Genomic DNA, 57,671 nt, shown 5'->3' with positions numbered 1-57,671 from the left:
GGTGTGTTCAGAACTACCGGGGCGACGTCAAGTACGACGCCGTGGAGATCTGCGAACCGTACGGCCCGGCGGACGCGACGAAGACGATCGTGATGTCGGGAGGCTCGCACGTCATCCAGTGGCTTCCCGCGCTGGCCGAGATCGCCGACCAGGAGGGCTGGCACATCATCGTCGTCGACAAGGACGGCTGCCGGCTCTCCGATCCCGATCTGGACGAGGGACTCGGTCGCTCATGCTCGGTCTGGAACCGGGCCGCACTCACGACCATCGAGTCGCTCGAGCCCGATGCCGTGTTCACCGTGGCGACGAGAACGCCTGAAGACGACACCGGCGAGACCTTCAACCCGGCGCAGGCCGATCGGTGGCTTCAACTCGTAGACCTCGGGATCCCCGTGGTCGCGATCCGCGACACCCCCCGTTTCACGGTCGACATCCCGACGTGCATCTCACGCTCGGAACACCTCGAAGCCTGCGCGCGCGCGCGAAACGAGATCTTCGCGAAACGGACACCGGTGGATCCCGCAGTGCTGGACAACGAGATGGTGGCGTTGCCGGATCTGACCGACCAGTTCTGCACTTCGTCGAGCTGTGGGCCGATCGTCGGCAACGTCTTGATCTACCGCGACCGGGACCACATGACAGCGACCTACGCGCGAACGCTGGCGCCCGCGCTGCGCGCGGCCCTTGCCGCGTCGGCGCCGTGGCTCTTCGACTGAGTTGCCTGAGAGGCTTCCCATACAACGGTGTATCCAAACTCTTATGATCTGTGTCATCCCCTCGTCAACCCACAGTGAGTGAACAGTGCGTGAAGTTCTCCGTGGTTCGCGTCTTCTTCGCGCGCTCCGCTTCCTGCCCTACCGCGTGTCCTATGCCGTCGCCTCCGCGCTGACGCCGATGCGCCGGGACCGAATTCTCTTCCTCTCCGATTCGCATGCCGATTTCGACGGCAACATGGCATTTGTGCGCGACGGCCTCATCGCGCGGTATCCCGGGGCAGACATCCGTGCGGTCTTCAAGTCGTCGCTGGGGTCCCGCCGACCCCTTGTCGACGCGCTGCGACTGCCGATCCTGCTCGCCACGAGTCGCGTGGTCGTCGTCGACGACTTCTACCCCCTGATCTACCCCATCCGTCTGCGTCGAGGGACGCGATTGGTGCAGGTGTGGCACGCGGCCGGGGCATTCAAACGTGTCGGTCACAGCCGAGCCGGCCTACCGGGCGGCCCGACGCCGGGAAGCGACATCCATCGGAACTACACCGATGCATACGTGAGCTCGGAGGGAATCCGCTCCCATTACGCCGAGGCCTTCGGGATCGACCTGGCGCGCGTGAGAGCACTCGGGGTGCCACGCACCGACTTCTTCCACGACATGGCCGCTGTCTCATCGGCACGGGCCCGCGTTCGCAGCAGACTCGGGATCGCCCCTGATCACCGGCTGGTCCTCTTCGCGCCGACATTCCGTGGCAACGGACAGCTCAGCGCGCACACCGGCGAGAGCGCCGACTGGAGCCAGGTGGCCCGCGAGCTGGGTGGTGGCTGGCAGGTCGCCATTCGGAATCACCCCTTCGCCACTCGTGCGGGCGCGACAGTGCCCGTCGGACTGATCGACGCCTCCGGGATCGAAGACATGAACGAGCTCCTCGCGGCGGCCGACGTTCTCGTGACCGACTACTCCTCGGCGATCTTCGAGTACGCGCTTCTCCGACGGCCCATCGTGTTCTTCACCCCAGACCTCGAGGATTACGCGACGACGCGCGCCTTCTACCGCCCGTTCGCCGAATACGCGATCGGACCCACGACCGAGTCCGAGGCCGAGCTCGCGCGGCTGATCACGCACGCGCGCGTCGATGAGGCTGCGTACGACAGGTTCCTCATGGAATTCTGCGGATCACTGGATGGTCGATCCACCGCGCGCGTCGTCGACGACATCGCGCACCACCTCGCGGGAGGCCGCACCGCCCGGCCGACTCTCATCCGAGTCCTGAAGCTCCACCTTGTCGCCGCCCACGCTGCGCGCGCTGCTCTCTCCATCGCGAGCGCGCTGATGCGGTTCTTACCACGACGCCGGAAGGTCACGATGCTGACCCGGGAACACAATCGCGTTCCCCTCGACTTCATCCTCCTCGAGAGGGCGATCCGTCATCGCGATCCCGACATCGAGGTCAAGGTCATCGCGCGCATGATCCCGCCTGGCATCATCCCGAAGATCGGCTACGCGCTTCATCTGCTGGTGGAGACATATCACGTGGCCACGTCACGCGCACTGATCGTCGACGGCTATTCGATCGTCGCGAGCGTAGCCCGGCACGCTGACGGTCTGACGATCGTACAGATCTGGCACGCTCTGGGCTCGCTCAAGAAATTCGGGCGAAGCATCCTCGGCCGTCAAGAGGGCCGGGACCCCCGGGTGGCGAGAGCGTTGCGCATGCACGAGAACTACGATTTCGTGCTGACGAGCGCAGAAGCGTGCCGCGGACCGTACGCGGAGGCCTTCGGCGTGGACCAGTCACAGGTACTGGTTGCACCGCTTCCCCGCGTCGACTACCTCCGTGATCCGGAGGCGCGTGCTCGCGCGCGAGCACGCTTCGCAAAGGCCCACCCCGAAGCCTCTCGCCCCATCGCGCTCTTCGCTCCCACCTTCCGCGCGCATGGCACCCCGCCCGGCATCGATCCGGTGCACCTCACGCGGGCTCTCGCTGGTATCGGCTACACCACCGTCACGAAGCTTCATCCCATCCTCGGAGAGATGGATCACCCCGAGCTCACTGTGGCCATCGGAATGTCGACCCAGGACCTGCTTCATGTCGCTGACGTCTTCATCACGGACTACTCGTCGGCGGTGTTCGAAGCGGCTGTCGCGAGTGTCCCGTCGTACCTCCTGGCGCCGGACCTCGACCAGTATTCGGTGTCGCGCGATTTCTATGTCGACTATCAGACGGCGCTCGGACTCCCCTTCGCGCGCACGATCGATGAGCTCGTGAGGTCTGTCGAGAACGGTGCAGCGACGGAGGAGCAGTTGAACGAGCTGCGCCGGCGCTTCGTCGCCGACTCTCCCACAGCCGCTGCCACAGCCGCCGCTGACGAACTTGCCGCCCTTGCCGAGGGCTGGAGCACCTCTCGGATCGGAGAGCCGACATGACCCCGACATTCACGGTGATCAGCCCGATGTACAACGTCGCGCGATACCTCGGAGAGTACTTCTCGTCGCTCGAGTCCCAGACCTACGGCATCGAGAAGCTCGAGATCGTGCTCGTCGACGACGGATCCGATGACGACACCCACGCCACGGCGAGCGAGTTCGCCGCCCGCCATCCCGACACCGTCACAGTCCTCACGCAGGAGAACGGCGGCCAGGCGTCAGCCCGCAACCTCGGTCTGAGTGTGGCTACCGGCGAATGGGTGACGTTCCCGGATCCTGACGACGTGCTCGCGCCGGACTATTTCGAGCGCGTCGCCGCCTTCATGACATCGTCCGGCGGTCGCGGCGCCGATATGTACACCACACGCATGCTTCTCTGGCACGAGGCGGACAACACCGTCACGGCCGATCATGCCCTCGACTTCCGCTTCGACGCCGGCACGCGCCGGATCCACCTGGCGCGCGATCCACGGATCGTGCAGGCTCACGTCACGACCGGCTTCATGCGACGCGACCGTATCGCCAGCCATGCGATCGCATTCGAGGAAAGGCTGCGCTACCGCTTCGAGGACGGCCTCTTCGTCACCCGCTACCTCCTGGCCGATGCAGATCCCGTGGTGGGCATCGTCGCCGAGTCGGAGTATCGATATCGCCAACGCGCGGACAGTTCGTCGACGATTCAGCAGTCCGTCTCTCAGCCTGCGAAGTACGTCGATCCCATCCGCTATGGCTTCCTCGACATCGCGGCCGGTCCAGAGCTCGCCGAGTCGGGGCTCCCGCGATGGGTGCAGAACCTGTTCCTCTATGACCAGCTCTGGATCTTCCGCAGCTCGCAGACGGCAGCAGTACGCCACGCGAGGTTCCCCGACTCGATGTACGACCAGCTCGGCGATCTCTACGCCCGCTGGCTCAGTCACATCGACGAAGCCGCCATCATCGGGTTCGATCTCATGCCGGTGGCGCAGTGGATGCGAGACGCTCTCCTGCTGCTGAAGCGGGGCAGGGGCCACTCGACGCCCTACCTCGCATCGGTGGACAAGCATCGGGATCTCGTGCAGATCAACTATCGCTATGTCGGTCGGGCCCCACATGAGTCGATCCGCGTGAGCGGCGAAACGGCGGAAGCGCATTTCACCAAGGACTACGATCTCGAGCTCGTCGGGCGACCGATCATCCATCAGCGCACCCTGTGGATCTCGGCTGCGGGGCCGATCGAAATCGACCTCGACGGCGTGCACCAGCGGATCGGCCTGAGTGAGGCGAACCAGCAGGTGTACACGATCCACCGCACCCTCATCGAGAAGCGGATCGGTGCACGCCGCGTGGAGAACCCGGTCGACAGCCTGCCCGGTTGGCTCGGCCCGCTTCACCACCCGGCGACGGTCGCCCGGCGGAAGTGGCACACCATGCGACGCGTCGGATTCGGGACCGCCGCTCGCGCATGGGCGACGCGTGCGGCCACCCGGGTCGCTCTCAAGTCCACTCGCCTGCGCCGCCGATTCGGCAACGCGTGGGTCATCATGGACCGCGACGTGGACGCGAACGACAGCGGCGAGGTGCTGTACCGCTGGATCGCCGAGCACCACCGAGAGGTCAACGCGTGGTTCGTCGTCCGTCGCAACACGAGCGACTGGAAGCGACTGCGGCGCGAGGGGTTCCGGCTGATCCCGTACGGCTCAGCCCGATTCTTCGCGCTCATGATGAACGCGACGCACGTCGCGTCGAGTCATGCCGATCGCTTCATCACGGATGCCGTGCCTGCGAAGTACGGAAAGCCCTCCTATTCGTTCACCTTCCTCCAGCACGGCGTCATCAAGGGTGACATCTCCCGATGGCTGAACGCGAAGACGTTCTCCACGTTCGTCGTCTCGACCTGCGACGAGTTCGACTATGTGAGTGGCCCCGGGCCATTCAAGTTCAGTGGCCGAGAGGTGCGGCTGTGCGGCCTGCCGCGGTTCGACGACCTCCTCGAGCGAGACGAGAACACACCCGCGTCTCAGCGCGATCTCGTGCTCATCATGCCCACGTGGCGTGACCACCTCCTGGGAGCCATGGGCTCGACGTCGGCGGAGCGGATGCCCGTGGGCGATATCCGCGACACGCTGTACGTGCAATCGATCCGGATGCTGCTGCACAGTGAAGACCTGCGTCGAACTGCGGAGCGGCACGCGTGCCGGCTCGTCTTCATGCCCCACCCCAACATGCGTGACCATCTCGACGCGTTCGACGTGCCGCCGCACGTCCAGATCCTCTCCTACGCCGACGCGAATGTCCGCGACATCATCGCGCGGGCGCGAGTGATGGTCACGGACTACTCGTCCATCGCGTTCAACATGGGCTACTTGCAGCGGCCCGTCGTGTACTACCAGTTCGACGCGCACGAGTACTACCGCAACCACACCGAGCGCCCCGGCTACTTCGACTACGCCACCCACGGCTTCGGCCCGGTCACGGAGACCGCGGACGAGGCGGCGGCGGCGGTCGGCGCAGCGCTGGACGGCGACCTCGACTCGAAGTACGCCGCCCGCGCGGCTGCAACCTTTCCGGTACGCGACGGGCAGAACAGCCGGCGCGTCTACGAGGCGATGCTCGCGAGTCGTCAGCCCGTCTCCATCGGCAGAGCCACCAAGGCCGCCGCACACGAGACCTGGTCTCGTGAAGGCTGAGCCAGTCGGCCTGTCGCTGGTGGTGCCGGTGTTCGATGTCCGCGAATACCTGCCCGCGTTCCTCGATTCGCTGGGCCGGCAGCGTACCGAAGGATGCGACCTGGAGGTCGTCTTCGTCGACGACGGCTCGACCGATGACAGCCCGGACCTCATAGAGGACTGGGTGCGCCGTCATCCACACATGGGTGCGCGACTGATCCGACAGCCCAACCAGGGAGTGAGTGCGGCCCGCAACCGCGGGCTCGATGCGGCGACGCGCGAGTGGATCTCGTTCCCCGACCCTGACGATGCCCTCGCCGACGGATATCTCCAGGCAGTCCGCCGGTTCCTTTCGACTCACGGATCCCGGATCGACGCGGCCACTGCAGCGATCCTCAGGATCGACGAAGGTCGCCAACGGGTTCGAGACATCCATCCGCTGAGAACACGCTTCTCGCGCGGGTCACGTGTCGTCGACCTCTCACAGGAGCCCGACGTCATCCTCCTCAACGTCGCGACCGCATTCTTCCCCCGATCACGGTTGATCAGTGCCGGCATCCGCTTCACGGTGGGGCTTCATGCGTCCGAGGATGCACTGTTCGTCGCCGACTGGTTCCTCTCGCTCAGCCGGGCTCCGCAGGTGGGGCTCGTGGCCGGCGCGCGTTATCTCTACCGGAGGCGAGCCGCTGGGACCTCTGCGGTGGACGGATACCGTCGCCGCCCGGCAACCTACATCGATCGGTTCCGGGACGGGTACTTGCCCCGGTTGCAGCACGCCCGCCTCGGGGCTGCTCCGGTGTGGTTGCAGCACGTCCTCCTCTACGAGTACCGGTGGCTGTTCGATGCCCAGACACGCGGCTCCACTTACGGTGCCGCACTCGACGACGGGCAGCGCGCGGAAGTGCTTCGCGTGACACGCGCGTGCCTGCAGTACGTGGACAACGCGGCAATCGACGGGTACAACGCGACTCCGCTCGGCCTTGAGACGAGGTTCCTGCTCCGCGCGCTCAAGGGCGGTGACCTCCCGCCGGCGGGACCGTTTGTGACCCGTGTCCGGCAGGACCGCGTCGAATGCCGATGGATGACCGTGGCGGGTGCTCCGCCACCGCCAATCGCCCCCGACGCCAAGCGTCGCGTTCCCGACTACTTCGGCCAGAAGCACATCGTCGAGTGGATCGCGTGGTTGCCGCGCTCCGCTGTGGATCCCCGAGCGGCCATCCTGCCGGCCGGGGCATCGCTCGCACGATGGAGTCCGCTCTCTCGTCAGCGCTCGTCCCTATCCTGGCGTGCTCGATCCATCGTCCGGCACGCACGAGCCACCTGGGCGAGCCGCATCGGTGCACTTCGGCTCGTCGCCGCGCTGAGAACTCGGGATCTGTGGGTGATCGTTCCCACCGGACTTCCGGCGCGCACGGTTGCGGAGCTGACCGCTCGCGCGCGTCTGCACGGCCGCGTACTCGTCACGCTGCCGATAGCCGCGACGGCTTCGTTGGGCGCGATCTCCCGCCGGCAGGTGCTGACGATGCTGAACGCTGCCGTTGTCATCAGTTCCGCCGCCCTCGCAGAGAAGGTGGCGGTCAGCCATCCCCAGGGGACGCACCGACGCTGGCTCGGCGTCGCGATCTTGGATCGCGCGCTCGGACGCGCCGAAACGGCCTCATTGGAATCCGCGGCGGTGGATCTGATCGCAGCGACGACCCTCGATCTGGCGGCCACCGCCATCGCCCCTGACTCGAACTTGGGCTACGCCCCCGCGGATGTCGTCACCGCTGCACCCGAGGTCGTCATCGCCTCGATCGAGGAGCGGCTGAGAACATCCACCCGAAGGAAGAGAAGCCCGATATGACCACCAAGCCTCGAACCGTCGCGGTGATCCTCGCAGGCGGCATCGGCGTGCGCGTCGGCCTGGGCATCCCCAAGCAGCTCATCAAGATCGCGGGGAAAGCGATCGTCGAGCACACGGTCGAGATCATGAACGCCAGCCCATACATCGACGAGGTCATGATCGTCATGAACGCCGGCGCGATCCATGAACTCGACTCGCTGCTGGATTCGGAACGGTTCCCCAAGCTGAGCCGCATCATCCCTGGCGGGGCCACGCGGAATGACTCGACTCAGGCGGCTCTTGCCGTGCTGGGCGACGATGCCGAGACCAAGGTGCTCTTCCACGATGCTGTCAGGCCGTTCGTGGACGACCGGATCCTGCGTGATTGCGTCGATGCACTCGACGATTACGACGCCGTCGACACCGCCATCGCTTCGGCCGACACCATCATCGAAGTCGACTCCGCCTCGCACATCACCGCGATCCCGGAGAGGTCGCAACTCCGACGAGGGCAGACCCCCCAGGCATTCCGCCTCGGCACGATCAAACGTGCGTACGAGCTCGCGGGCGAGGACAGATCATTCCACGCGACGGACGACTGCGGCGTCGTCTTCACCTACCTCCCCGATGTGCCGATCTTCGTGGTGGACGGCACGGCTCAGAACATGAAGGTGACCGAGCCGATCGATGTGCACATCGCCGACAAGCTGTTCCAGCTGCAGTCGGAGAGCCTGTCCGCTGAAACGGAGGATCTGCCCGACCTCTCCGACAAGGTTCTTGTGGTGTTCGGCGGAAGCTACGGCATCGGTCGGAGCATCGTCGAACTCGCGCGAGAGTGCGGTGCGCGCGTCCATGAGTTCAGCCGCTCGACGACGCAGACCGATGTACGCTCCCGTGGGCTCGTCAAGCGCGCGCTCAAGGATGTCTTCGAGGCCGAGGGGAGGATCGACGCGGTCGTCCTGACCGCCGGGATGCTGCAGATGGGCGCATTGACCGACACCAAGATCCGTGATGTCGAGACGACGATCGAGACCAACTTCCTGGCCCCGGTGATCGTCTCACGTGCCGCTCACAAGTATCTCACCGCAACCCAAGGGCAGGTCCTGCTCTTCACGTCCAGCTCATACACTCGCGGGCGCGCCAACTACGGCGTCTACTCGGCGAGCAAAGCCGCCGTCGTGAACCTCACTCAGGCGCTTGCCGAGGAATGGACCGCGAGCGGTGTGCGGATCAACTGCATCAACCCGCAGCGTACGCGCACGCCGATGCGGTCATCCGCGTTCGGCACGGAGCCGGTGTCGAGCCTGCTCGAGCCGGAGCATGTGGCAGAGGTCAGCCTCCGCGTACTGGCGTCGTCGATGACCGGCCAGGTCGTGACGGTGCGCGTGGAGCGGGCCGTGGCCGCGGCCGCTCGCGCAAGGCTGACCGGGGCTGACACCCCGACCAGGTAGGCTTTGCACTCGGCCGACGCATCTACGGCCCCTCTACTTCGCACTCGGAGAATCTCCCCTGTGACCTCTGTGCCCACGTCCCCTTTCGATCCCGCTACTGCGACGATCGCCGTCGTGACCTACAACCGCTCGGGACTTCTCAGGCGCCTGCTCACGAGCCTCATCGAGATGGATCCCAAGCCCGGGCACATCGTCGTGATCGACAACGCGTCGACCGACGACACGACCGATGTCGTCGAGTCGTTCCGTGAGAGCCTCGAGCCCGCAACCCTCGTGTACCGCCGCATGGAGACCAACACCGGCGGCTCCGGCGGGTTCAGCGAGGGAATGCGCGTCGCCTACGAACTCGGCTCGCAGTGGATCTGGCTGATGGACGACGACGTCGAGGTGCTCCCCGACGGGCTCGCGAAGATGGGCAAGTGGGCGCCCCGGTTCAAGAGCATCCAGGGCCGCCGGTACGACTACGACGGCAGCGCCTTCTACTGGCAGTACCGTGTCGCCGAGCCGCTGGCCATCCCCATTCCCTTCGCCCCCGCGGAGTTCGACGATTCCGGCTACAAGCCGATGAACTCGGGATGCTTCGAGGGGATGTTCATCCACCGCGACATCGTTCAGCAGATCGGTCTGCCCGACCCCCGGTTCTTCATCTACTGGGACGACCAGATGTACGGCTGGCTCGCCTCGCGCAAGACGACGTCGGTCATCGTCGACGAGTTCGTGCTGCGGCGCACGCGTGAGATCAAGCAGTGGGACATGGGCATCCGCCACATGAACGCCTCGAGCAACGCCTACCGCTACTACATCATGCGCAACCGGGCATACATCAAGAAGTACTACCGCACACTGGGCGTCTACAACCCGGTCCTGTTCGGAGTGGGCACGAGCCTGACGTTCGGCAAGGAGCTGATCCGCCTGCTGTTCGTCGAGCGCACCGTGCGGGGAACGTCGAACCTCTTCCGCGGTCTGCGGGACGGACGCAAGATCGCGAAGGACGCCTCGTGGCAGCCGATGCCGCCGCTTCAGGCGGCGACGGCGGAGGCCTGACCCTCAGGAACCAGTCGGATAGTCCGCGTTGTAGCGGTCGAGCACCTCGTTGATCGAGGCATCCATCGCCAGTCGATGCTTGTCGAGATACAGACCGCGCGTGCAGAAACGGCGCAGGTCGCGCTCACTGTGCGACACGAAGAACAGCGTGCGCCCATCGGCCAGCAGCTCGTCGATGCGCCGGTAGCACTTCTCGCGGAACGCCTTGTCGCCCACGGCCAGCACCTCGTCGACCAGCAGAATCGGTTCCTCGAGCTGCGACACGACAGCGAACGCCAGCCGCACCTTCATGCCGTTGCTGAGGTGTTTGTAGGGGGTGTCGATGAAGTCCTCGAGCTCGGCGAAGTCGATGATGCCGTCGAAGCGGCGCGAGACCTCTGCCTTCGACATCCCATGCAGTCCAGAGGTGAGGCGCACATTCTCGCGCACAGTGAGGTCGCCGACGAACCCGCCGGTGATCTCGATCAATGGCGCCACACCCCCGTTGACGGAGACGGTTCCTTCGTCGGCGAGAAGTACGCCCGCGACGAGCTTGAGGAGCGTCGATTTGCCCTGCCCGTTGCGGCCGACGACGCCGATCGACTCGCCCGGCTTCACGTCGAAGCTGACGTCGCGCAGCGCCCAGAACTCCCCGGGCTTCGAGCGTCGCGACGAGTCGGAGAACAGGTCCTTGATGCTGCGGCGCCCCCGCCGATTCCGCCGGAACCGGACGCCGAGGCCCTGCACCTCGATCGCGAGACCGGATGCCGTCATCACAGCTCCTTCAGGACGGGACGCTCGAGCCGCCGGAACGTGAAGATCCCGAGCGCGAGGAAGAGGAATGACATGATCGCGCCGATCCCGATGACCCAGGCATCCCACTCGTCGGCGAAGAACCCGACGCGGTAGAGGGCGAAGATCCCGGAGAGCGGATTGAATGCCGCAAGCGTCTCGAACGCTCCGGGCAGGTCTTCAACCCCGTAGATCACCGGCGACGCATAGAACAGTGCGCGCAGGATGAGCTTCGTCGTGCGCTCCAAGTCGCTCCAGATGACGCACAGAGGAGCGACCAGCAGCCCGAGGCCGACGAGGAGGACAGTCTGGAGCAGGATGGCGACCGGGACCCAGAGCAGTCCCGAGTTCAGCTGAGCGGGAATCTCCGTGAACTGCGAGATGACGACGAAGAGCGCCAGCACGGGAAGGGAGCAGAGGAACTCGACCCCCTTGGACAGCACGATGCGGTTGACCCAGATGGACCGCGGGATCGCGGTCGAACGCACGAGCCGGGCATCCTTGTTGAACGCACGGGTGAAGTCCGACACCGACGAGTTGAACCAGACCCACGGCAGCAGCGCGGTGATGAGGAAGACGATGTACGGCTCATGCCCGACCGTGCGCTGGAAGACCTGCGTGAACACGAACCAGTAGATCGCACTCATGACGAGCGGATCAAGCACCGACCACAGGTAGCCCAGCGCGCTCGTGGAGTAGCGCACCTTGAGATCGCGCGCGGACAGCAGCCACAGCGAGTGGAGGTAGCGCCGGGGCGATCCGGGGGCGCCGACGGCGGCTGTGGTCACGGTGACGAGTCTATGCGGGCGCGTCACGCCAGCTGGTTGTTCCACATCGACAGCGCCGAGCCGATGGCCATATGCATGTCGAGGTACTGGTATGTGCCCAGCCGGCCTCCGAACAGCACGTCCTGCTCCCCCTTCGCGAGCTCGCGGTACGCGATCAGTCCCGCCCGATCCTGTGGGGTGTTGACCGGATAGTACGGCTCATCGTCGTGCGACGCGAAGCGCGAGAACTCGCGCATGATCACGGTCTTGTCGGTCGGATAGCGGTCCGCCCGCTCAGGGTGGAAGTGCTTGAATTCATGGATGCGCGTATACGGGACTTCCGCGTCGGCGTAATTCATGACCGGAGTGCCCTGGAAGTCACCGACTTCGAGTACCTCTTGCTCGAAGTCGAGCGTCCGCCATGACAGAGCGCCTTCGGCGTAGTCGAAGTAGCGATCGACGGGGCCCGTGTACACGATGGGCACCTGCCCCACCGTGGCGTTCTTGCTGAGGGGCTGCCCCTCATCGAAGAAGTCGGTGTCGAGCTTCACATCGATGTTGGGGTGGTCGGCCATCCGTTCCAGCCAGGCGGTATAGCCGTCCGCGGGCAACCCCTCCCACGTGTCGTTGAAGTAGCGGTTGTCGTAGTTGTAGCGGACCGGGAGCCTGCTGATGACCTCGGCCGGCAGGTCCTTCGGGTCGGTCTGCCACTGCTTGCCCGTGTAGTCGCGGATGAATGCTTCGTAGAGAGGTCGCCCGATGAGGGCGATCGCCTTCTCTTCGAGGTTCGCAGCATCCTTCGTGTCGAACTCCCCGGCCAGCTCATGCACCAGCATCCGCGCTTCCGCGGGCGAATAGGCCGCCTGGAAGAACTGGTTGATCGTGCCGAGGTTGATCGGCAGCGGGAACACGACGCCCTTGTGGTTCGTGTAGACGCGGTGCACGTAGTCGGTGAATGTCGTGAACCGGTTCACGTACTCCCAGACGCCCGGGTTGGAGGTGTGGAAGAGGTGCGCACCGTATCGGTGGACCTCGATCCCCGTCGTGGGTTCGGCTTCACTGTACGCATTCCCGCCGATGTGGCGGCGGCGGTCGATCACCGTGACCTTCCGCCCGGAAGCCGCGGCTCGCTCCGCAATGGTCAGGCCGAAGAATCCGGAGCCGACGATGAGCAGATCCATGCGGCAGGCACTTTCTGGTCGGTCTAACCGGGCGCTTTGCGCGGTCGGCGGAACTCACCGCCGACCTGGAAGTCTACGCACGCCGGAGGGCCCTCCGAGAATCGCCCGCGACGCCAGCGCGACTCTCAGGCTGATCTCGTAGGCTCGTCGCGCCATGACACACGAGATCTTCGTACCCTTCTGGGGCGACCCCGGTCTGCTCTATCTGACTGTCGAGTCCGTCCGTGCCCAGCACAATCCCGACTGGCGACTCATCGTCATAGACGACTGCTACCCGGACGAGACGGTCGCGGAGTGGTTCGCCGAGCTCGACGACGAACGGGTCACGTATGTGCGCAACGAGGTGAACCTCGGCATCACCGAGAACTACCGTGAGGCGATCCGACAGGCGACATCGGATCACATCACCATCCTCGGCTGCGACGACCTTCTGCAGGCGAACTATCTCGACGTGATCTTCGCGACCATCGCCGCAGTCCCCGACGCCGACGTCATTCAACCCGGCGTCGAGGTGATCGACGAGCACGGGGTGGTCGTACGGCCCCTCGTGGACCGCGTCAAGACCGGCCTCCTCGCCCCTCGCAACGGGCAGGGCGTCGCCGTCCTCCGTGGTGAGGCCATGGCGACGAGCCTCATCAGAGGCGACTGGCTCTACTGGCCCTCTCTCACCTTCCGCACTGAGACGCTCCGGCGAATCGATTTCCGCGAGGGCCTGCCCATCATCCAGGACCTCGCGCTGTTGATGGATGTCGCGTTCGAGGGCGGGTGCTTGGCGTACAACCCCACGCTGGCTTTCTCGTATCGGCGCCACGGCGCGAGCGCTTCGCAGAAGACGCTCCTGGACGGTCGTCGTTTCCGCGACGAACGCATCTACTACGCGCAGGCGCGCGCGCTCGCGAACTCCAAGGGATGGCGACGGACAGCAACCACGGCGCGCATGCGCGTGATGTCCCGACTGCATGGCGTCGCGGAACTTCCAGGGGTGATCAGGCACGGATCTGCCGCCGGGCTACAATCGACGCTGGCGCATATCTTCGCCCTCTAGACTCGCGCGCGGCGATCAGAACGCGCGTCCCCTTCTTCCAGGAGACCACGCATGCCCGAACACGTGCTCATCACCGGCGGCGCAGGCTTCATCGGCACCCGGCTCGCACGTCGCTTCGTCGACGCCGGCCACACTGTGACCGTGCTCGATTCGCTGATTCCCCAGGTGCACGGCGAGGACCCGACGAACACGTCCGCTCTGCTGCGTTCCCTGGACGGCGTAGCGACGGTGATCCAGGGCACTGTCACCTCCAGCGACGACCTGCGCCGCGCGCTGAACGGTGCGGCGATCGTCGTACATCTCGCAGCGGAGACCGGCACCGGTCAGTCGATGTACGAGATCGACCGGTACGTCGAGGCGAATGTCGGCGGAACTGCCAAGCTGCTCGACCTCCTCACCAACGAGCCGCACGAGGTCAAGCGACTCGTCATCGCGTCGTCGCGCTCGATCTATGGCGAAGGCGCATATCGCACAGCGGATGGCCGGATCGTGTATCCCCCGCACCGCGCCGACGCCCAGATGGCCGCCGGCGACTTCGACGTGCACATGCCCGGCGAGGGGCCGGTCGAGACGGTCCCGACCGACGAGCGTGCGAAGCTGCACCCGTCGTCGGTCTACGGCATCACCAAGCAGATGCAGGAATCCCTCGTGATGACGGTCGCGCCGACGATCGGCGTCGAAGGCGTCGCACTGCGATACCAGAACGTGTACGGGCCAGGGCAGTCCTTGAAGAACCCGTATACGGGCATCCTCTCGATCTTCTCGACCCTCATCCGCCAGGCGAAGCCGATCAACATCTTCGAGGACGGCCTCGAGAGCCGCGACTTCGTCTACATCGACGACGTCGTGGAGTCGACGTTCCGTGCTTCGACGATGCCTGAGGCAGCCGGCCGCACCATCAACGTCGGCAGTGGCGTCGCCACGACCGTGAACGAGGTGGTCGCTTCGCTGTTCGCCGCGTTCGGCACCGAGGTGCCGACCACCGTGACGGGCAATTACCGCCTCGGCGACATCCGCCACAACGTCGCCGATACCAGTGTTCTGCGCGAGGTGCTCGCGTACGAACCACAGACCGACTTCCCCACGGGTGTCGCCCGGTTCGTCGAGTGGGTGCTCACCGAACCGGTCGAGGAGAGCAGCTATGAGCGTTCGCTGAAAGAGATGGCGGAGCGGAGCCTGCTGAAATGAGGGAGGCCGACCGGCGCTGGATCGACCCACGGGACAACTCTCTGAATCTCCTGCGCCTGGTGATGGCTGCGATGGTGCTCGTTCACCATGTCTTTCCCCTCACCGGCCGTGGCGAGGGGGTTGAGCTGACGCCAGGCGAATCCGTCGGCGGCTGGGCGGTGTTCGGGTTCTTCATGATCTCGGGCTATCTGATCACCGGCGCCCGCCTCCGATCAGATGGCGGCCGCTACCTCATCAACCGCATCGCCCGCCTGTTCCCGGCCTTCTTCTTCGTCAACATCATCACGGCGTTCCTGCTCGCGCCTATCGCCTACCACGTGCAGAACGGCACCCTCTCCGGTTTCCTGACCACCCCGAACACCCCCGCGAGCTACGTGGTGGCCAACGCCTGGTTGGTCATGAAGGACTACTCGGTGGCGGGAACCCTGGCGAATGTGCCGTACCAGTACGCCTGGAACGGCTCACTGTGGAGCCTCTACTACGAATTCTGCGCCTACCTGCTGGTCGGATTCTTCCTCGTGCTGCCCGTGGTCCGTCGCAGTATCTGGCCGATGCTCGCGGCGTTCATCGCCACGTGCGCGCTCAAGGTGTGGAACGACCAGTTCGCGGTCCTGCTCAGCGGCATCGCGTTCGACGTCGTCCAGTTCGGGCGACTGCTGCCGTTCTTCTTCGGCGGCGCGCTCGTGTTCATGATCCGCGAGCGTCTCGGCGACAGGTTCCCACTTGTCTGGTGGGGTGCGCTCGCGAGCGCCGTCGCCACGGTGGCGCTGATACTGGTGTTCCCGTCCTTCGGTGGCCAGATCGCAGCGCCGTTACTGACCTACATCCTGATCTGGATCGGCGCGCGTCTGCCTTCGCCGAAGCTCTTCCAAGTCCACGACTTCTCGTACGGCGTCTATGTCTGGGGTTTCCCCCTGACGCAGATGCTGTGCCTGTTCGGCTGGGCCGGCGCTCCCCTGCCGATCTTCCTCGCCGTGCTGGTCGTGGCGACGGCAGCCATGGCCGTGATCTCGTGGTTCCTCATCGAACGTCCTACCATCCGCTGGTCTCGAGGGAAGGTCCGAGCTTTCGGCGATATCCGAGCGGAAGCGCGCTGATCAGCTGAGCGCGTACTGGCGCTTGACGTACGCGGTGAACAGCCTCCGGTAGATGCCTGGCATCGTCTTGAGGATCAGTGCTCCGACCCCGAACACCGGCCGACGGCGCAGGGTCGAAGCGAGCATGGGGAGATCGATCCGCCGTCGGCAGCCGGCCAGCACCTCGGCGGCCGCAGCATCGTCGCCGGAACGCATCGCGGACTGCGCGGTCAGCATCAGGAAGAGGGTCCGGCAGACGCGGAACGCGCTGCGGCGACGTGGATCGTCGAGCCATTCGCCGAGGGAAGTCTCCAGATGCGCAAGCGCACTCTCGGCCTCCGAGATCTTCGGGACGCGTCCCCAGGTCAGCGTGCCCCCGCCGACGTGGTAGCGGGTGAGCGCGTCGGGGATGGAGACCACGGAACGAGTCCGGGATAGCGCGATCACGCCGACGACTTGGTCCTCGAAGCGGTGGACGTCTTCCGGATACCACACGCCGGCGAACGCCGATCGACGGATCACCTTGTCCCATGGAAAGGGGGTGATCTCGCCCGTCATCATCCGCGACGCGGCGATGTCGCCGCTCATCGAACCCAGACGGGGCGAATGGGCGTTGCGCTCGGTGCCGTCGGGGAGCACGACGGTGCGCCCGCAGATCGCGGCGTCGGCATCCCCCCTCGCGGCATGCATGCGCAGGAGGAAGTCGGGTTCCCATGCATCGTCCGCGTCGAGGAATGCCACGAAGTCGCCGACCGCTGCGCGCAACGCGGTGTTCCGCGCCGCTGAGATGCCCTGGTTCGCGGCGTGCGTGACCACTCGCAGGCGCCCATCGTGCACAGCCTGAAGCAGTGTCGGCGTGTCGTCGGTCGAGCCGTCGTCCACGGCGACGAGCTCCAGATCAGGATCGCTCTGGGAGAGCACCGAGCGCAACGCCCGTTCGACCGTGGACGCGGCGTTGAACATCGGCAGGATCACGCTCGTGCGCGGCATCAGGCATCCTCCCTGGTGCGGCGCCGGAGCGCGCGCAGGACGAAGGTGAAGTGGAACGCCGACCCCACCAACGGGCCGATCGACAGCGCGAGGATCGTGCGTGTCGCCAGGTCGGCCGGCGAGAGCATGATCGCGACGGAGACCGCCAGGGCGAGGTACCACCCCACCGTGTTCACCGTGTGCGCGTCCAGCGCGAGCGCAACGGACCCCCCGAGCACCAGCAGCGCCAGGAAGGCCGCAGCGACCACCAGCATCGCGAGTACGAGCGGTGAGTTCCCGTAGGCAGGCCCGAAGACCAGCCGCATCAGCCAGGGGCCGACCAGGGCTGCGAGCGCGCCACCGACGACGGCGACGGCGACGACAGCACCGACCAGCTTGAGCAGGGAGGATCGGGCGCGTTCCGGGTGGGCCACGAACGACGCGATCACCATGGACTGGAACGCCGTGACAGGGATGAGCAACGGCGCCCTGGTGACCGACACGGCGACGATCAACGGCGCAGCGAGAGCATAGGCGGCCGGATCCGTCGTGAGACTCATCAGCAGCGGAAACCCGGTCACCAGCAGGGCGGTCGCACCCGCAGCAGCCATCGCGTTCGCGACCCGCTTGAGGAGCGCGCCGAGCCGCAGCTGGATGCGGATCCCCCACAGCACCCGCCAACGCGGAAGGAGCGTCGTCACGACCAGCCAGGTGGCCGTGCCCGCCGCCGCTGCGGCCTCGAAGCCGATGAATCCCCACCCGAGGAGTGCCGCACCCGCTGCGAGGGCGAGGCGCACAAGCGACTCCCCCGCGCTCAGCCCCGCGAACCCGTTCCAGCGCCCGAGCCCCGCCAGCGTTCCCACGGTCGCGACATGGCCGGCATAGAGGAATGCCGCTGCGGCGACCAGGAGCATGGGCACAAGCGCACCGCCGATCCCGACGAAGACCGCTTGCCACAGCGGGAAGAGGAGCATCACGACGATCGCCGCACCCGCCCCGACGAGAAGACCGGCCGTGAGTGGCGAGGTCGCCCGAGGCCCCTCCCTCTCGAGGCCGCGATCCGCACGGACGGCGCGCGTCATCTCGTTCTGAATACCCGACAGCACCGCGAACACCGCGAAGAGGGCAGCCCAGTACGTCAGGAACGCGGTGTTGTGCTCCGTGCTGAGTGATCGTGCGGAGATCGCCAGGAACAGGATGCCGGAGAGTGCGGCGACTGCGGCTGCTGCCCCTACGACCAGTGCGGACCTGCCGGTCCGCTCACTCATCGGCGCCGAACTCGCCAGAGCGTGATGCGTCGTCCCTCTCGCCCTCGAGCCGGGCGAGCCGCTGCTCCACGTCGTCGTGCTGCGTCCGCAGGATCGCGAGCTCCTCCGCTGAACGACGGATCTCATCCTCGGCCTGGGACAACTCCCACGACAGATGGAGCGCAACGCCGATCAGCAGGACCAGCGCCAGGGCGAAGATGAGGTTCGACGGAACTGCAACCCCGAGCGCTGTGCTCAGTCCGATCAGGAGGCCGGGGAAGATCGCGAGGATCAGGATCACGATCCCGATCAGCAGCCACAGGGTCGCGTACTTCTCGCGCAGCTGGCGGCGAAGGAGCAGCGCGATGATGATGGTGAGGACCAGCAGCGCCAGCCCGATCCCGGCGATGACGATCACGCGCTCGCCTCCGTGGAGCGACGGCGACCGCGCATCAGCGCGAGGGACAGAGCGAAGACGGAGCGCAGCAGGTAGATCGTGGAGCCGACGGGATTCTGGCTGGGCTTCCCGTGCACACGAGCCCGCATGGCCACCGGAACCTGGGTCACCGACAGCCCCGAGTGAATGGCGCTCACGAGTGAATCCACTGTGTCCCCCAGATATTCGGCCGGGTAATAGTGGACGTACTGATCGATCGCCCGCCGGTTCGCGGCCCGGAAGCCGCTCGTGACATCGGTGAGACGCGTTTTCGCCACGCGTGTGAGCACGTTGGCGAGGAACACCATCGCCCAGCGCCTCGGACCCTTCGCCTGGTAGTCGCCGACATCGGCGAATCGCGCCCCGATCGAGATGTCGGCATGTTGCAGACCCGCCAGGACCAGGGGGATGTCCCGTGGATTGTGCTGCCCGTCGGCATCCACCTGTATGGCCTGCCGATATCCGAGACGCTGGGCGAAGGTGAAGCCCGTGCGCATCGCGCCACCGACCCCCATGTTGAACGGAAGAACCAGCACCCGGGCGCCGGCGTCGCGCGCGACCTGGGCGGTGTCGTCGGTGGATCCGTCGTCGACGACCACGACGTCGTAGTCGACGAACTGATCAAGGATCTCACGCACAGTGTTGCCGACGTTCCTGGACTCGTTCCACGCGGGCACGATGATGAGCGTGCGCTCGGAGTGCTCAGGCATGGTGCACCCATCCTATCAATCGAGTGTGTCCGTTTCCGTGAGGTCAGGGGGCGAAGACCACAGGGCCGAGTTCGGAGCAGGCCTCCTCGGCTCGCTCGACGATCGACTCGTCCGCCGTGATCACGGTGACCGGCGCGCCCATCAGTCGTCGGATCGTGCACAGATCATCCATCGACTGGCCGTCGTGATAGTAGGCGTACTTCCGCAGTTCGACATCGCTGATGCCACTCGAGGACAGTTGCACGACCCAGAACATGATCCAATCCTCGTCGGGGTCCGTCGACTGCCACAGCATGGTCTTGTCCCCCGCCGACGTCATTTCGACGACTCGATCGAAGACTCTGTCATCCTCTCCGACGGAGAAGTAGTCCCCCGACAGAATCCGCGCGAGCGGGTCCTTCACCGCCTGCGGATCGTTGCTGAAGGTCGGCACAGTCGCACGAGCGAACTCGCTCACACCCACCAGCGCTGTCAGCACGATCATGAAGGCGAATGCAGCGCGCAGGCTCTTCGCCGAGATCGCCGCCGCGTAGGTCAGACCGGCAGCCACGCCGACGATCAGGAGCATGGCGAGGAAGAACCACAGGAACTTCAACTGGTAGTAGCTCCACAGATTCTGCTCGTTCCGGCGAAGCCAGAGGAGCAGGCCGAGGCACAGTCCGCCCCCGCCCACCAACGCAGTCAGAACCCACACCAGGTCGAGCGACCTCGTCGCACGCGCGTGGAGCACACCGAACCCCACCGCAAGGAGGAGCGCGACGAGGACGATGACCTTCTTGAACTCGAAGACTGCGCCGAGTGCCTCGGTGAGCAGCTCTCCCTGACCGATCAGCGCGGGGACGGAGAGCGTCACGAAAACGCCGATCGGCTGGAGGACGGCGGCGATGGCCAGCAGCAGCCTGCCCCGCCGAAGGGCGAACACCGCTTTGCGCTGCACGATCAACAGCACGAGGAACGCAACCCCGGGGATGCCCGCGAGCGGTGCCCACAAGGCGAGCGTGAGAGCGATCGACAGCGCGAGCGTGACGAGGGATGTCAGCACGGCACGATCTGCATGCACCAGCGTGATGAGTGAGGCGATCAGCAGCGCGATGGTGAGATGGAAATTGACGAAGCCCAGGGTCACCGGCCCGGACAGCATGATCCACGTGAGCGGGACCGCCGACGTGATCGCCGTCGCGACCAGCGTCATCGTCGAGCGTCCGCGCGAGATGGCGAGTGCGAACGCGCCGCACAGAACGCAGGCCGCGACGATCGCGAACGACCACATCTCCGCGAGCGCGATGATCTGGGCGCCTGCAGAGGGCGCGCCGCCGAGCGCCGCAGGCAGTGTGAAGAAGGCGACGAGGGCCGCCGTGAGTGGCACCGGGTTTCCGCTTCCCAGTGTCACTCCGCCGGCCTGCAGAAGCTCGCGGGCGAAGAGCACGTTGTTGGCGGCGTCACCTGACATCGCCCACGACAGCGGGGTGCCACCGGGAATCACGGCCGCGGCGAGAAGGACCCCGCACCAGATGAGGCCACCGAAGGCCGCGAAGCCGAGCTCCGATCCGTCGATGCGCGTGAATGACGATCCGGCGCGGTACAGCCGAAAGACGAAGAAGGCACCCGAAGCGGCTCCGATCACGAGGAACAGCACCAGCGGGGAGATGCGGGTGTATCGCGCCGCGACCATCACCACGAGCACGACCCAGGCGAAGACGACGAACAGCAGAGCGAGGCTCGCGCTGAGCGACATCCGCGCTCGGAGGAGCAGGAGCGCGGGGATGAGCACCACTGCGACGAGCAGCAGCAAGGAACCACCGAAGAGCGGCCACACGCACGCTGCGACGAGCAGCGCGGCATACACTCCGAGCAAGATCATCCGCCGATGCGATCCCACGGGTGACGGCATCCCAGTTCTCCTTCTGCGGCGCGGCTCAACCGGGAAGCGCCTTCTGAACAATAGTGGGTGGAGCCTGTGAAAACGGACGTCGGCGTGCCTGCGGGTACGATGCTCAAGTGACAGCCCGCACCTCGTCGTCTCGCCGGAAACTCGTCTTCGCGATCCTGATTCCCGTTCTGGCGTTCTTGTCACTCGGCGCATGGTCGGTCGCGTCTCCCGTCGGCGCGACGCCGGACGACGACTTCCACCTGGCCTCCATATGGTGCGGACTCGGCGACCGGCCCGGCCTGTGCGAGAACCGCGACGACGACGCCGTCAAGCGATATGTGCCGACCCCCGTCACGACGGCGACGTGCTACGCATTCCACAACGGCGAGAGCGCAGATTGCTGGAACGGCGAAGACGACGGCATGTCGAAGGTGAAGCGCGCCAACGTCGATCGTCTGTACCCCCCGCTCTTCTACGGCACGATGTCGGTGTTCGCCAGCACCAACGTGGCCGCATCCGTCATGGTGATGAAGCTCGTCAACACCGCGATCGCAGTCGGCCTGCTCACCGGCGTCTTCTTCGCCCTGCCTCGCCGGCTTCGTCCCGCGCTCGTCATATCGGTCGCGGCGACGGCGGTGCCTCTCGGCATGTTCATCTACGGGTCGACGAATCCCTCGTCCTGGGCGCTGCTGTCAGCCGCGACGGTGTGGATCTCGCTGTACGGCGCGTTCCAGGTCGACGGGCGCCGCAGGTGGGTGCTTGCCGGCCTTGCCGTGCTCGGCGCGGTGATGGGTGGGGGCGCTCGCGCCGATTCGGCCGTCTACGCGGTGTTCGGCGCCCTCCTGGCGGTCTTCCTCGTCGTGCGACGGAAGCGGATGCCGCTGGTGCCGCTGCTCGCGGCGGCGATCATCGTGGTGATCAGCGTCGCGTTCTATCTGAGCGCCTGGCAGGGTGCATCGATCGTCGGGGGCCTCGACAGCGAACGCCCGCCGCTCTCGGGGTCACTGCACGTGTCGAACCTTCTGTCGGCACCCAGCCTCTGGATGGGCGCCCTGGGCGGCTGGGGACTCGGCTGGCTCGACACCCCGATGCCCGCAGCCGTTTCCGTCCTGGCCGGTGCCGTCTTCTGGGGCGCCTTCTTCATCGGAGGCGGCCGCGCATCCGTGCGGCGCGGAATCGCCATCGGGCTCGGCGTGGCGGCGATGTGGCTCGTGCCGGTGGTTCTGCTGGCGCAGTCTCGGATGCTGGTGGGCGAGCTCATCCAGCCGCGCTACCTCATGCCGCTCATGATCATCACCATCGGCGTCGCGTCCGTGCGTCTCGACATCGCGCGTGCATGGCGGGGCTTCCGCTCGATCGCGGCCGTTGTGGCGCTGGCGGTCGCGAACGTCGTCGCCCTGCACACCAACATCCAGCGCTACACGACGGGCCTCGACCAGTTCAGCGCAGACCCCGGCGCGAACGCGGAGTGGTGGTGGGCGTGGGCGCCGAGTCCCGTCGTAGTGTGGCTCGGCGGCGGGCTTGCCTTCGCCGCCGTCCTCACGCTCCTGGTGCTGCTGCTCCCCGCCGGCGAAGTGATCGCCGATCACGAGCAGCGGTCATTCGCGACTGCAGGCGGAGAGCCATCCGAATCGGCAGCAGCGCCCGCCGTGGCGGAATCGCGGCCTGACGAGACTGTCGCGAAGTCCCGCGCAGGCGGTGGTGAGGGCGCGCTTGCCGGGCACGAAGACGCGGTCCGCGGCGACCACGTGGTCGCCACCGAAGGCACCACGCAATGACGTCGCCAGCAATGACCGGCCGCACGCGCGTGCTCATCATCACAGGCGACCTGATCGGCGAGCGGATGGCCGGACCGGCGATCCGCGTATGGAACATGGCTGAAGCGCTGTCCGCGGCCTGTGACGTGCGGATCGTCTCGTGGAACCGGATCGAGCGCACCTCAGACCGCTTCGACACCGTTCATGTGCGAGAAGCCGACGACCGGCAGATGCGCGACCATGAGGCGTGGGCCGACGTCATCATCGTCCAGGGCACATCGTTCCGTGTCTTCCCGAGCATCGCGCAGACTCAGAAGATCGTCGTCGCCGACCTCTACGATCCCTTCCAGTTGGAGCAGCTGGAGATGAACAAATACGCTGCCCCTGCGGAGTGGGCGGACGAGGTCACCAAGGCGGTTTCGCTCCTCAACGAGCAGCTGGCCAGGGCGGACTGCTTCTTGTGCGCCTCGGAAGCTCAGCGCAACCTCTGGCTCGGCGGCCTGTCGTCGATGGGTCGCCTGAACCCGACGACCTATTCCGACGACCCGACTTTCGAATCCCTGCTGCGGCTCGTTCCCTTCGGGGTGCCCGGCGAACCACCGGTCCAGCGACGACACGGCATCAAGGGAACCGTCCCAGGTATCGCCACCGACGACAAGGTGCTGATCTGGGGCGGCGGGATCTACAACTGGTTCGACCCGGTCACTCTGGTCGAGGCAATGGGACTTCTGGCCGACGAGCACCCCGAGATAAAACTCTTCTTCCTCAGCGCGCGACACTTCAATCCCGACATACCCGAGATGCAGGCACTCACCGACACGGTCGAATCCGCTGAGCGCCTCGGGCTCCTCGATCGCACCGTGTTCTTCAACGACGCGTGGGTCGATTATGAACGCCGGGCGGACTATCTGCTGGACGCCGACATCGGCGTGAGCACGCACCTGATCCATGCTGAGACGCGCTTTGCTTTCCGCACCCGCATCCTCGACTACCTGTGGGCGGAGTTGCCGATCGTCGCGACCGACGGCGACAGCTTCGCCACACTGATCCGGGATCGCGGCATCGGGCGCGTCGTGCCCGCCCAGGACGCGCCCGCCCTGGCAGCAGCGATCGTCGAGATGGTGTGGGACGAGGATGCCCGGCGCGTGGCGGCGGACAACCTCAAGGCCGTCCGCGAGGAGTTCATGTGGTCGCGCGCGCTCGCGCCCCTCGTCGCCTTCTGCACCGACCCCAAGCCCGCCCCCGACCGCGACCTGGTGCTGCGTCGCGTCTCAGCGGTGGGAGGCACGACGTTCGAGAGGATCCTCGCGATGCCGCGGGGACCCCGTCGCGACTTCGCGCTCGTGCGCCATTACTGGAAGCAGGGCGGACCCGCACTGGTACGCAAGAAGATGCTCACCCGGCGCGAGCGCTTGCAGCGCGACTAGTCGTCGCGCTTCAGCCACGCCGTCGACGCAGTCGGCCGAGGCTGCGCAGAGGCGCGGTCAGTCGCCAGCTGGTGCTGTCCTTCAGCGCGTCGATCTGCGACTGCAGCTCGTCTTCGTGCACGGCTCGCAGCCGCACTTCCGCCCAGGCGCGTTCCGCGTCTTCCACGACGCTCTCGAGCCACGCCTGTCGGGCCACAACCTGCCCGAGGCGCTCGGCGTCCGCGCGGACCAGAGCAGCTGTCGCCTCGTCGGCGTCGAACAGTGCCCGCAGCGGCTCGTGCTCCACTTCCCCGACCGCCAACACGCCCAGTCCGTGACCGTGCTCGAAAGCGAAGGAACGCGTCGGATCGGCGACTTCGTCCCAGAGCCGCCATACCCCGAAGCCGTTCTCGCGTTCGGCGATGTCGTGGAAGAGGATCACTCCACCGTCCCGGACTGCGCTGCGCCACTCGGTGTAGTCGGCGCGAGCATCCTCGTATCCGTGGCGCCCGTCGATGTGCAGAACATCCACCGAGGCATCCTGGAACAGGTGCCGTGATTGCGCGAACCAGCCTGGAATCAGCCTGACGGTGTCGGGGTAATCCCGCTGCGCGACGCCGCTGACGTAGTCGTACACCTCGTGCCCATAGTGGCCGGCGTGATCATCGCCCTCCCAGCTGTCGAGTGCGCTGATCGTGGTGTTCAGGCCGAGCCGCTTCACTGCCTCCGCGAACGCGAAGCAGGAGTAGCCGTAGTGCGTACCGAGCTCCACGATGTCACGTGGTCGCAGCACGTCTACCAGCCAAGCTGCGAACGGGGCGTGTGTGATCCACGCGGAGTCGGGGTAATGAACCGGAAGCCAATACGACGCTGGGCGGAGCCAGAAAGGCGGAGTCTCGTGATCCAGCTCGGCTCCCTTCATCTCGAGGGACACTTCCATAGGCCGTTGCTCCGTTGCTCGGGTTGCCTGAAGCATAGGCGCCCGTGACGACTGTCGCGAATCGGCGCCGCCGGACTCCGGCTACGGGGTGCGACCCCCGCGACCGTCGACGGGCCCATCGAACAGATCGTGCCACGCCGCGGGCGAGGCGAGTTCGGCAACGGCCGCGCGGTACGTTCGCGCCAAACGCGGCCACCGTACCCATAGACGCGCACGGAGACCGACCGCATCCCACAGCAGACGCGATGCGACGCGACGGTCGCGACGGGCGACGAAAGCACCCGTTCCCGTCGCGCTGGCCACGGTGGCGCTGTCGAGGAGACCCAGCACCCACCACTTGCCCTCCGCGCGCGGGAGTGCAGCATCGACCAGCGACACGTTCGCTGCGCGCGACCGCCTGAACTGATGGACGGCCACGCGGAGGAGTCGCCGGACCGCTTCGACACGTCCGGCCGGCGCTGCCGGGACCGGTCCGCCACGTTCAGCCGGAAGCTGGGCTTCCGGCACCACGGACTGTCCCGCGCGAGCCATGAGAACGCGCATGTCAGTCGTGCGCCTTTGGATCGTCCGAGGAAGATGGGCGGGGCCGTCGAGGACATCTCGCAGCGCCACGCGACGCGCCGCCGCCGAGCCGTACTGCATGCACAGCAGATGGTTCACGTCTTGCGCGAATGACGCAGACAGTACGCCGCCGCCCCTCGCCGAGGCGGAATGCACCAGCGCGACGACGAGGCGGTTGCGCAGCTGGAAATACGCTTGCCAGTCGAGCCCGTCGTCCTTCCCGGTCCATGGCATGTGCCAGAGCGCGGCACCGGGAAGAGTCACGGTCGGCACGCCGGCCGCCGCAGCCCTCAGCCCGAACTCGGCGTCGTCCCACTTTATGAAGAGCGGCAGCGAAGCTCCGACCCGGCGGACGAGGCCGAGGGGCACCAGGCACATCCACCAGCCGTTGAAATCGACGTCGTGCAGACGACGCAGCCCCGGTGTGGATTCGATCGTCGCGACGGCGAGATCGACCGGCGCCAGGGCGGGCTCCACGGAGGTCCACCAGAAGCCGCGCCGATCAACACGCTCACCGACGGAATGGAGAACCGTTCGCTCGAGCAGGCTGAGCATGTGGGCGCCCACGATGGTCTCGCGCGTAGTGCGAGCGGCGAACGCCAGCATGCGAAGGACAGAGTCCGGCTCGAGCAGCACATCGTCGTCGAGGAGCAATGCGTGGTCGGCCCGCTCTTGGAGAGATTCGACCATTCCACGGCTGAATCCGCCGGAACCGCCGAGGTTACGCTGCTCGATCAGCTTCAATCGTCCCTCGAGCGCCGCCGCGGCCCGGTCGAAACCCGGGACCTCGCGCACAGGACGATCTCCCTGATCCACCACGATGACGCGCACCAGCTGTTCGCGCACCAGGCCGTCAGCGGCGAGGCGCTCGAGGACGCCTACGCAATCGATTCCGCGATTGTGGGTGGTGATGCAGACCGTCGCCGTCGCGGTCTTCGCATCGGGCGCAAGCCACGCACCATCGCGGAACGTGGTGCCTTCACTGCCGGCCTCCACCTCGAGCCAGAACCACGCGCCGTCGCCGATGCTGATGTCCCACGAGAACGCACCGTCCACGGGAACCGTCGCCAGCACACGCCGTCCGTCTTCCTCGTCAGCCGCGCATACCCTGACGATCGCGGCGCCGTCGAACTCGCCGACGACAGTGATCCGCTCGATGTCGGTATGGGCGTTCCAGTACCCTGCGGGAAACGCGCCGAAGTACGTCGCGAGGGATGCCGTCGCTCCCGGCGCGACGGTGAGGCTGAAGCGGTCCCATGACACCGCGTCCGACTCCGCGCGGACGTAGAGCTCGTGGGCGGCCTCATCGCCTGGTTGCGGGAACAGGATGCGCTGAACGCTCCGCGAGCCCTGTGGCATCCGGCGGCTACTTCTCGTCGATACGGATCGCCGCCGCAACCGGACCGATCGTCGTCGGAAGGCCTTCGACGGTGAACTCGGCGCCTTGCATGAGCGAGTGAGAGGCGTCGACGCTGATGCCCGAGACGTTGGCGTTGACCACGTATCGACCAGGGCTGAGCTGCGCACCCTCCACCGCGATCTCGACCGACGTCTCGCCGTCGAGCGGCGCGAGGCGCAGCTGCAGGAGATCTGTGTTGGAGGCAAGGGCCATCTGTCCCATGGCGGTGTCGATGCTGAACCCGATCGCCCACTGATCGATGGGCAGATAGGACTTGACACGCACACGCATGGCGAAGGATTCACCGACAGCGAGGGAATCGCAGTCCACCCCGTCGGCTCCGACGATGTCGATGCCCTGGATCGCCATCGCAGTGCTGATCTCATCGGGGCGGGCTTGGCCGACGGCGTTGTTCGCCAGCAGTTCGCGGAAGCGCTCGATCGCCGTGACCGGGATGCCGTCGAACACCATCTGGCCGCGATTCATGACGATGACCCGGTCGCAGAGAGCGGCGATCTGGTCCAGAGCGTGGCTGACGATGATGATCGTGCGCCCCTCGGACTGGAACTCGCTGATCTTGTCGAGACACTTGCGCTGGAACTGCTCGTCGCCGACGGCGAGGACCTCGTCGACGAGCAGGATGTCGGGATCGGTGTGGACGGCGATCGCGAACGCAAGTCGCACGTACATGCCCGATGAATAGAACTTGATCTGCGTGTCGATGAATTCGCCGACGCCTGAGAACTCCAAGATGGCGTCGAACTGCGCGGCCGTCTCCTCGGAGCTCAACCCGAGCACTGAGGCGTTGAGGAAGACATTCTCTCGGCCCGTGAGGTCAGGGTGGAACCCGGCCCCGAGTTCGAGCAGCGCGGCGATCCGCCCTCGTTGCTCGACACTGCCCGACGTCGGCTGGATGATGCCGCCGATCACCTTGAGCAGCGTGCTCTTGCCGGACCCGTTGTGACCGATCAGACCGATCGTGTTGCCCGCCCGGATATCGAGGCTGACATCGCTGAGAGCCCAGAAGTCCTGCTTGTGCGCGCGGCCGGCTCGGCCCAGCGTGATGATCCGCTCCTTGAGCGAGGAGTCCTTGCGTACGGTGAAACGCTTGGAGACGTTGGAGATGCGAACGACCTCGGGGCGCGCGGCCGATGACGAGGATGTTGCGGGATCGGGGGACATGCTCACAGCTCCTGGGCGAAGTCGCCCTGCAGACGCAGGAAGACGCGGTGGCTGACAAGCAGAAGACCCAGTCCGATGACGAGCGCGATGACCAGGCGGAGAAGCAGGTTGGCCGGCTGCTCCAGATCGTCGCCCGCGACCCAGAAGGCGCGTTGGAATCCCAGCACCGCCAGTGTCAGCGGATTGTTCGTATAGATGTCGAGCAGAATCGGGTTCGTGATGATCGATGCGACCATCTGCCAGGAATAGACCACTGGAGACATCCAGAAGAGGAGCAGCGTCGCCACTTCGACGAGGTACTGAATGTCGCGAAGGTAGACGTTGAACGCCGAGAAGATCAGGGCGAACGCCAGACCATAGACCAGAAGGACGCCGAGCGACGGGACAGCGTAGAAGAAATCGAGCGTGAACGGAGGCTTGCCCACCAGCAGAGTTGCGAGGAAGAGCACGACCAGCTGTACGCCGAAGTTGAACAACGCGGAGCCGGCGCTTGCGAGCGGGAAGACCTCCCGCGGCATGTAGACCTTCTTGACGAGCCCCGCGTTGGCGATGATGGAACCGGTGCCACCGACGGCGATCTCTTGGAAGAGGCCCATCGCCGTGAGGCCGGCGAAGACATAGACCGCGAAGTCCGGGATGCCCCGCGCGGCGCCCAGGAAATGACCGAGGACGACGTAATAGATCGCCAGTTGCACAAGCGGCCGGGCGAGGGCCCACAAGAATCCGAGGGCGGAGTCCTTATACCGGGCCTTCAGGTCACGTCTGACCAGCAGACCCAGCATCTCCCGGTGAGCGAAGATCTCGCGCACCGGGCGGACGAAACCGTCCAGTCCCGAGCCGAGCGCACCGACGCTTCGCATGGGCAGTCCGCCCAGGCGCGTGAAGCGCTCTTCGGCTACAGGGGTGAAATCGGGCATAACTGGTCAATCCTAACGGTGCGCCGGCGGAGCGCTGTTCAGCGGCGAGGCAGGCGCCGCACGACGGCGGAACGGGCGCGACCGATCAGGCTCCGGACGCGCAGGATCCGGTGAGCGGCCGCCACCAGACTCGACTCCGAACCCGGTCGATGCAGCCGAGCGTACATACGCGCGAAATCCGTCAGGGTTCCGTACTCGACCGGCCCGGCAGCCTTCAGCAACTGGATCTGCTCCATCGTGCTGTCTCGCAGCGTGCTCGAGAACTGATCGAGGTTGTAGTCGAGTGCTGCGTAGCTCGAGGCGATGTACGCGGTGTTGGCGACGGTGCGGCTGTGGAAACCGAGCTCCCCGGCCGCATAGACCGGCATCCGCTCCAGCACGTGCGCCAGTCCCCCGTCCTGGTATGCCTCCGCTCCTCCGAACTGGTCGTACGTCCACTCGTGTTCGACGAGGAGGCGCAGAGCGGCGGGGCGAGCGAAGAACATCGACCCGAACGGCGCAAGGGGTGAGACCTCATCGATCGGAACGCGGATGTCGAGTTCACCGGCGAGGGCCTCGAACGCGGGCTTGTTAGCCCACCAGCCGTGGCCGAGGCTCGGATAGCCGAGGTGGATGGTCGGCGGGAACACCAGCCCGAGGCCTTGCTCGCGCTGGAACAGTCCCACGAGATTCGCGGCGTATCCCGGGCTGTTCAGCAGATTGGTGAACTGTTGCCGTTTGAAGTGCGTGCCGACGTTGTGGGCATCCTGCGGTGTCTTCTTGGAGTGCAGTTTCACCACGAGGTCATAGCCGTCGCCTAGTAGCAGGTCGCGGCATCCGATCAGGAAGGCGGACTGATCCCGTCCGTTGTTCGATGCCACGACGCGCACCTCGGCGGAACCGCGTGGCGTTCGTGTCGCGATCGTCTCGCGGATCCGTACCGCCCTCCCCTCGTCCGGAGTCGTGACGACGAGGTCGTATGCGCCAGGCAAGAAGTCGACGCGGTCGAGAATCTCATCCGTCATCCCGGGATAGAACACGTGAACGACGACAAGGGTCCGAAGCGGGATGGTCGGATCGTACTCGAGCTCGACGTCGGGCAGCACCTCGAGCATCGCGGCATCGGCGTTGAGAGTGCGCGGCTCGACATTGCGCGCGAGGTCGGAGTAGATCAGCTCGACGGGGTAGCCGAGCTCCCTGACCGCCTCAAGAGTCCAACGACCGATGACCGCAAGGTGGTCCAGGTACGGTGGCCACTGGAAGAAGGGGCGCCGCTTCAGTGTCGGGCACCCTGCGCGGATGAGCTGCTCGGCGTAGAGCACCGCATGGTTCTCGACCTTGTCGGTGAGTGTCGGGAAGGCCACCTCGCCGACGTAACCCAGGTCGGTGAAATGCTCGGTGAAGATGCCTTCGTGCTTGACGACCGCGTCAGCATAGGTGTCCATCTGCGGAAGGTCGCGCCAATACGCGATCCAGTCCTCCGACAGGAACATGTCGCGCCGCACCGCCAGCCAGTACGACTGCAGGTGGTACGGCAGGTACCCCGTCTGTGTGAACGGGTTCGGTTCGACGCGTACATGATCGGTCATTCCCCAGAAATGGAGGGGGCTGCGATCCATTCGATCGAACAAGGGTCCGAAGGGGCGCACCGGACCGAACCAGGTGTCGTTCGCCAGGAGGACCTCGTCGTAATCCGCGATGGCCTCGCCTGCGGCATCCAGCCCTGCCTTGTATCCCCAGATGTCGTAGCCACGGTTCTCGCGGACGATGATCTCGTCCGCAAGCGGTGCGAGCCGAGATCTCCCGGTCTCGGTCAACGCGCCGTTGACGACGACCATGATCCGCGCGCAGTGCTCACGCAGTCGTGTGAGCGCGTAGGGGATGTACTCCTCCACATCGCCGCGCACGTCGTACACGACGTAGATGAGCAGCCGGCGACCGTCAGGAGGGAACTCGTTCGCGTCCTTGGTCGGAAAGGTGATCAGTTCTGCGGTCTTCATCGCCGACTCTCCGGTGCGCGGCCTCTCATGACCGAGGTGAGGATGCCCAGCCCTCGACGCATGTACTTCAGGATGACCACTGTCCGCAGCGCCGCCTCGAACAACGGCATCGTGAGACGCGAGAGCCGACGGTGGTTCACACGGATGTACATGCGTGCGAGCGCGACCGTCCCCATGTGTCCGGCATCCCCGGCACGCTGCAGGAGGGCGATCTGCTCGACGGGCCAGCCGCGGGTGGTGGAGAACAGATTGTCGATCTTCGACTCGAGGATCGTGTGACTGATGGAGGCGTGCTCCCTCGTGAGCACCGTCCGCGCGTGATAACCCAGTTCTGCTCCCGCATACGCGACAAGTCGTTCCTGCACGCGGGCGAGATCGCGGTACGTCTGACCGGTGCGCTTGCCGTAGTCACGGAACATCCACCGCTTGCCCATGAGCGGAAGCAGCGCTTCCGGCCGGCCGATCCACATCCCGCCGAATGGCGCGAGCGGAGAGACCGCGTCGAACGGGACGGTGATCCCCAGGCTGCGCGCCAGATCCTCTGCCGGCTCACGCAGGCCACCCCACGCGTGCCCCATCATCGAGTAGCCGATGTGCATCATCGGCGGGAACACCACGCCTAGTCCAGGCTCCTTCTGGAACAGCGCGAGCAGATTCGCGACGTAACCCGGGCTGTGCAGGAGATTGTCGTACTGATAGCGGCGGAAGTACCGGCGGACGTTCACCGTCTTGTCGCGAGTGCGACGTGCGTGCACCTTGACGATCAGGTCGAAGTTCCCGCTGAGCAGGACGTCGCGGCATCCGACGAAGAGGTCGCTCATGTCGCGACCACGGTTGGCAGGCGTCACGCGGACGTCGAACGAAGCCAGCTGCGGGTCGTCACGGCGCTCCAGCATGCGCTGGAGCTTCTCTGCCCGCTTTCCGTCGGTGGTCGTGACGTACAGGTGATAGGGGGACGGGATGTAGCCGAGGCGCGAGAAGAGGTCCTGGACCGAATCCAGGTCGCTGACGTGGACGATGGCGGCAATGCGGAACGGTGACGCGCGGTCGTATGCCACATCTGTGTCGGGCAGCACTTCGAGCATTCCGGCGATCGCGTACAGCGCCTTGGGCTGAACCGTCCGCGCGAGGTTCTGCCACACGAGGGCGAGCGGGAAGCCCAGTTCGTCGACGTGCTGCAGGAGCTGACGACCGATGACCGCGAACCGGTCGAGGTAGGGAGGGTACTGCAGGAACACCGTGCGCAAGACGAATGGGCATCCGTCGTCCAGCAGCAGGCTCGGCGTGAAGAGCGCCGGGTTCGTGCTGGGATATCGGTCCGCCGGAAACGCGAACGACACGCTCGCGTCGCCCGGCGCGAAGTGACGCAGGAAGGCTGTCTCCTCCGCGGCGCCCGCGCCGCGTCCGCGCCCGTCCCAATAACGTCGCCATGCACCGGAGGCGAAGGCGTCCCGCCGCAGCGCGGTCCAGGCCCAGGGCAGCGACGGCGGAGTGAATCCGGCGTCGGGGAATGTCTCGGGGCCACTCCCCGAGTTCTCGACCATCGCCCACACCGTCGTCGCTTCGCCCGCCATCCGTTCGAGCACAGGGCCGAAGTCGGAAACGGGTCCGAACCAGGCGTCTCCAGTGAGAACCACCTCGTCATAGCGTTCGATATCAGCCTCGGCGTCCACCGCGAGCGCGTAGCCGGCCGGGTCGAATCCGCTTGCGGGAACCGAGAAGACGTCGTCGACGAGGCTTCGCAGACGCTCGATCTCGATCTCGGGAGTGCCGGCCGGGACGATCACCACCAGGCGTTCGCCATGCGTGCGCAACGCTGCCAGCGCGTGCATCACGAAGTCGTCGATACGGCGGTCCGTCCGGGACACGGCGTAGACGATGAGTCGGCGATCGTTTGTTGCCGCGTCGGCGTCTTGTCCGGCGCGCACGTCGACGTCGCTCATGGGTCGCCCGGAGCCGCTCAGTTCAAGCCCTGCTGCAGCGCTTTGAGGAGGTAGGCACCGTACCCGCTCTTCACCAACGGCTCAGCACGCTCGCGAAGGTCTTCGTCGGTCAGGAAGCCCATGCGCCACGCGACCTCTTCCGGGCATCCGATCGAAAGCCCCTGGCGCTTCTCCACCGTGCGGATGAAGTCGGTGGCCTCGCTGAGAGAGTCGAACGTGCCGGTGTCGAGCCACGCCGTCCCCCGCGGAAGGAGTTCGACCTTCAGGTCGCCTCGCTCCAGGTAGGCCTTGTTGACATCGGTGATCTCGAGCTCCCCACGCGGCGAAGGGGTCAGATTCTTCGCAATCTCGACGACGTCGTTGTCGTAGAAGTAGAGGCCGGGGACGGCGTAGTTGCTCTTCGGATCGATCGGCTTCTCCTCGAGCGAGACCACGCTCCCCGCGGCGTCGAACTCGACCACTCCATAGGCGGTGGGATCGTCGACCCAGTAGCCGAACACCACGCCGCCCGACAGGTCGGTGTACTGCCGAAGGCGCGTGCCCATTCCCTGCCCGTAGAAGATGTTGTCGCCGAGCACCAGGGCGGCCGAATCGCCCCCGATGTGCTCCTCGCCCAGGATGAACGCCTGCGCGAGCCCGTCGGGTGAGGGCTGCGTCTTGTAGGTGATCGAGACGCCGAAGCGGGCGCCGTCACCGAGCAGCCGCTGGAATTGATCCGAGTCCTGCGGTGTGGTGATGATGAGGATGTCGCGGATGCCCGCCAGGATCAGCGTCGACAGCGGGTAGTAGATCATCGGCTTGTCGTACACGGGCACGAGCTGCTTCGAGATTCCGAGGGTAATCGGGTGCAACCGCGAGCCCGTGCCGCCTGCCAGGATGATGCCACGCATGCCTCTAGTCTCCGGCATGCGCCGAGGAGCACCAAACCTGGGCGCGTGGCGCTGCCCGGTATCCTGGACCGATGCGCAGACTCCTGGTCACTGGCGGTGCCGGTTTCATCGGCTCGAACTTCGTCCACCACGTCCTCGAGCACACCGATGACCACGTCACCGTCCTCGACAAGCTGACGTATGCCGGCAACCTCGCGTCTCTCGACGGACTTCCGGCCGACCGTTTCACGTTCGTCCAGGGCGACATCGCCGACGCGGCGCTCGTCGATGATCTCTTCTCGGGTGTGGACGCCGTGGTGCACTACGCGGCCGAGTCGCACAACGACAATTCACTGCACGAGCCGCGCCCATTCCTCGACACGAACATCATCGGCACCTACACGCTGCTGGAGGCCGCACGCAGGCACGACCGCCGCTTCCACCACATCTCGACAGACGAGGTCTACGGCGACCTGGAACTCGATGACCCGGCACGCTTCACCGAGCAGACGCCCTACAACCCCTCCTCGCCGTACTCGTCGACCAAGGCCGGCAGTGACCTGCTCGTGCGGGCCTGGGTGCGATCGTTCGGAGTCCGGGCGACGATCTCGAACTGCTCCAACAACTACGGCCCGTACCAGCACGTGGAGAAGTTCATCCCGCGCCAGATCACGAACGTGATCCGCGGCATCCGTCCGAAGCTCTACGGTGCCGGCGAGAACGTCCGCGACTGGATCCACGCCGACGACCATTCGTCCGCAGTGCTGACCATTCTCGAACGCGGTCGACTCGGCGAGACATACCTCATCGGTGCGGACGGTGAGAAGAACAACAAGGACGTCGTCGAGCTCATCCTCGAACAGATGGGGCAGCCCAGGGACGCGTACGACCATGTCACCGACCGCGCCGGCCACGACCTCAGGTACGCCATCGACTCGGGCAAGCTGCGGACGGAGCTCGGCTGGCGCCCGGCCTACGGCGATTTCGAGGCGGGGCTCGCAGCGACCATCGCGTGGTACCGCGACAACGAGGACTGGTGGGCGCCGGCGAAAGACGGCGTCGAAGCGTTCTACGCGTCGAAGGGGCAGTGATGACCGAATTCGGTAAGGGGCTCGTGCGCACGGAGACGAACATCCCGGGCCTGGTCGTGTTCGATCTTCCGGTGCACGGGGACTCGCGCGGGTGGTTCAAGGAGAACTGGCAGCGTGAGAAGATGACCGCTCTTGGGCTCCCCGACTTCGGGCCGGTGCAGAACAACATCTCTTTCAACGACGCCGCGGGGACCACGCGCGGAATCCATGCAGAACCCTGGGACAAGTGGGTGTCGGTCGCCACAGGCCGCATCTTCGGCGCCTGGGTCGACCTGCGTGAGGGCGCCACCTTCGGGGCTGTCTTCACCGCCGAGCTCGATCCGTCACGAGCGATCTTCGTCCCTCGTGGTGTCGGCAACTCGTACCAGACGCTCGAGGCCGACACCGCGTACACGTACCTGGTGAACGACCACTGGTCGCCCGACGCCGAGTACGCCTTCCTCAACCTCGCCGATGAGACGGCCGCGATCGACTGGCCCATCCCCCTGTCGGAGGTCGAGATCTCGGCGAAGGACCGCGCACACCCGCGCCTCGCCGACGTCACGCCCATCCCGCCGCGGAAGATCCTCGTGGTGGGCGCCGCCGGACAACTCGGACGCGCCCTGCGCGCGGAGTACGCAGGCGCGGATCACGTGGAATACGCGACGCGAGCCGACCTGGATCTCACGGCGCCAGATCTCGAGTCGGCTCGGCGTTGGCGCGAATACGGCGTCATCATCAACGCCGCGGCGTACACGGCGGTCGATGTCGCCGAGACTCCGGCCGGGCGTCGCGACGCCTGGGCGGCCAACGCCACCGCCGTCGGCGCGCTCGCACGGATCGCGGCTGCGAACGCGATCACGCTCGTCCACGTTTCGAGCGACTACGTCTTCGATGGGACGAAGGACGCACCGTATGACGAGACCGAGCCGGTGGCTCCGCTCGGTGTCTACGGGCAGACCAAGGCGGCCGGTGACGCGGCCGCTGCGACGGCGCCGCGCCACTACATCGTCCGTACGAGCTGGGTGATCGGCGAGGGCAAGAACTTCGTCGGCACGATGGCGTCCCTCGCGGAACGGGGTGTCGACCCGAGTGTCGTCGACGATCAACGCGGACGGCTGACGTTCACCTCGGAGATCGCGCGAGGGATCGCACACCTGATCGACTCGGAAGCAGCGTTCGGCACATACAACCTCACGGGTGGCGGACAGCCGCTGACGTGGGCTGAGATCGCCAGAGAGGTCTTCACGCTGACCGGGCACGATGCGTCGCGTGTGACGGGCGTGAGCACCGAGGACTACTTCGCCGCCGCCACGGCGCCGGTCGCCCCGCGCCCGCGTAACAGCGTCCTCGACCTGCAGAAGATCCGCGCGACGGGGTTCGAGCCCGCAGACGCCCTGGACACGCTGAGACGCGAACTGATCCGCTGACCGCCCGTCTGCCGGGCGGCCGACCGCCGCGCGGGGGCGTCCTGGCAGGCACCCGGCGCCGGATGAGCGAATCCCCCGGGAATCAGGAACCTGCGCCGGAGGATCGAACCTAGGGCACGGTCACGTCGCGACAGCCGAGAGCCGGGTTGGACCCGCCCGCGGTGTCGATGGCGTAGACGCACACCCTGTGGGAGCCGGCGGAAGCCGGGATCGAGGCCACGAATCCATGCGCGCTGCCCGAGGCCGGATACACGCTCGCGACATCGGGACGTGCGAGATTGGCGATGAACTCCCGGCCGACGCCGTCGACATATACGTGGACGGCGACGGGGTTCGTCGTATCGGGATCGATCGCCCATCCTGACGCGGTCAGCGCGCCCGGCGAAGTCGAGACCCATTCGAAGTTGCCGAACGGCGCCTTGTTGACCGCGGGGGTCGGTGCGGCCACCGTCACCGTACGACAACCCAGCGTCGGATTGGAGCCGCCCGCGTCATCGATCGCGTACACGCACACGTAGTGCGAGCCGGGAGAGGCCGACGTCTGGACGACGAACCCGTGCCGGTCGCCGTATCCGGGATACGCCGCCCCGACATCCGGACGCGACACGTCCGCTGTGTAACCCTTGCCCACACCGTCCACGTAGACGTGCACCTGGATCGGTCCCGTGACATTCGGGTCGATCGCCCACCCCGCGATCGTCAGGTTCCCCGCCGACACACCCACCGACTCGAAGTTGCCGAACGGCGCCTTGTTGACCACCGGGGTCGGTGGTGCCACCGTCACCGTACGACAGCCGATGTCGGTGTCGCCGCCGATGACCGCCGTGTTCACGGCGACCGCGCACACCGTCGAGGTGCCGGTCTGCATCGTGACCTGTGCCGAGAACCCGTGGTTGGAGCCGGCAGAAGGATACGACGCACCCACATCGGGGCGGGGGCGATCAGCGGTCACCTCGGTCGTGGAGCTGCCGACCGTGAGTCGTACCTTGATCGGCGAAGCGGTGTCCGGGTCGATCGCCCAGCCGGAGGCGGTCGCCGTTGTGCCCGACACCGTCAGCGATTCCAGGTAGCCGATCGGAGCGCTGCCTCCGTCGATGGGACCGCTCACGGAGACTGTGCCGCACGACAGCAGCTGATTCGTTCCCGCGCCGGCGTTGATGGCGTAAGCGCACACCGAGTGCGTGCCGGCGGCGGGTACCTTGACCCGGACGTTGAAACCATGCTTCGAGCCCACGGCCGGATAGGCGGCCCCTACGTCTGGTCGTTCGTCGGCGGCCACGAACGCGGTGCCGACAGATCCGACGTAGATGTGCACCTCGATAGGGCTGGTGGTATCGGGGTCCGCAGCCCAGCCCGTCACCCGGATGGAGCCGGAGTCGCTCAACATCGACTCGACATTGCCGAACGGGTTCCCGCCACCGGTCGTCGAGCCGAACCAATCCGTGAAGTACTGGAAGAAATTGCGGTTGCCATAGCTGGAGCAGCCATCGCCTTCGCCGTATCCGGCCCGCAATGCGGCCGCGTTCGGCTGATACGGCGTGTAGTAGTAGAGATCCGCCGTCGCCTGGTTCTGGATGTACACCGGCGACGAGCCGCAGGCCTCGTTCGGGTGCCAGCGGACGTTCCACGTCTTTCCGGGCGCATACCAGGTGAAGTACTGGCTCGTGCCGGCCGGGTTGGCATAGCGCTTCAGCTGCCATGCGGCGCCGTACACCTGGTTGAAGAACCCGTAGTATCTCGTGTCGCACGCCGCCGTGTCGGGGCAGCCCTGCCCCATCGCGATCGTGTACCGCCAGTCGGACGGCCACGTGTGCAGCACGAGCCCTTGCTCCTTCTGCAGCATCACCAGAAGCACCTGAGGGTTGATGCCGCACGCCTGCGCCACCTTGTAGATGATCGCCGATGCGCGTTCGCGATATCCCCCCGGGTACGCGCCGCACATCGCGTCGGCGCTCGTCGCTCGCGACGTGTCGTACCAGTCCTTCAGACACACATAGCCCGACTGGCAGTTCGGCACCTTGGACTGCAGGAACTGCTGGATCTGCGCCTCGCTCATCGTGCCGCGATCGAAGAACTTCGCGTCGCTGATGATGTAGCCGGGCTGGAACTGGGACAGGTCCGCGCTCTTGACGATGCCACTGGGCACCGCCTCCGCGGTCGCCTCGACCGCGCCGGCTTCCGCCGCGGTGACGTTCGATGTCGCAGCCGAGACGTCCGCCTGCGTCGCGGCGGGCGCCAACAGCAAGGCACCGGCAAGACTGAACGCCGCTGCAACGACGCCGACCATTCGCCGCGTCGAAGCGCGCGGAACCCCCCGATTGCCTGCAACCACGACCACAGTCTGGCCGATCCGTCGTCCGGTTTCGACGCGCCTCGCCGCAGAAGCCCCGGCCAGACGATTGAACGGCTACAGCTCGGCGTGCAGCATCCAGACCTTGTCGGCGGCCTCTCGCCACGAGAACGCACGCCCGCGATCCCCCGCGAGCACCCCCAGCCGTTCCGCAGCTGCCGTCGAACCCAGGCCCGTCGCGAGCGCCGCGCCGAGCCCGTCCGAGAGCTCCGACACACTCGACGAAGACACCAGCACTCCCCCGTCGAACACGACTTCGTCGTGCACCGCCGACGACGCCGCGACCACCGGCACGCCGAGCGTCAGGGCGTCGACGACGCGCCACGGGAACGCTGCGCGACGCGATGGAGCGACGAAGGCGACGGCAGCGCCGAACACGGCGGCACGATCGATCGCTGACAGCACGCCGCGCACGTGCAGCACACGTTCCGGGATTCCGGCAGCTGACGCGAGATCGGCCACCGCGGGCTCGTGCCCCTCTTCGACGTCGATCACCACGATGGGGAGGTCGACAGCGGATGCGGCGACCGCGGCGAGTCCGGCATCCAACCCCTCAGAACCGAGCGGCCCGCCCGCCAAGAGGATGAAGCCCTCGGGCAGACTCAGCTCGCGGCGACGGCCCACTTCATCCACCGGCACCGAGAACGCCAGCGGCGACGCCCCGGCGATGACCCGCACGCGATCGCCCAGCGGCGCGATCTCCAGCAGCCGCGCCGCCAGCGAATGCGTGGGCACCACCACGGCGTCGGCGTGCTTGACCGCGCGCTTCAGCATCGCCTTGTGCCAGGCGACGACGGCGCGGGGCAGCTCGGCGGGCGATTCCCACGGGCGGAGGTCCCACACGGTCACCACCGTCTGGTCGTGGTCGTGCACCCGGTCGTGGCGCACGAGCGGCGCGAAGAGCGACGGCGAGTGGATCATTCCTCCGCCGATGCCCGTGCCGACGCCCAGCTGCAGCGCGGTCGCGAGCTCGCGCCGGGGCAGGGCCGTGCGACGTACCCCCACCAGACCCGGCACCGCGTCCAAAGCGCCATCCGACCCGCCAGCGGGTGCGATCGCCTCGACCTCGCAGCCGGAGGGCGCACCGAGCACGAGGGCCCGGGCCAGCTCGCGCGAGGCCTCGGCGATCTCGGGCTCGGTCGGTGCGACGAGCTGGTCGAGCACGACGCGCAGCGTGGCGACCACGGTTCAGCCCTCGGGCGTCGGGGTCGGCGGGTGGAGCGTCGTCTGCACGAGATCGGCGATGTAGGCGTAGTCGGGGTTGAACTCGTCGATCCCCTCGGCGGGCGTGAGTTCGAGCGTCTGCACCGGCTGCTCCTTGGCCTTCAACGCGAGGTCCACGAGCGTCGGAATGAGCGACTGCGGCAGGTCCGTCTGAACGAGGTCCGAGCCGGCGGTGGCGACGTCCTGGAAGCGCGTCAGGACCACCTGCGGCGTGAACTGCGCGAGGATCGCCTCCTGCAGCTCGCGCTGGCGCTTCATGCGTGAGAAGTCGTCGGTCGTGTAGCGCGAGCGGGCGTACCACTGGGCGGTGTCGCCGTCCATGTGCTGCTGGCCGGGCTCGATCCAGCCGATCGCCCAGTCCTCGGCCGACTCACCGGGGTACGAGGGCCCGCCGCCCTTGGGCAGGCGCTCCGTGACGTTGATGTCGACGCCGCCGAGCGCATCGACGAGCGAGGCGAACCCGTGCATGTCGACGAAGACGTAGTACGGGATCTCGATTCCGAGGATCCCCTCGGCCGCGTCCTTCGTCGCCTCGATGCCGGGCTCCGAACCGTTCGCCTCGGCATCCGGGTATAAGTCCGCCCCGTTCTGGCACACCTCGACCTCGGTGCGCAGCTGGTTGATTCCGCTCCCCCACCCGCAGGTCGGGTCCGCGTGGCCCTCGTGACCGTTCGGGTAGGTGTCCTGCATGGGACCCTCCGCGAACGGGAAGTGGGGCATGTCGCGTGGGATGCCGGTGATGGTGGTCGCACCGGTCGTGGCGTTGACCGACACCACCGAGATGCTGTCGAACCTCATGGAGTCGCGGCCTTCGCCGCTGTCGGCGCCCAGCAGCAGGATGTTGTAGTAGCCGTCCGACGGAGGGACGGACGGGCCGCTCGCCCCGAAGATCGTGCTGATGGTGCTGCGTATGGCGCCGACGGCGGTCGATGCGTAAGCGGCGGTGCCGCTGGCGACGACCATCAGACCGACTGCCACGAGGGCGATCGCGAAGCGCGCGCCGCGTCCGGTCTTCACCAGGCGCACGAGCCGCAGTGTGTCGACGGTGAGCACGATCCACAGCACGGCGTAGCCGATCAGCAGTCCCTGAGCGATCAGCAACGGGAGCGGACGGAGCAGTCCCAACCAGTCGGGCAGCCACGCACTCGTCACGATGCTGAGTCCGGCGGTGGGCGCGAGCAGCGCGAACAGCAGCGCGATCACGAGGAGCGCCCACATCACGAGCGTCGCGCCGATGCCGAATCGACCGAGCCTCCGGTTGCCCGCGAGCACCTGCGCAGACCCGGGTATGAGGAAGTTCAGCCCGACCAGCCACCACCCGCGGCGCGTCATGACCGCCCGCGACGAGGCATCCGGGTGCCGCATCGGGCGCTCTTCGACGACGCCCGGTCGGACCGGACGTGCGGTGGCGCTCGGTGGGCTCATCACGCTCACAGCGACTCCTTGAGCCGCCGGTTCTTCTGCTCGACCTGCGCTTCGAGATCGCGGGCGTACGCCTCGACGCGGTCCGCGACGGCGTCGTCCGAGGCACCGAGGATCCGCGCGGCGAGGAGTCCGGCGTTCTTGGCGCCGTTGATCGAGACCGTCGCGACCGGGATCCCGGCGGGCATCTGCACAATGCTGAGCAGTGAATCCATGCCGTCGAGCGTCGCGAGCTGCACGGGCACGCCGATGACCGGGAGTGCGGTGACCGAGGCGAGCATGCCGGGAAGGTGCGCGGCCCCGCCGGCGCCGGCGATGATCGCCCGCAGCCCGCGCGAGCGGGCCTCACGCCCGTAGCGCATGAGCTTGTCGGGGGTGCGATGCGCCGAGACGACCTCGACCTCGTGCGGGATGCCGAAGTCCGTGAGCGCCTGCGAGGCGTCGCTCATGACCCGCCAGTCGGAGTCGGAGCCCATGACGACGCCGACGAGCGGCGCCTCGGAGGAATGAAGGGGCGCAGTCACTCGTCAAGGCTAGGGGCGAAGGCTGGAAGATCCCCGCAACGGCGCGGTCCCTTCACCAAGCCACGTAGCCGGCCAGCGAGCTCCCACCGTAAGGGAATCAGTCCAGGAAGAAGGATGCCGCGGCTCGCGCCTGATACGCCACGTCGTCGAGGTCGTCGCCGACGACGTTGACGTGCCCCACCTTGCGCCCCGGACGCGGCGCCTTGCCGTAGGTGTGCACCTTGGCCTGCGGGTGCTCCTCCATCGCGGCAGCGAACCGGGCGTCGAGCGCGTCGTCAGCGGGCCCGCCGAGGATGTTCACCATCACCGCCCACCCCGCGACAGGATGCGTATCGCCGAGGGGAAGGTCGAGCACGGCGCGCAGGTGCTGCTCGAACTGGCTGGTCACCGCGCCGTCCTGGCTCCAGTGGCCGCTGTTGTGCGGGCGCATGGCCAGCTCGTTCACGAGCAGCCGCTCGTCGGTGGTCTCGAACAGCTCGACCGCCAGCATCCCGGTCACCCCGAGTCCCTCGGCGATCGAGACGCCGATCTCGGACGCCACCTGCTGCAGTCGCTCGTTCGAGTGCGGAGCCGGCGCGATCACCTCTGCGCACACGCCGTCGCGCTGCACCGTCTCGACGACGGGGTACGCCTTCACGGCGCCCGACGGACGACGGGCGACCTGCTGGGCGAGCTCTCGGGTGAAGTCGACGAGCTCCTCGACGAGGAGGGCGCCGCCATGGGCATCCTCGGCGAGCGTCGCGAACCAGTCCTCGGCCTCGGTGCCGGCCGAGACCACGCGGACGCCCTTGCCGTCGTAGCCGCCGCGGGGAGTCTTCACAACCGCTCGCCCGCCGTGGTCGTCGATGAACGCCTGCAGCTCCTCGGTGTCGGTGACGGCCGCCCAGTCGGGCTGCGGCATCCCGAGCTCCTGGAGACGCGCCCGCATGACGAGCTTGTCCTGCGCGAATTTCAGTGCATCGGGGCCGGGGTGAACGGCGATGCCCTCGCCGACGAGCGCGGCCAGCACGTCCTGCGGCACGTGCTCGTGATCGAAGGTCACGACGTCGACTTCGCGGGCGAACGCGAGCACCGTCGCGGCGTCTCGGTAGTCGCCGACGGCAGTGGCGGCGAGGGATGCCGACATCCCCTCGTCTTCGGCGAGCACGCGCAGCTCGACTCCGAGCTCGACCGCCGGCGCGATCATCATGCGGGCCAGCTGGCCACCTCCGACGACTCCGACTCGCAGCGCCATGCCACTCCCTCTCGCCTCAAGACTTCCTCCATCATCCCGCACACCGGGATGACGGACGAGCCGGGTCAGGCCTGCGGGAGCGGCGGCCGAGGCGGAACGGCCGGCGGCGGGCCGGGCGGGAGGGGCTGCGCGTCGCGATGCGCGAGGATCTGATTCACCTCGACCTGATCGACGAGTGCCTCGTGCACGAGCTCGGCGCTGGGGATGTTGGCGAGCCGCAGGGGCTCGTCGACGCCGTTGGCGAGGGTGATCGTCCCCGCACCCCACATGCGCTGCAGCAGGCCGCGATGGACCTTCAGCGTGTAACCGCGGACGTGTGCCAGCTCCCTGCGTTTCGCCCCGAAGACTCCGCGACGCTCCATCACGCGCCGCGTCGTGATCGTGTACACGTGCCCCGCCCAGGCGAGGTACGGGAGGACCACGAGCAGGAGCAGCACGGCGGCCGCCGCGGCGAGCAGCATCCAGTTCTCGAACGGCGCCGGGAGGTTGCCGTAGAAGTACCCGCAGGCACCCGCGACGGCGATGAGCACGAGGGCCGACCACGTGAGCCGGCGCGCATGGGGGCGGAAGCGCGCGACGAGCAGCTCCGGAGTGGGCGCGCCGGGGGCCGGCGTCAGCGGCCTGCCACCGTAGCTCGTCGGCTGCGTCATGTCACCATTGTGCGGCGAGCCGCCGACAGTCCGAGGTGAACCCGCCGTTTTACGTCATCAGCGCCGCGCGCCGCCCGGCACTCGAGCCGTCAGGAGCGAGGACGGCTTCGCACGTGAACGACGTCGCCGGCCGACACGACGCTCTCGTACTCGCCGTCCTGCACGACGACCAGGCGCCCGTCAGGGTCGACGCGCTGCGCCCGGCCCCAGAGCGTCTGACCGTCGGGCAGCGACACCGCGACGTCGCTGCCCAGCGTGCTGCAGAGCGCCTCGACCTCGGCCAGCACGCCGGAGGCCGCGGCATCCCCGCCGGCGGCGGCCAGCGCGGTCAGCTGTTCGTCGAGAGCAGCGAGGTAGTCCGCCAGCAGGCGATCCTCGTCGCACGTCAGACCCACCGCTGCGAACGAGGTCGCCGTGTCGACGGGGAGGTCGGTGCGCGGCATCCGGGTGTTCACGCCCGATCCGACGACGACGACATCGGAGTGCCCCGGCACGACCTCGGCGAGGATGCCGCAGACCTTCCCGCCGTCGATGAGCACGTCGTTCGGCCACTTGAGCGTCGCGGTATGCGCTGAGTCTGCGAGCTGCGCACCGATCGCACGCGTCATCGCGGCGCCCGCCAGCAGCGGGATCCAGCCGCGCGCCGCTGCCGGGATCGCCGCGGCATCGATCACGACCGAGACGGCGAGTGCGGATCCGGGCGGCGTCACCCACGTGCGGTCCAGGCGCCCGCGACCGGCGCGCTGGTCTCTGGTCAGCAGCAGCGACAGATGAGGCCATTCGTGCCGGGCATCGACGACGTGCCGCACGACATCGGCATTGGTCGAGTCGGTGGTCTCCACGACCTGGACGCGCGGGCTCACGGCGGCCGCGAGCGGGAACCCCTCGGACGAGTAGGACATGCTGCTCACCGTACGCGCCTCGCCCCGGCGGCGCCGCTCCCGCGCCCACGCTTTCCGCCGGGGACCCACAGCGGATGCCGCGACCCCTTGTGCGAACCCTCCAACCGATCCCCCGAGCCCGCCGATAGGGTGGAATCCGTGACCGATCAGCCCGACCTCTCGACGACCGCCGGCAAGATCGCCGACCTCCGCGCACGCTTCCAGGAGGCCGTCCTCGATCCCGAGGAGGTCGCCAAGGAGAAGCAGCACGCGAAGGGCAAGGGCACCGCGCGCGAGCGCATCGACATGCTCCTGGACACCGGCAGCTTCGTCGAGCTCGACGAGTACGTGCGTCACCGCACCACCGCGTTCGGCATGGACCGCTCCCGCCCCTACGGCGACTCCGTCGTCAGCGGTGTCGGCACGATCCACGGCCGCACGGTGGCGGTCTACTCGCAGGACTTCTCGACCTTCGGCGGATCGCTCGGCGAGGTCGCCGGCGAGAAGATCATCAAGGTCATGGAGTTCGCCCTGCGCTCCGGCATCCCGATTGTGGGAATTCTGGACTCGGGCGGCGCCCGGATCCAGGAGGGCGTCGTCGCTCTCGGCAAGTACGGCGAGATCTTCCGCCTCAACACCCGGGCGTCGGGCGTCATCCCGCAGATCTCGATCATCATGGGCCCCGCGGCCGGCGGCGCCGTGTACTCGCCTGCCCTCACCGACTTCGTCGTCATGGTCGACAAGACGAGCCAGATGTTCGTGACCGGCCCGGACGTGATCAAGACCGTGACCGGCGAGGACGTCGGCATGGAGGAGCTCGGCGGCGCGTACACGCACAACACCCGCTCGGGCGTCGCGCACTACCTCGCGGAGGACGAGGACGACGCGATCGACTACGTCCGCTCGATGCTCGGCTTCCTCCCCGACAACAACATGGCGGAGCTGCCCGTCTACGAGAGCGGTTTCGAATTCGAGACGACGGATGCCGACCGCGCGCTGAACGCGATCATCCCCGACTCTCCCAACCAGCCGTACGACATCCACCAGGTGATCCGCGGGATCGTCGACGCCGAGGACTTCCTCGAGGTGCAGCCGTTGTTCGCACCGAACATCGTCATCGGGTTCGGCCGCATCGAGGGCCGCTCGGTGGGCATCATCGCCAACCAGCCCTCGCAGATGGCGGGCACGCTGAACATCGAGGCCGGCGAGAAGGCGAGCCGCTTCGTGCGCTTCTGCGACGCCTTCTCGATTCCGATCGTCACCCTCGTCGACGTTCCCGGCTACCTGCCGGGCACCGACCAGGAATGGACCGGCGTCATCCGGCGCGGCGCGAAGCTCCTCTACGCGTACGCCGAGGCGACCGTGCCGCTGGTGACCGTCATCCTCCGCAAGGCCTACGGCGGCGCCTACATCGTCATGGGTTCCAAGCAGCTGGGCGCCGATGTGAACCTGGCGTGGCCGACGGCCGAGATCGCCGTCATGGGTGGCCAGGGCGCCGTGAACATCCTCTACCGCGGCGAGATCAAGCGCGCGGAAGAGGCAGGCGAAGACGTCGCCGCCGTGCGGACACGCCTCGCCAACGAGTACACGTACAACGTCGCCTCTCCCTTCCTCGCCGCCGAACGCGGCGAGCTCGACGGCATCATCGAGCCGGCGCAGACGCGGGTCTCCATCGCGAAGGCCCTGCGCGCGCTCCGTGGCAAGCGCGCCAGCCTGCCCCCCAAGAAGCACGGGAACATCCCGCTGTGAGCCTCCCGGACGACCAGACGGTCCCGGCCGAGGCCGGCGGGGATGCAGCCGCGCGCGACAGCATCACGATCGACCTGCGTCGCGGCACGCCCACGGAGGAGGAGCTCGCAGCGCTCATCGCCGTCGTCAGCGAGGCGTACACCGGCGAGGCGGCGGAGGCCGTCGCCGAGGACCGCGTGCGACGCACCGGCTGGGAGCTCTCGCAGCGTGCCCTGCGGCAGCCGCTCGACCGCGACCTGGGATGGGGCCGCTTCGGCTGATCACGCCGTCGCGACCGGACGCCGCAGAAGCCTTGGTCGGACTCGTCGGCTTGTCCCCCGAAATACCTACAGACACACCCCTCGCATCCTGGAGATACTTGTCTCGCTGGAACGCTTCTGCGTTCGGCCGGTCCGATTCCGCACTGCGGTATCCCCGGATCTGGCCATGCGGACGGTTTTCGGGTAACCGTCCGCGCAGGCGAGGGGCGGGCGGCTTCGCCGCCCCTCGCCTCCTTCTTCTCCGTTCCCCGCCTGGTTCCCCTCCCCCTCCGGGCGGGGAGCGAGTATGCCTCCAGGGCTCCCCCTCTCTGCGGCGGCCGCTCTCCTGCGCCGATCCGCATGCATGGAGGGGCTCGTTCGGGCGATGCGGCGGCATCCCCTCCGGCTCGACGCCGGTCGGTCAGCGCCATCCGTGTGCGCGGCCCCCGCGAGGGCGGTCGGAATCGAGCGCCCTCAGACCTCAGGCTCGACCGGGGTGCGGGATCTCGAGCCACAGGTCGACGGAGTCCTCGTCGCTGGGCCCGCCGACGGACGGCGAGCGTCCCACCACCGTGACAGCCACCCGCTCGTCGGGCGAGGTGCGGATGTAGAGCCGGTCGGAGGCGGCTGACCGCAGCGCGTCGGCCAGCTGGGCGCGGATGACGCTCAGCTGCTCGTCGTCGACGTCGTCGAGCCCGCCCTCATCGAGGACCGTCACGTTGGCGCCGCGACGCCGCGCGCGTTCGAGCTCGGCACGCACCTCGTCATCGAGCAGGCGCGGTCCTCGCATCTCGTCGCGGAGCTTGCCCTCTGCGATCCGCGCCTCGAGACGGTCGGCATCGGTGAGCACGCCCGCGTGAGCGACGGTGCGCGTGAGCACGGGTCCCGCGACCGCGAGCGCCTTCTGCACCTGCACACGCCGCTCCCGCTGGCGCACGATCTGCGAGGTCTGCCATCCCGTCGCCGCGCGCTGCAGCCGCGTGAGGCGGGACGTGTCGCGCGCTGCCCGGTCCATCGAGAACACCAGAAGCTGCGCGCACGTGACCCAGACGATCGAGCCGACGAGCCCGAGTGCGAGCGCATTGAGGGGCCCCATCCAGAGCATCGACGCGATGGTGAGCGCGACGATTCCCGTCCACGCGGTCCACGGGCGGCGGCGCACCATGACGATGGTCATGAGCGCGCCGATCCCTCCCAGGTACCAGGTCGCGAAGGGGGCGGTCCGGGCTGTCTCCCCCACCGCGACGGAGATCGCGCTCGGCACGATGACCGCGCACGCGAGTGCCAGGACCTGAGCGATCGGCGGAAGCCGCACCGGACCGCGGATGCCGTCGACGGAAGTCTTGGTCTCGTCCTCGGCGTGTGCCCCCGTCGCAGGTGACGCGGCAGGAGGCGAGGGGGATCGCGTCGATGCGGGTTCCCAGAAGATGCAGAGCCACGTTGTCGCGAGATAGAACGCGAGGGCGACCACGACGACGAGGGGCTGCGTGATCGGTCCGGTCCACGAGAGGCCGCGCGCGGCGAGGTACGCCGTGAATGCGACAGCGAGCACGACCAGGACGTTCTTGACGCTGATCATGCGGCGGACTCCTGCCAGGTGAGCCGCACCACGGTGCCGTGCGGTCCGGTCTCGAGGTCCGCATGCCCGCCCACGGCGGCGACACGGGCCATGATCGACGCACGGATGCCGAGCCGGTCGTCCGGAACGGCATCCAGGTCGAAGCCCTCGCCGGCGTCGTGCACCTCGACACGCACGCGCCCGTGCGACTCCATGACGGCGACGCCGAGGCCGGCGCCACCGGCGTGCTGGAGGGCGTTCGCCACCGCCTGCGTCGCGGCGAGCGCGAGCGCGCGCGCCACGCGCCCCGGAATGAGCGACCCCGCGTCGTCGAACTCGCGCTGCACGTCGACGTCGACGCCCAGCTCGGCGGCGGCCGCGTCGATCTCGGCGGCGAGGGCCGCGACATCCCACGGCTCGTCGGTGCCCTCGTGCGCATCCTGCTCGGTATTGGCCAGCCGCGTGAGCGCCTCGCGAGCCATGGATGCCGCGAGCGTGCGCTCACGCGGTGTGCTCGCCCGCTCCGCGGCGATGAGCGCCGCCAGCACGCTGTCGTGCATGAGGGCGGCGACGGCCACGCGCTCCTGCTCCGCGGCATCCGCCGCCGCCGCCTGCGCGTAGGAGGCGACCGCCCGGGCGCGCGTCTCGTCGACGTTGACGGCGATCGAGCGGAACAGCCAGCCGAGCGTGAGGATCACGCCGCCGAGGATGAGGGCGAACGACACGTCCAATCCGACGGTCATCCAGTAGTCGCTGTCGAAGCCGACCTGCATCAGCCGCACCAGCCCGAAGAGGACCGGGGCGAGGATGGTCCAGCCGATCTGCAGCGGGAAGGGGAAGGCCAGGACCGCGGCGAGAGTCGCCAGGTTGACGAGGTACCAGATCCACGGCTCGTCGACGGTCGTCGGCATCACTCCCGCGGTGGCGATGGGCCACGCGACCAGTGCGAGCACATAGACCAGAGCGAAGACGCCGGCGGCAACCCGCACACCGCGCCCGATGACGCACGCGAGGATCATCACCGCGAGGGTGCCGAAGACCGAGATCATCAGCGCTTCGTGCCACCCGGGCAGCTCGTCGGTCGAGCCCAGCGCCGCAAGGAACGCCTGGACGCCGAGGATCAGCGATCCGAAGGCGCCGCCGACCAGCGAGATGATCCGCTCCACGCGCGACCGCGTGAACGACCCGATGCCCGCAGTGGCCTGCGGCGAGTGGGGAATCTGACCCCACGCCGTGTCGAGCACGCCGGTCTGCGCGTCAACGGCCACGCGTATTGTCTCCCGGGTCGGCGGACGGCTCCACGAGGATCCCGTCCTCGACGGCGCGGTGCAGCAGATCGATCTTGGTCGGAGCTGGCCGACCGACCTCGACGTACTTGACGCGGATGCGCGTGATGTTCTCCTTGGCCGTCGAGTAGGCGACCCCGAGGCGGTCGGCGACGACCTTCAGCGGGAGGCCGGCGGCGTAGAGCCGCAGCACCTCACGCTCTCGGGCCGACAGTTGTGCGTCGGCGAACGCGCGATCGCCCTCGACGGCGCTCGCCCACTCGACGTTGTTGAGCGGCTCGCCGCGCGCCACCGTGCGCACCGCCGCGATCACATCGCCGATGGGCGAGGACTTGCTGACGACGCCGGCCGCGCCGGCGGCCAGGGCTTCGCGCACCGCTGCCGGGCGGTCGGCGACGCTGTGGATGATGACACTCGACCCGTCGAGCACCAGGCGCCGTACGTTCTCGGTGACCGTGGTGCCGTCGCCGAGCGTCAGATCGAGCACGACGACGTCCGCCGGAGGCTGGCGCGATCGTGCCCGCCACTCCACGTACTCCGTCACGGTGCTGCCCGAGAAGGCGACGTTCATCGCCTCGGCGCGGACGCAGGCCGCCTCCAGCCCGAGTCGTACCGACTCGTGGTCGTCGATGAAGGCCACGCGCGTCATTCCGCCAGCCTAGCCACGTGCGTCACCCGCGGGTGAGAACCGCCACGGCTTCGACGTGATGCGAGTTCGGGAAAAGATCCAGGGCGTCGACGCTGGCCAGGTCGTAACCGCCGGCCCGGAAGGTGGCGATGTCGCGGGCGAGCGCCACGGGATCGCATGCGACGTAGACGACCGTCTTCGGCGAGAGCGCCGTGATGTGCTCGACGACCTCGCGTCCTGCTCCCGAGCGCGGCGGGTCGAGGAGGACGACTCCTCGTGACAGGCGCTCTCGTTCGGGGGTGGATGCCTCGGCGACGAGCCGCGCCAGCCAGCGGTCGACCCGGGCGGTCTCGGCCCGGGCGCCGACCCAGTCGACCAGATTCTCGCCCGCGTGCTCGGTGGCGCGCGCGTCGGATTCGACGCTCGTCACCCGCGTCGACGGCCCGCCGAGCTCGCCCAGCGTCGCAGCGAACAGTCCCACGCCACCGTAGAGATCCAGATGCCAGGCCTCGGGATCGACGGCGCGAGCATCTCCCGGGAGGCTGCTCACCGCGGCCGACACGGCGTTGGTCAGCGTGTGCGCCGCAAGCCGGTGCACCTGCCAGAAGCCTCCGGCGTCGACGCGGAACTCGCGACCGCCGACGCGTTCCACCACGACCTCGGGCGCCGGCGCCCTGCCGGAACGCCGCCCGGGTGCCGGGCGGCCACCGCGCCCACGCCGGGTGGCGGCATCCCGATTCGTCTGGGGACGCGGCAGCACCCGCACACGACCGTCCGCGGGCTGCACGAGATCGATGCGCCCGGGCTCGCCGCCGCGCAGCTCGAGCGCGATGCGCTCGACGGCCGCGGTCGCGAGCGGCAGGTCCTCGAGCGGCACGACGCGATGGCTGCGCGCCGCGTACTGCCCGACGTTGCCGTCGTCATCGACGTGCAGGCTCACCCGCGTCCGCCACGCTGTGCCGTCGACGGTCTCGCCGTCCGCGTCATCGGTGCTGTCCTCGGCGCCGTCCGGCGTTGACGGAGCCGAGACCGGGCTCATCGTCGCCGTGGGCGCGGCGATGCCTCCGAAACGCTGCAGCGCGTCCAGCAGCACCTCGAGCTTGAGGCCGCGCTGGTGCGCGAGCTCGATGTGGCCGAAGTCGGCGCCGCCGGGCCGCTGCTCGGGCGGCACGTCGACGTCGGCCTGCCGCCACACGTGCAGCTGGCGATGCGGCGACGCCTCGAGGACCTCGAGCGTCTCGGCGCGCCAGAACGACGACTTGGCCGTGTCGGTGAGCCGCACGCGGACGCGCTCCCCCGGAATCGTGTCGGGCACGAACACGACCCGCCCCTCGTGCCGGGCGACGAAGACGCCGCCGTGGGCGACACCCGTGATGTCGAGGTCGAGGAGGTCGCCGGTTCCGCTCATCCGTCGAGCCTACGGCTCGGCCGCGTACCGTGGGAGCATGCGCGTCTGCCTCGCCTCGACCTCGCCCGCCCGGCTCATGCTGCTGGGCCAGTTCGGCATCCGTCCGCTCACCGTCGCCCCCGACGTCGACGAAGAGGCTGTGATCGCGACGGTCGAGGCGGCCGAGGCGCGCACACTCGCTCCCGACGAGCATGTGCTCCTGCTCGCTCGGCGCAAGGCGTCCGACGTGGCGGCGCGGCTGCGCGACGACATCCCCGGATTCGACGGCATCGTCATCGGCGGCGACTCGATGTTCGAGCTGGACGGCGAGGTGCTCGGCAAGCCGTACACGCCCGAGAACGCCGTGGCCCGCTGGCGGGCGATGCGCGGCCGTACCGGCGTGCTCCACTCGGGTCACGCCGTGGTGCGCATCGAGCCGGGCGAGGCGCCGCGCGAGGTGCACGCGACGGCGGCGGCATCCGTCTCCTTCGTGGCAGACATGACGGATGCCGAGATCGACGCGTACGTCGCGACCGGCGAGCCGCTGCACGTGGCGGGCGCGTTCACCGTCGACAGCCTCGGCGGAGCCTTCATCGATCGCGTCGACGGAGACCCCTCGACGGTCGTCGGCATGTCGATGTCGACGCTGCGCCGGCTCGTGCGGGAGCTGGGCGTCGAGTGGACCGCGCTCTGGAACACGACCGATCCGTCGCTCGGGCCGACCGAGACCGATCCCGCCACTCTGTAGCCGGGCACTGCCGGCGGCCGACCGGCGTTGTAGTAGGAATCCCACGTTTCTCGTCGGTTCTTGTATGAACCGGTCAAAAGCCCTCGTGATGCCGTCGGTAGGCTGGCATCCATGCCCCAGATCGCCAAGGTTCTCATTGCCAACCGCGGCGAGATCGCCGTTCGCGTCATACGCGCCGCCCGCGATGCGGGCAAGGCGTCCGTCGCCGTCTACGCCGACCAGGACCGCGACGCCATGCACGCCCGCCTCGCCGACGAGGCGTACGCGCTCGAAGGCTCGACCAGCGCCGAGACGTACCTGTCGATCGACAAGATCCTGTCGGTCGCTCGCCGCTCGGGCGCCGACGCCGTGCACCCGGGGTACGGATTCCTCGCCGAGAATGCCGACTTCGCCCGCGCCGTGATCGCGGCCGGGCTGGTGTGGATCGGCCCGTCACCCGAGGCGATCGAGGCCCTGGGCGACAAGGTGACCGCCCGCGCGGTCGCCGAGAAGGTCGGAGCCCCCCTCGCGCCCGGCACCCCCGGCCCCGTCGCGGGCGCCGACGAGGTCATCGCGTTCGCCGAAGAGGTCGGTCTGCCTATCGCCATCAAGGCGGCGTACGGCGGCGGCGGGCGAGGCCTCAAGGTCGCCCGCACGATCGACGAGGTCCCCGAGATGTTCGAGTCGGCGACGCGCGAGGCGATCACGGCGTTCGGCCGCGGCGAGTGCTTCGTCGAGAAGTACCTCGACAAGCCGCGCCACGTCGAGACGCAGTGCCTCGCGGACGCCGCCGGCAACGTCGTGGTCATCTCGACGCGCGACTGCTCGCTGCAGCGCCGCCACCAGAAGCTCGTGGAGGAGGCGCCCGCGCCGTTCCTCTCGGACGAGCAGAACACGATCCTCTACGACGCGTCGAAGGCCATCCTCAAGGAGGTCGGCTACGTCGGCGCGGGCACGTGCGAGTTCCTCATCGGCGCCGACGGCACCATCTCCTTCCTCGAGGTCAACACGCGCCTGCAGGTCGAGCACCCCGTCTCGGAGGAGGTCACTGGCATCGACCTCGTGCGGGAGCAGTTCCGCCTCGCCGAGGGCGAGGAGCTCGGCTACGACGACCCGATCGCCGACGGCCACTCGATCGAGTTCCGCATCAACGGCGAAGACCCGGGGCGCGGCTTCCTCCCCCAGCCCGGGCCCATCCACGTCTTCAAGACCTTCGGCGGCCCCGGCATCCGCCTGGACTCCGGCGTCACCGCCGGCGACAGCGTGTCGGGAGCGTTCGACTCGCTGCTCGCGAAGATCATCGTCACCGGCCGCGACCGCGCCGAGGCGCTCGAGCGCTCGCGTCGCGCCCTCGATGAGTTCGAGGTGTCGGGGCTTCCCACCGTTCTCCCGTTCCACCGCGCCGTGGTCCGCGATCCCGCGTTCGTCGCGGAGGACGGCCGGTTCGGCGTCTACACACGCTGGATCGAGACCGAGTTCGTCAACGACATCCCGCCGTGGGACGGCGAGCTCGACGCGCCGGCGCCCGCCGAGGCGCGGCACACCGTGGTCGTCGAGGTCGCGGGCAAGCGTCTCGAGGTGAGCCTGCCCGACCGCGTGGTCACCGCACCCGGTGTCGCCGGCCGGCCGGCTGCCGTGCCGCCGTCGCGGCGCTCCCACGCCCCCACTGTGGTCGCAGGCGCTTCCGGCGACGCGGTGAAGTCCCCCATGCAGGCGACCATCGTCAAGGTCGCCGTCGAGGAGGGCCAGCAGGTCGTCAAGGGCGACCTGGTCGTGGTCCTCGAGGCGATGAAGATGGAGCAGCCGATCCAGGCGCACAAGGACGGCGTCATCGGCGCGATCAACGCGAACCCCGGCACCACGGTGTCGGCCGGTCACCAGCTGCTGACGATCTCCTGACGCGAGTTCCCTCGGGCACTGCCCCAGGGGCAGGATGGCGGGATGGATGCGTCCCCCACCTCCCCCGAAGTGTCCGCAGCGGCGATCAACGTCGTGATCCCGCCCGAGCTGCGCTGGCACGACACGCGCCGCGGCGAGGAGTTCGAGCTGCAGACCCTCACGGTGCGGCTGCTGCCCGACGGCAGCCTGGCGGTGAAGGCCTACGGCCGTCCGGTCGCCGGGGGACGCGGAGCCTACGTCTCGTTCGCGATGCCCGACCGCCCGGACCTGCGGGCGCTCGTCGACGCCGGGGCGAACCGGGCGGCGGAGCTGTGGGGCGCGAACAGCGGGCTCGGCTAGCGGCGCGATGACGGATGCCGCGGGCCGCGGCATCCGTCAGCTCACGTCAGCCGCCATAGACGTTGTGGTCGACGACGTGCATCGCGCGGGCGGCGTCGGTGATGCTGCCCGACAGAGATGGGTAGACCGCGAAGACGCGGGAGACCTGGTCGACCGTGAGGCGGCGCTCGACCGCGATCGCGATCGGGTAGATGAGCTCCGAGGCGCGGGGGGCGACGATGACGCCCCCGATCACGGTGCCGCTGCCCTCGCGGGCGATGATCTTCACGAAACCGTCCTTGATGCCCATCATCTTGGCGCGCGGGTTGGCGGCCAGCGGGAGCTTGTGCACGACGCCGTTGATATGGCCGTCCTCGATGTCCTTCTCCTGCCAGCCGATCGTCGCGATCTCGGGGGCGGTGAAGATGTTCGACGTGATCCGGCGGCGCTCGAGCGGGATGACGACGTCGCCCAGGGCATGGAAGATGGCGGTGCGGCCCTGCATCGAGGCGACCGAGGCGAGGGGCACGAAGGTCGTGCAGTCGCCGGCGGCGTAGATGTTCGGCACGGACGTGCGCGCCACGCGGTTGACCTGGATGTTGCCCGACTCGGTCATCTGGATGCCCGCCTCTTCGAGGCCGATGCCCGCGGTGTTGGGGACGGAGCCGACGGCCATGAGGCAGTGGCTGCCTTCGACGGTGCGACCGTCCGACAGGGTCACCACGACCGCGTCGCCGGTGTTCTCGACCTTCTCGGCCCGCGACTTCGACAGCAGCTTCATGCCGCCGCGCTTGAAGACGCGCTCCAGGACGGCGGCGGCATCCTTGTCCTCACCGGGCAGCACCTGGTCGCGGCTGGACACGAGCGTGACCTTCGCGCCCAGGTTCATGTAGGCGCCGGCGAACTCGGCGCCGGTCACGCCCGAGCCGACCACGATGAGGTGCTCGGGCAGGGCGTTCATGTTGTAGAGCTGCGTCCAGGTGAGGATGCGGTCGCCGTCCGGCTTGGCGCTCGCGAGCTCGCGCGGCGACGAGCCGGTCGAGACGACGAGCGTGTCCGCCTCGATGCGATCGAAATCGGTGCCGCCGGGGCCAGTCGACACCACGACGGCGTGGTCGCCCTCTAGACGTCCGTGACCGGAGATGATGCGCACGCCCGCCTCGACCAGCGACGCGCGCATGTCGTCGGACTGCTGCCGCGCGAGCGTGAGCAGGCGCTTGTTGACGGCGCTCAAATTGATCGCGATCTCGGGCTTGAGAGGCTTGCCGTCCTTGCCCTTCGCGAAGAGCTGCACACCCAGGTCGCCGGCGCCGGCGATCGCCACGGCGGCGTCGGCCGTCGCGATGAGCGACTTGGACGGGACGACGTCGGTGATGACGGCCGAGCCGCCGATTCCCGCTCGTTCGACCACCGTCACCTCGGCTCCGAGCTGGGCGGCGGCCAGCGCCGCTTCGTAGCCTCCGGGTCCGCCGCCGAGGATGGCGACGCTCTGGGTGGTCTCGAAGCTGATCGACATGGATTCCATTCTCCCCTGCCGGATGGCGCGCCGACGACACATACGGCGACACTCCCGAACGCGCGGCGCAGCGCCCTCGCTGGCTCTTGTGCCCGCCGGTTCCTAAAGTGGTGGCATGTCAGACACCACCGGCAATCCCCTCGACGACCCCACGGCCGACCCTTTCGAGGTCGCCGCCGCCGCCGCGGAGGACATCGCCCGCATCACCCGCGTCGAGCGTCACGACATCGCGCTGACCCTCGGCAGCGGCTGGGGGAAGGCCGCGGAGCTCCTCGGCGAGACGACCGCGACGTTCCCCGCGACCCAGGTGACCGGCTTCAGCGCTCCCGCGCTCAGCGGTCACGTCGGGACGCTGCGGAGCATCGTCACACCCAAGGGCCGCCGCGTGCTGGTGATCGGCGCCCGCACCCACTACTACGAGGGCTACGGCGTGCGACGGGTGGTGCACAGCGTGCGCACGGCCGCCGCGGCCGGAGCCCGCACGATGGTGCTGACGAACGGCGCCGGGGGCATCAAGCACACCTGGACTCCGGGCCGCCCGGTGCTGATCAGCGACCACATCAACCTCACCGGCGACTCGCCGCTCGAGGGTGCGACGTTCATCGACCTCACCGACCTCTACTCGCTCCGCCTGCGCGACCTGGCGCGATCCATCGATCCGAGCCTCGACGAGGGCGTGTACTGCCAGTTCCGCGGCCCCCAGTACGAGACCCCGGCCGAGGTGCAGATGGCGAAGGCGATCGGCGGGCACATCGTCGGCATGTCGACGGCGCTCGAGGCCATCGCCGCGCGCCAGGCCGGCATGGAGATCCTCGGCTTCTCGCTGATCACCAACATGGCCGCCGGCATCCAGAAGACACCGCTCAGCCACCAGGAGGTGCTGGACGCCGGCCGCGAGGCCGAGCCCGTCATCTCCTCCCTCCTCGCTCGCGTGATCGGCGTGCTGTGAGCGGCGCCGAGGTGCCGGCCGCGAGCCCGGAGACGCAGGAGCCTGCCCCCGACGCAGTCCCGACCGGGGCGGATGAGAGAGCCGAGGTCCTCGAGCGCGCCCACGCGTGGCTCGCGCAGGACCCCGACGGCGAGACCCGCAGCGAGCTGCGCGCGCTCATCGAGGCCGCGGAGGCCGGCGATGCGGCAGCGGCGGACGAGCTCGCCGACCGCTTCTCGGCGCGCCTGGCGTTCGGCACCGCGGGCCTGCGCGGCGCACTCGGAGCCGGCAGCAACCGTATGAACCGCGTGCTCGTGGCTCAGGCCGCCGCCGGG

46 protein-coding genes and 2 pseudogenes (1 of these 48 running past the window's edge) are annotated in these 57,671 nt (G+C 67.7%); 21 read left to right on the top strand and 27 right to left on the bottom strand.

Going from position 1 to position 57,671, the window contains the following annotated elements; all coding sequences use genetic code 11:
- The 7 genes and pseudogenes from VIP82_RS05635 to VIP82_RS05610 all read left to right on the top strand — a co-directional run.
- Positions 1-716, top strand: partial view of an acyltransferase family protein gene (locus VIP82_RS05635; RefSeq protein WP_331906508.1) — the 3' end only. It extends 1,339 nt beyond the left edge of the window; the window shows 716 of its 2,055 coding nt (coding positions 1,340-2,055); its start codon lies beyond the left edge, outside the window; its stop codon occupies positions 714-716.
- Positions 717-894: 178 nt separating this feature from the next.
- The gene (locus VIP82_RS05630; protein ID WP_331906538.1) at positions 895-3,138 is read left to right on the top strand and encodes a CDP-glycerol glycerophosphotransferase family protein; all 2,244 of its coding nucleotides are present in this window, start codon (positions 895-897) and stop codon (positions 3,136-3,138) included.
- Complete coding sequence (locus tag VIP82_RS05625; protein ID WP_331906506.1) at positions 3,135-5,804, top strand: bifunctional glycosyltransferase/CDP-glycerol:glycerophosphate glycerophosphotransferase; 2,670 nt, start codon at positions 3,135-3,137, stop codon at positions 5,802-5,804. The genes VIP82_RS05630 and VIP82_RS05625 overlap by 4 nt, the downstream gene beginning before the upstream one ends.
- Positions 5,794-6,180, top strand: a pseudogene (locus VIP82_RS23015) (glycosyltransferase family 2 protein); the annotation flags it as partial. The gene VIP82_RS05625 and the pseudogene VIP82_RS23015, both read left to right, overlap by 11 nt.
- Before the next feature lie 252 nt (positions 6,181-6,432).
- Entirely contained in the window at positions 6,433-7,629 is a 1,197-nt protein-coding gene (locus VIP82_RS05620; protein ID WP_331906504.1) for a hypothetical protein, read from the top strand.
- Entirely contained in the window at positions 7,626-9,059 is a 1,434-nt protein-coding gene (locus VIP82_RS05615) for an SDR family NAD(P)-dependent oxidoreductase (RefSeq protein WP_331906502.1), read from the top strand. Before VIP82_RS05620 ends, VIP82_RS05615 begins: the two co-directional genes overlap by 4 nt.
- 60 nt (positions 9,060-9,119) lie before the next feature.
- The gene (locus VIP82_RS05610; protein ID WP_331906500.1) at positions 9,120-10,103 is read left to right on the top strand and encodes a glycosyltransferase family 2 protein; all 984 of its coding nucleotides are present in this window, start codon (positions 9,120-9,122) and stop codon (positions 10,101-10,103) included.
- A gap of 3 nt (positions 10,104-10,106) precedes the next feature.
- Here VIP82_RS05610 and VIP82_RS05605 read toward each other — a convergent pair whose 3' ends face one another.
- The 3 genes from VIP82_RS05605 to glf are packed head-to-tail and all read right to left on the bottom strand — an operon-like array spanning position 10,107 to position 12,822.
- Entirely contained in the window at positions 10,107-10,856 is a 750-nt protein-coding gene (locus VIP82_RS05605; RefSeq protein ID WP_331906498.1) for an ABC transporter ATP-binding protein, read from the bottom strand.
- On the bottom strand, positions 10,856-11,662 hold the full coding sequence (locus VIP82_RS05600) for an ABC transporter permease (RefSeq protein ID WP_331906496.1): 807 nt from the start codon (positions 11,660-11,662) through the stop codon (positions 10,856-10,858). Before VIP82_RS05600 ends, VIP82_RS05605 begins: the two co-directional genes overlap by 1 nt.
- Positions 11,663-11,685: 23 nt before the next feature.
- On the bottom strand, positions 11,686-12,822 hold the full coding sequence (gene glf, locus VIP82_RS05595) for a UDP-galactopyranose mutase (RefSeq protein ID WP_331906494.1): 1,137 nt from the start codon (positions 12,820-12,822) through the stop codon (positions 11,686-11,688).
- 154 nt (positions 12,823-12,976) lie between these two features.
- Here glf and VIP82_RS05590 point away from each other — a divergent pair, with 154 nt between their 5' ends.
- From VIP82_RS05590 to VIP82_RS05580, 3 genes are read left to right on the top strand one after another with little or no spacing between them, the layout of a single operon-like run.
- The gene (locus VIP82_RS05590) at positions 12,977-13,867 is read left to right on the top strand and encodes a glycosyltransferase (protein ID WP_331906492.1); all 891 of its coding nucleotides are present in this window, start codon (positions 12,977-12,979) and stop codon (positions 13,865-13,867) included.
- Between the two features lie 51 nt (positions 13,868-13,918).
- Positions 13,919-15,055, top strand: coding sequence for an NAD-dependent epimerase/dehydratase family protein (locus VIP82_RS05585; protein WP_331906490.1), 1,137 nt, complete (start codon positions 13,919-13,921; stop codon positions 15,053-15,055).
- Positions 15,052-16,152 carry an acyltransferase family protein gene (locus tag VIP82_RS05580; RefSeq protein WP_331906488.1) on the top strand — a complete coding sequence of 367 codons (1,101 nt, stop codon included), beginning with the start codon at positions 15,052-15,054 and terminating at the stop codon, positions 16,150-16,152. The genes VIP82_RS05585 and VIP82_RS05580 overlap by 4 nt, the downstream gene beginning before the upstream one ends.
- On the opposite strand, the gene VIP82_RS05575 is transcribed toward VIP82_RS05580, so the two are convergent.
- From VIP82_RS05575 to VIP82_RS05555, 5 genes are read right to left on the bottom strand one after another with little or no spacing between them, the layout of a single operon-like run.
- Positions 16,153-17,121, bottom strand: a complete 969-nt coding sequence (locus VIP82_RS05575) for a glycosyltransferase family 2 protein (RefSeq protein ID WP_331906486.1) — start codon at positions 17,119-17,121, stop codon at positions 16,153-16,155.
- A complete protein-coding gene (locus VIP82_RS05570; protein ID WP_331906484.1) occupies positions 17,121-18,368 on the bottom strand; it encodes a hypothetical protein in 1,248 nt (415 codons plus the stop codon). Before VIP82_RS05570 ends, VIP82_RS05575 begins: the two co-directional genes overlap by 1 nt.
- A complete protein-coding gene (locus tag VIP82_RS05565; protein WP_331906482.1) occupies positions 18,361-18,765 on the bottom strand; it encodes a DUF2304 domain-containing protein in 405 nt (134 codons plus the stop codon). Before VIP82_RS05565 ends, VIP82_RS05570 begins: the two co-directional genes overlap by 8 nt.
- Complete coding sequence (locus VIP82_RS05560; RefSeq protein ID WP_331906480.1) at positions 18,762-19,493, bottom strand: glycosyltransferase family 2 protein; 732 nt, start codon at positions 19,491-19,493, stop codon at positions 18,762-18,764. The genes VIP82_RS05565 and VIP82_RS05560 overlap by 4 nt, the downstream gene beginning before the upstream one ends.
- Positions 19,494-19,536: 43 nt before the next feature.
- On the bottom strand, positions 19,537-21,354 hold the full coding sequence (locus tag VIP82_RS05555; RefSeq protein ID WP_331906478.1) for a hypothetical protein: 1,818 nt from the start codon (positions 21,352-21,354) through the stop codon (positions 19,537-19,539).
- 137 nt (positions 21,355-21,491) lie between these two features.
- Between VIP82_RS05555 and VIP82_RS05550 the strand changes: the two genes are divergently transcribed.
- Together VIP82_RS05550 and VIP82_RS05545 are read left to right on the top strand one after the other, a co-directional pair.
- Positions 21,492-23,141: a DUF2142 domain-containing protein gene (locus VIP82_RS05550; protein WP_331906476.1), complete on the top strand. Its 1,650-nt coding sequence runs from the start codon at positions 21,492-21,494 to the stop codon at positions 23,139-23,141.
- Positions 23,138-24,547: a glycosyltransferase family 4 protein gene (locus VIP82_RS05545; protein ID WP_331906474.1), complete on the top strand. Its 1,410-nt coding sequence runs from the start codon at positions 23,138-23,140 to the stop codon at positions 24,545-24,547. Before VIP82_RS05550 ends, VIP82_RS05545 begins: the two co-directional genes overlap by 4 nt.
- A gap of 10 nt (positions 24,548-24,557) precedes the next feature.
- Here the strand turns inward: VIP82_RS05545 and VIP82_RS05540 are convergent, their stop codons facing one another.
- The 7 genes from VIP82_RS05540 to rfbA all read right to left on the bottom strand — a co-directional run bounded on the left by VIP82_RS05540 (position 24,558) and on the right by rfbA (position 34,337).
- A complete protein-coding gene (locus VIP82_RS05540) occupies positions 24,558-25,319 on the bottom strand; it encodes a class I SAM-dependent methyltransferase (RefSeq protein ID WP_331906472.1) in 762 nt (253 codons plus the stop codon).
- A 228-nt stretch (positions 25,320-25,547) separates the two neighbouring features.
- The gene (locus VIP82_RS05535) at positions 25,548-27,386 is read right to left on the bottom strand and encodes a glycosyltransferase (protein ID WP_331906470.1); all 1,839 of its coding nucleotides are present in this window, start codon (positions 27,384-27,386) and stop codon (positions 25,548-25,550) included.
- Positions 27,387-27,393: 7 nt separating this feature from the next.
- A complete protein-coding gene (locus tag VIP82_RS05530) occupies positions 27,394-28,608 on the bottom strand; it encodes an ABC transporter ATP-binding protein (RefSeq protein ID WP_331906468.1) in 1,215 nt (404 codons plus the stop codon).
- Positions 28,609-28,610: 2 nt separating this feature from the next.
- Positions 28,611-29,525: an ABC transporter permease gene (locus VIP82_RS05525; RefSeq protein WP_331906466.1), complete on the bottom strand. Its 915-nt coding sequence runs from the start codon at positions 29,523-29,525 to the stop codon at positions 28,611-28,613.
- Positions 29,526-29,563: 38 nt separating this feature from the next.
- A complete protein-coding gene (locus VIP82_RS05520) occupies positions 29,564-31,504 on the bottom strand; it encodes a rhamnan synthesis F family protein (RefSeq protein WP_331906464.1) in 1,941 nt (646 codons plus the stop codon).
- Complete coding sequence (locus tag VIP82_RS05515; RefSeq protein WP_331906462.1) at positions 31,501-33,447, bottom strand: rhamnan synthesis F family protein; 1,947 nt, start codon at positions 33,445-33,447, stop codon at positions 31,501-31,503. Before VIP82_RS05515 ends, VIP82_RS05520 begins: the two co-directional genes overlap by 4 nt.
- Positions 33,448-33,464: 17 nt before the next feature.
- Entirely contained in the window at positions 33,465-34,337 is an 873-nt protein-coding gene (gene rfbA / locus VIP82_RS05510) for a glucose-1-phosphate thymidylyltransferase RfbA (protein ID WP_331906460.1), read from the bottom strand.
- Between the two features lie 71 nt (positions 34,338-34,408).
- Here rfbA and rfbB point away from each other — a divergent pair, with 71 nt between their 5' ends.
- Together rfbB and VIP82_RS05500 are read left to right on the top strand one after the other, a co-directional pair.
- Positions 34,409-35,407: a dTDP-glucose 4,6-dehydratase gene (gene rfbB, locus VIP82_RS05505; RefSeq protein WP_331906458.1), complete on the top strand. Its 999-nt coding sequence runs from the start codon at positions 34,409-34,411 to the stop codon at positions 35,405-35,407.
- Complete coding sequence (locus tag VIP82_RS05500) at positions 35,407-36,816, top strand: sugar nucleotide-binding protein (RefSeq protein ID WP_331906456.1); 1,410 nt, start codon at positions 35,407-35,409, stop codon at positions 36,814-36,816. The genes rfbB and VIP82_RS05500 overlap by 1 nt, the downstream gene beginning before the upstream one ends.
- Positions 36,817-36,925: 109 nt before the next feature.
- On the opposite strand, the gene VIP82_RS05495 is transcribed toward VIP82_RS05500, so the two are convergent.
- The 7 genes from VIP82_RS05495 to VIP82_RS05465 all read right to left on the bottom strand — a co-directional run bounded on the left by VIP82_RS05495 (position 36,926) and on the right by VIP82_RS05465 (position 45,122).
- Entirely contained in the window at positions 36,926-39,103 is a 2,178-nt protein-coding gene (locus tag VIP82_RS05495; RefSeq protein ID WP_331906454.1) for a hypothetical protein, read from the bottom strand.
- A 120-nt stretch (positions 39,104-39,223) separates the two neighbouring features.
- The gene (locus tag VIP82_RS05490; RefSeq protein ID WP_331906452.1) at positions 39,224-40,351 is read right to left on the bottom strand and encodes a glycosyltransferase; all 1,128 of its coding nucleotides are present in this window, start codon (positions 40,349-40,351) and stop codon (positions 39,224-39,226) included.
- A gap of 3 nt (positions 40,352-40,354) precedes the next feature.
- Positions 40,355-41,824, bottom strand: a complete 1,470-nt coding sequence (locus VIP82_RS05485) for an LCP family protein (protein WP_331906450.1) — start codon at positions 41,822-41,824, stop codon at positions 40,355-40,357.
- Positions 41,821-42,288, bottom strand: coding sequence for a 5-(carboxyamino)imidazole ribonucleotide mutase (purE, locus tag VIP82_RS05480; RefSeq protein WP_331906536.1), 468 nt, complete (start codon positions 42,286-42,288; stop codon positions 41,821-41,823). The genes VIP82_RS05485 and purE overlap by 4 nt, the downstream gene beginning before the upstream one ends.
- Before the next feature lie 145 nt (positions 42,289-42,433).
- Positions 42,434-43,570 (bottom strand): 5-(carboxyamino)imidazole ribonucleotide synthase, encoded by a 1,137-nt coding sequence (locus tag VIP82_RS05475; protein ID WP_331906448.1) that lies wholly within the window; start codon positions 43,568-43,570, stop codon positions 42,434-42,436.
- A 65-nt stretch (positions 43,571-43,635) separates the two neighbouring features.
- Positions 43,636-44,220, bottom strand: a complete 585-nt coding sequence (locus tag VIP82_RS05470) for a PH domain-containing protein (protein ID WP_331906446.1) — start codon at positions 44,218-44,220, stop codon at positions 43,636-43,638.
- Between the two features lie 89 nt (positions 44,221-44,309).
- A complete protein-coding gene (locus VIP82_RS05465; protein ID WP_331906534.1) occupies positions 44,310-45,122 on the bottom strand; it encodes a biotin--[acetyl-CoA-carboxylase] ligase in 813 nt (270 codons plus the stop codon).
- A 138-nt stretch (positions 45,123-45,260) separates the two neighbouring features.
- On the opposite strand from VIP82_RS05465, the gene VIP82_RS05460 reads away from it, so the two are divergent.
- Together VIP82_RS05460 and VIP82_RS05455 are read left to right on the top strand one after the other, a co-directional pair.
- Positions 45,261-46,850, top strand: a complete 1,590-nt coding sequence (locus VIP82_RS05460; protein ID WP_404909332.1) for an acyl-CoA carboxylase subunit beta — start codon at positions 45,261-45,263, stop codon at positions 46,848-46,850.
- On the top strand, positions 46,847-47,110 hold the full coding sequence (locus VIP82_RS05455) for an acyl-CoA carboxylase subunit epsilon (RefSeq protein WP_331906444.1): 264 nt from the start codon (positions 46,847-46,849) through the stop codon (positions 47,108-47,110). The genes VIP82_RS05460 and VIP82_RS05455 overlap by 4 nt, the downstream gene beginning before the upstream one ends.
- 460 nt (positions 47,111-47,570) lie before the next feature.
- Here the strand turns inward: VIP82_RS05455 and VIP82_RS05450 are convergent, their stop codons facing one another.
- Genes VIP82_RS05450 through VIP82_RS05435 form a run of 4 tightly spaced genes read right to left on the bottom strand, consistent with a single transcriptional unit; the run spans position 47,571 to position 51,969 of the window.
- Positions 47,571-48,668 (bottom strand): hypothetical protein, encoded by a 1,098-nt coding sequence (locus tag VIP82_RS05450; RefSeq protein ID WP_331906442.1) that lies wholly within the window; start codon positions 48,666-48,668, stop codon positions 47,571-47,573.
- Positions 48,665-49,915, bottom strand: a complete 1,251-nt coding sequence (locus tag VIP82_RS05445) for an ATP-binding protein (protein WP_331906440.1) — start codon at positions 49,913-49,915, stop codon at positions 48,665-48,667. The genes VIP82_RS05450 and VIP82_RS05445 overlap by 4 nt, the downstream gene beginning before the upstream one ends.
- Positions 49,905-50,582, bottom strand: a complete 678-nt coding sequence (locus VIP82_RS05440) for a response regulator transcription factor (RefSeq protein ID WP_331906438.1) — start codon at positions 50,580-50,582, stop codon at positions 49,905-49,907. Before VIP82_RS05440 ends, VIP82_RS05445 begins: the two co-directional genes overlap by 11 nt.
- A gap of 22 nt (positions 50,583-50,604) precedes the next feature.
- The gene (locus VIP82_RS05435) at positions 50,605-51,969 is read right to left on the bottom strand and encodes a class I SAM-dependent RNA methyltransferase (protein WP_331906436.1); all 1,365 of its coding nucleotides are present in this window, start codon (positions 51,967-51,969) and stop codon (positions 50,605-50,607) included.
- 37 nt (positions 51,970-52,006) lie between these two features.
- Here VIP82_RS05435 and VIP82_RS05430 point away from each other — a divergent pair, with 37 nt between their 5' ends.
- The 3 genes from VIP82_RS05430 (at position 52,007) to VIP82_RS05420 (ending at position 54,913) form a co-directional block, all read left to right on the top strand.
- Positions 52,007-52,696 (top strand): Maf family protein, encoded by a 690-nt coding sequence (locus VIP82_RS05430; RefSeq protein WP_331906434.1) that lies wholly within the window; start codon positions 52,007-52,009, stop codon positions 52,694-52,696.
- 111 nt (positions 52,697-52,807) lie between these two features.
- Positions 52,808-54,574, top strand: a complete 1,767-nt coding sequence (locus tag VIP82_RS05425; protein WP_331906432.1) for an acetyl/propionyl/methylcrotonyl-CoA carboxylase subunit alpha — start codon at positions 52,808-52,810, stop codon at positions 54,572-54,574.
- Positions 54,575-54,616: 42 nt separating this feature from the next.
- On the top strand, positions 54,617-54,913 hold the full coding sequence (locus VIP82_RS05420; protein WP_331906430.1) for a hypothetical protein: 297 nt from the start codon (positions 54,617-54,619) through the stop codon (positions 54,911-54,913).
- 46 nt (positions 54,914-54,959) lie between these two features.
- Here VIP82_RS05420 and VIP82_RS05415 read toward each other — a convergent pair whose 3' ends face one another.
- On the bottom strand, positions 54,960-56,417 hold the full coding sequence (locus VIP82_RS05415; RefSeq protein WP_331906428.1) for an NAD(P)H-quinone dehydrogenase: 1,458 nt from the start codon (positions 56,415-56,417) through the stop codon (positions 54,960-54,962).
- A 106-nt stretch (positions 56,418-56,523) separates the two neighbouring features.
- Between VIP82_RS05415 and VIP82_RS05410 the strand changes: the two genes are divergently transcribed.
- Positions 56,524-57,357 (top strand): purine-nucleoside phosphorylase, encoded by an 834-nt coding sequence (locus VIP82_RS05410; protein ID WP_331906426.1) that lies wholly within the window; start codon positions 56,524-56,526, stop codon positions 57,355-57,357.
- A pseudogene (locus VIP82_RS05405) lies at positions 57,354-57,671 on the top strand (phospho-sugar mutase); the annotation flags it as partial. The gene VIP82_RS05410 and the pseudogene VIP82_RS05405, both read left to right, overlap by 4 nt.

This window comes from Microbacterium sp. (assembly GCF_036566905.1).
Classification (GTDB): domain Bacteria; phylum Actinomycetota; class Actinomycetes; order Actinomycetales; family Microbacteriaceae; genus Microbacterium.
This window is presented reverse-complemented; position numbering and strand designations above follow the sequence as displayed.

Coding starts and splice junctions, on each gene's coding strand:
- VIP82_RS05630 (WP_331906538.1), top strand. CDS start 895: ATGCGCCGGGACCGAATTCTCTTCCTCTCCGATTCGCATGCCGATTTC.
- VIP82_RS05625 (WP_331906506.1), top strand. CDS start 3,135: ATGACCCCGACATTCACGGTGATCAGCCCGATGTACAACGTCGCGCGA.
- VIP82_RS05615 (WP_331906502.1), top strand. CDS start 7,626: ATGACCACCAAGCCTCGAACCGTCGCGGTGATCCTCGCAGGCGGCATC.
- VIP82_RS05605 (WP_331906498.1), bottom strand. CDS start 10,856: ATGACGGCATCCGGTCTCGCGATCGAGGTGCAGGGCCTCGGCGTCCGG.
- glf (WP_331906494.1), bottom strand. CDS start 12,822: ATGGATCTGCTCATCGTCGGCTCCGGATTCTTCGGCCTGACCATTGCG.
- VIP82_RS05590 (WP_331906492.1), top strand. CDS start 12,977: ATGACACACGAGATCTTCGTACCCTTCTGGGGCGACCCCGGTCTGCTC.
- VIP82_RS05585 (WP_331906490.1), top strand. CDS start 13,919: ATGCCCGAACACGTGCTCATCACCGGCGGCGCAGGCTTCATCGGCACC.
- VIP82_RS05580 (WP_331906488.1), top strand. CDS start 15,052: ATGAGGGAGGCCGACCGGCGCTGGATCGACCCACGGGACAACTCTCTG.
- VIP82_RS05575 (WP_331906486.1), bottom strand. CDS start 17,121: ATGCCGCGCACGAGCGTGATCCTGCCGATGTTCAACGCCGCGTCCACG.
- VIP82_RS05570 (WP_331906484.1), bottom strand. CDS start 18,368: ATGAGTGAGCGGACCGGCAGGTCCGCACTGGTCGTAGGGGCAGCAGCC.
- VIP82_RS05560 (WP_331906480.1), bottom strand. CDS start 19,493: ATGCCTGAGCACTCCGAGCGCACGCTCATCATCGTGCCCGCGTGGAAC.
- VIP82_RS05555 (WP_331906478.1), bottom strand. CDS start 21,354: ATGATCTTGCTCGGAGTGTATGCCGCGCTGCTCGTCGCAGCGTGCGTG.
- VIP82_RS05545 (WP_331906474.1), top strand. CDS start 23,138: ATGACGTCGCCAGCAATGACCGGCCGCACGCGCGTGCTCATCATCACA.
- VIP82_RS05535 (WP_331906470.1), bottom strand. CDS start 27,386: ATGCCACAGGGCTCGCGGAGCGTTCAGCGCATCCTGTTCCCGCAACCA.
- VIP82_RS05530 (WP_331906468.1), bottom strand. CDS start 28,608: ATGTCCCCCGATCCCGCAACATCCTCGTCATCGGCCGCGCGCCCCGAG.
- VIP82_RS05525 (WP_331906466.1), bottom strand. CDS start 29,525: ATGCCCGATTTCACCCCTGTAGCCGAAGAGCGCTTCACGCGCCTGGGC.
- VIP82_RS05520 (WP_331906464.1), bottom strand. CDS start 31,504: ATGAAGACCGCAGAACTGATCACCTTTCCGACCAAGGACGCGAACGAG.
- VIP82_RS05515 (WP_331906462.1), bottom strand. CDS start 33,447: ATGAGCGACGTCGACGTGCGCGCCGGACAAGACGCCGACGCGGCAACA.
- rfbA (WP_331906460.1), bottom strand. CDS start 34,337: ATGCGTGGCATCATCCTGGCAGGCGGCACGGGCTCGCGGTTGCACCCG.
- rfbB (WP_331906458.1), top strand. CDS start 34,409: ATGCGCAGACTCCTGGTCACTGGCGGTGCCGGTTTCATCGGCTCGAAC.
- VIP82_RS05500 (WP_331906456.1), top strand. CDS start 35,407: ATGACCGAATTCGGTAAGGGGCTCGTGCGCACGGAGACGAACATCCCG.
- VIP82_RS05495 (WP_331906454.1), bottom strand. CDS start 39,103: ATGGTCGGCGTCGTTGCAGCGGCGTTCAGTCTTGCCGGTGCCTTGCTG.
- purE (WP_331906536.1), bottom strand. CDS start 42,288: ATGGGCTCCGACTCCGACTGGCGGGTCATGAGCGACGCCTCGCAGGCG.
- VIP82_RS05475 (WP_331906448.1), bottom strand. CDS start 43,570: ATGGCGCTGCGAGTCGGAGTCGTCGGAGGTGGCCAGCTGGCCCGCATG.
- VIP82_RS05470 (WP_331906446.1), bottom strand. CDS start 44,220: ATGACGCAGCCGACGAGCTACGGTGGCAGGCCGCTGACGCCGGCCCCC.
- VIP82_RS05465 (WP_331906534.1), bottom strand. CDS start 45,122: ATGTCCTACTCGTCCGAGGGGTTCCCGCTCGCGGCCGCCGTGAGCCCG.
- VIP82_RS05450 (WP_331906442.1), bottom strand. CDS start 48,668: ATGATCAGCGTCAAGAACGTCCTGGTCGTGCTCGCTGTCGCATTCACG.
- VIP82_RS05440 (WP_331906438.1), bottom strand. CDS start 50,582: ATGACGCGCGTGGCCTTCATCGACGACCACGAGTCGGTACGACTCGGG.
- VIP82_RS05435 (WP_331906436.1), bottom strand. CDS start 51,969: ATGAGCGGAACCGGCGACCTCCTCGACCTCGACATCACGGGTGTCGCC.
- VIP82_RS05430 (WP_331906434.1), top strand. CDS start 52,007: ATGCGCGTCTGCCTCGCCTCGACCTCGCCCGCCCGGCTCATGCTGCTG.
- VIP82_RS05425 (WP_331906432.1), top strand. CDS start 52,808: ATGCCCCAGATCGCCAAGGTTCTCATTGCCAACCGCGGCGAGATCGCC.
- VIP82_RS05420 (WP_331906430.1), top strand. CDS start 54,617: ATGGATGCGTCCCCCACCTCCCCCGAAGTGTCCGCAGCGGCGATCAAC.
- VIP82_RS05415 (WP_331906428.1), bottom strand. CDS start 56,417: ATGGAATCCATGTCGATCAGCTTCGAGACCACCCAGAGCGTCGCCATC.
- VIP82_RS05410 (WP_331906426.1), top strand. CDS start 56,524: ATGTCAGACACCACCGGCAATCCCCTCGACGACCCCACGGCCGACCCT.